The sequence below is a fragment of the Sphingomonas pollutisoli genome, from assembly GCF_029167165.1.
In the GTDB taxonomy this organism is placed as follows: Bacteria; Pseudomonadota; Alphaproteobacteria; order Sphingomonadales; family Sphingomonadaceae; genus Sphingomonas; species Sphingomonas pollutisoli.
Genome location: NZ_JARFNJ010000019.1, coordinates 1 through 55,675, shown reverse-complemented (window position 1 = coordinate 55,675; position 55,675 = coordinate 1). Strand labels below are relative to the sequence as shown.

56 protein-coding genes and 4 pseudogenes (1 of these 60 cut by a window edge) are annotated in these 55,675 nt (G+C 64.0%); 34 read left to right on the top strand and 26 right to left on the bottom strand.

The features are described from left to right. The 3 genes from PX554_RS24405 to PX554_RS24395 form a co-directional block, all read right to left on the bottom strand. Positions 1-1,287, bottom strand: partial view of an aminotransferase-like domain-containing protein gene (locus PX554_RS24405; protein WP_275504779.1) — the 5' portion only. The gene continues 99 nt to the left of window position 1, outside the view; only the first 1,287 of its 1,386 coding nucleotides appear in the window; it begins with the start codon at positions 1,285-1,287; its stop codon lies off the left edge, out of view. Between the two features lie 74 nt (positions 1,288-1,361). Further along, positions 1,362-1,670 (bottom strand): hypothetical protein, encoded by a 309-nt coding sequence (locus PX554_RS24400; RefSeq protein WP_275504778.1) that lies wholly within the window; start codon positions 1,668-1,670, stop codon positions 1,362-1,364. Between the two features lie 39 nt (positions 1,671-1,709). Further along, positions 1,710-2,156, bottom strand: a complete 447-nt coding sequence (locus PX554_RS24395) for a DUF983 domain-containing protein (protein ID WP_275504777.1) — start codon at positions 2,154-2,156, stop codon at positions 1,710-1,712. A 312-nt stretch (positions 2,157-2,468) separates the two neighbouring features. Between PX554_RS24395 and tnpA (PX554_RS24390) the strand changes: the two genes are divergently transcribed. The 3 genes from tnpA (PX554_RS24390) to tnpC (PX554_RS24380) all read left to right on the top strand — a co-directional run bounded on the left by tnpA (PX554_RS24390) (position 2,469) and on the right by tnpC (PX554_RS24380) (position 4,736). Then, entirely contained in the window at positions 2,469-2,846 is a 378-nt protein-coding gene (gene tnpA, locus PX554_RS24390; RefSeq protein WP_056439051.1) for an IS66-like element accessory protein TnpA, read from the top strand. Next, positions 2,843-3,190: an IS66 family insertion sequence element accessory protein TnpB gene (gene tnpB, locus PX554_RS24385; RefSeq protein WP_076711207.1), complete on the top strand. Its 348-nt coding sequence runs from the start codon at positions 2,843-2,845 to the stop codon at positions 3,188-3,190. The genes tnpA (PX554_RS24390) and tnpB (PX554_RS24385) overlap by 4 nt, the downstream gene beginning before the upstream one ends. Before the next feature lie 112 nt (positions 3,191-3,302). Continuing rightward, entirely contained in the window at positions 3,303-4,736 is a 1,434-nt protein-coding gene (tnpC, locus tag PX554_RS24380; RefSeq protein WP_275504788.1) for an IS66 family transposase, read from the top strand. A 163-nt stretch (positions 4,737-4,899) separates the two neighbouring features. On the opposite strand, the gene PX554_RS24375 is transcribed toward tnpC (PX554_RS24380), so the two are convergent. Both PX554_RS24375 and PX554_RS24370 read right to left on the bottom strand, forming a co-directional pair. Then, on the bottom strand, positions 4,900-5,454 hold the full coding sequence (locus PX554_RS24375) for a DUF488 domain-containing protein (protein ID WP_275504776.1): 555 nt from the start codon (positions 5,452-5,454) through the stop codon (positions 4,900-4,902). Positions 5,455-5,502: 48 nt separating this feature from the next. Continuing rightward, positions 5,503-5,766 (bottom strand): MarR family winged helix-turn-helix transcriptional regulator, encoded by a 264-nt coding sequence (locus PX554_RS24370; RefSeq protein WP_275504787.1) that lies wholly within the window; start codon positions 5,764-5,766, stop codon positions 5,503-5,505. On the opposite strand from PX554_RS24370, the gene PX554_RS24365 reads away from it, so the two are divergent. After that, positions 5,698-5,868, top strand: a complete 171-nt coding sequence (locus PX554_RS24365; protein ID WP_275504789.1) for a hypothetical protein — start codon at positions 5,698-5,700, stop codon at positions 5,866-5,868. The genes PX554_RS24370 and PX554_RS24365 overlap by 69 nt on opposite strands. A gap of 43 nt (positions 5,869-5,911) precedes the next feature. Next, positions 5,912-7,045, top strand: coding sequence for a uracil-DNA glycosylase family protein (locus PX554_RS26640; protein ID WP_338061623.1), 1,134 nt, complete (start codon positions 5,912-5,914; stop codon positions 7,043-7,045). A gap of 327 nt (positions 7,046-7,372) precedes the next feature. Here PX554_RS26640 and PX554_RS24355 read toward each other — a convergent pair. Next, positions 7,373-7,534 (bottom strand): annotated as a pseudogene (locus PX554_RS24355) (PLP-dependent transferase); the annotation flags it as partial. 73 nt (positions 7,535-7,607) lie between these two features. Between PX554_RS24355 and tnpA (PX554_RS24350) the strand changes: the two are divergent. From tnpA (PX554_RS24350) to PX554_RS24315, 8 genes and pseudogenes are all read left to right on the top strand, one after another. Next, positions 7,608-7,982 carry an IS66-like element accessory protein TnpA gene (gene tnpA / locus PX554_RS24350; protein WP_037447081.1) on the top strand — a complete coding sequence of 125 codons (375 nt, stop codon included), beginning with the start codon at positions 7,608-7,610 and terminating at the stop codon, positions 7,980-7,982. Continuing rightward, positions 7,979-8,332 (top strand): IS66 family insertion sequence element accessory protein TnpB, encoded by a 354-nt coding sequence (tnpB, locus tag PX554_RS24345; protein ID WP_037447084.1) that lies wholly within the window; start codon positions 7,979-7,981, stop codon positions 8,330-8,332. The genes tnpA (PX554_RS24350) and tnpB (PX554_RS24345) overlap by 4 nt, the downstream gene beginning before the upstream one ends. 61 nt (positions 8,333-8,393) lie before the next feature. After that, a complete protein-coding gene (tnpC, locus tag PX554_RS24340; protein ID WP_275504774.1) occupies positions 8,394-9,938 on the top strand; it encodes an IS66 family transposase in 1,545 nt (514 codons plus the stop codon). Then, a complete protein-coding gene (locus PX554_RS24335; RefSeq protein ID WP_037447092.1) occupies positions 9,935-10,537 on the top strand; it encodes a plasmid pRiA4b ORF-3 family protein in 603 nt (200 codons plus the stop codon). Before tnpC (PX554_RS24340) ends, PX554_RS24335 begins: the two co-directional genes overlap by 4 nt. A gap of 95 nt (positions 10,538-10,632) precedes the next feature. Beyond that, on the top strand, positions 10,633-11,079 hold the full coding sequence (locus PX554_RS24330; protein WP_081796470.1) for a DUF305 domain-containing protein: 447 nt from the start codon (positions 10,633-10,635) through the stop codon (positions 11,077-11,079). 83 nt (positions 11,080-11,162) lie between these two features. Continuing rightward, positions 11,163-11,567: a DUF305 domain-containing protein gene (locus PX554_RS24325; protein WP_007406997.1), complete on the top strand. Its 405-nt coding sequence runs from the start codon at positions 11,163-11,165 to the stop codon at positions 11,565-11,567. 90 nt (positions 11,568-11,657) lie between these two features. Beyond that, positions 11,658-12,124, top strand: a pseudogene (locus tag PX554_RS24320) (Ti-type conjugative transfer relaxase TraA); the annotation flags it as partial. 293 nt (positions 12,125-12,417) lie between these two features. Continuing rightward, entirely contained in the window at positions 12,418-12,570 is a 153-nt protein-coding gene (locus tag PX554_RS24315; RefSeq protein WP_007407005.1) for a DUF6118 family protein, read from the top strand. Between the two features lie 146 nt (positions 12,571-12,716). Here PX554_RS24315 and PX554_RS24310 read toward each other — a convergent pair whose 3' ends face one another. Continuing rightward, positions 12,717-12,911 (bottom strand): heavy-metal-associated domain-containing protein, encoded by a 195-nt coding sequence (locus PX554_RS24310; protein WP_066706735.1) that lies wholly within the window; start codon positions 12,909-12,911, stop codon positions 12,717-12,719. Positions 12,912-13,045: 134 nt separating this feature from the next. Here PX554_RS24310 and PX554_RS24305 point away from each other — a divergent pair, with 134 nt between their 5' ends. From PX554_RS24305 to PX554_RS24295, 3 genes are all read left to right on the top strand, one after another. Continuing rightward, positions 13,046-15,499 (top strand): heavy metal translocating P-type ATPase, encoded by a 2,454-nt coding sequence (locus PX554_RS24305; RefSeq protein WP_269430554.1) that lies wholly within the window; start codon positions 13,046-13,048, stop codon positions 15,497-15,499. A gap of 11 nt (positions 15,500-15,510) precedes the next feature. Then, complete coding sequence (gene cueR, locus PX554_RS24300; protein WP_079247197.1) at positions 15,511-15,939, top strand: Cu(I)-responsive transcriptional regulator; 429 nt, start codon at positions 15,511-15,513, stop codon at positions 15,937-15,939. Positions 15,940-16,051: 112 nt separating this feature from the next. After that, positions 16,052-16,384 carry a four-helix bundle copper-binding protein gene (locus PX554_RS24295; RefSeq protein WP_066520822.1) on the top strand — a complete coding sequence of 111 codons (333 nt, stop codon included), beginning with the start codon at positions 16,052-16,054 and terminating at the stop codon, positions 16,382-16,384. 127 nt (positions 16,385-16,511) lie between these two features. Here the strand turns inward: PX554_RS24295 and PX554_RS24290 are convergent, their stop codons facing one another. From PX554_RS24290 to copC, 4 genes are all read right to left on the bottom strand, one after another. Further along, complete coding sequence (locus PX554_RS24290) at positions 16,512-18,464, bottom strand: cytochrome c/FTR1 family iron permease (RefSeq protein ID WP_046407128.1); 1,953 nt, start codon at positions 18,462-18,464, stop codon at positions 16,512-16,514. Positions 18,465-18,721: 257 nt separating this feature from the next. Next, complete coding sequence (locus PX554_RS24285; protein ID WP_275504773.1) at positions 18,722-21,406, bottom strand: vitamin K epoxide reductase family protein; 2,685 nt, start codon at positions 21,404-21,406, stop codon at positions 18,722-18,724. 249 nt (positions 21,407-21,655) lie between these two features. After that, positions 21,656-22,582 (bottom strand): copper homeostasis membrane protein CopD, encoded by a 927-nt coding sequence (gene copD, locus PX554_RS24280; protein ID WP_066778374.1) that lies wholly within the window; start codon positions 22,580-22,582, stop codon positions 21,656-21,658. Positions 22,583-22,586: 4 nt separating this feature from the next. Then, on the bottom strand, positions 22,587-22,955 hold the full coding sequence (gene copC / locus PX554_RS24275; protein WP_007407009.1) for a copper homeostasis periplasmic binding protein CopC: 369 nt from the start codon (positions 22,953-22,955) through the stop codon (positions 22,587-22,589). Between the two features lie 196 nt (positions 22,956-23,151). Here copC and PX554_RS24270 point away from each other — a divergent pair, with 196 nt between their 5' ends. Both PX554_RS24270 and PX554_RS24265 read left to right on the top strand, forming a co-directional pair. Continuing rightward, positions 23,152-24,162: an NAD(P)/FAD-dependent oxidoreductase gene (locus PX554_RS24270; RefSeq protein ID WP_306304825.1), complete on the top strand. Its 1,011-nt coding sequence runs from the start codon at positions 23,152-23,154 to the stop codon at positions 24,160-24,162. Positions 24,163-24,186: 24 nt separating this feature from the next. Next, positions 24,187-24,312: pseudogene (locus PX554_RS24265) on the top strand (DUF305 domain-containing protein); the annotation flags it as partial. A 179-nt stretch (positions 24,313-24,491) separates the two neighbouring features. Here PX554_RS24265 and PX554_RS24260 read toward each other — a convergent pair. The 9 genes from PX554_RS24260 to PX554_RS24220 all read right to left on the bottom strand — a co-directional run bounded on the left by PX554_RS24260 (position 24,492) and on the right by PX554_RS24220 (position 31,562). Next, a complete protein-coding gene (locus tag PX554_RS24260) occupies positions 24,492-25,217 on the bottom strand; it encodes a DUF2231 domain-containing protein (RefSeq protein ID WP_275504772.1) in 726 nt (241 codons plus the stop codon). Between the two features lie 179 nt (positions 25,218-25,396). After that, the gene (locus tag PX554_RS24255; protein WP_004212951.1) at positions 25,397-25,846 is read right to left on the bottom strand and encodes a DUF411 domain-containing protein; all 450 of its coding nucleotides are present in this window, start codon (positions 25,844-25,846) and stop codon (positions 25,397-25,399) included. Between the two features lie 60 nt (positions 25,847-25,906). After that, positions 25,907-26,281, bottom strand: coding sequence for a DUF305 domain-containing protein (locus PX554_RS24250; protein ID WP_066486611.1), 375 nt, complete (start codon positions 26,279-26,281; stop codon positions 25,907-25,909). Between the two features lie 47 nt (positions 26,282-26,328). Further along, a complete protein-coding gene (locus PX554_RS24245) occupies positions 26,329-27,627 on the bottom strand; it encodes a copper resistance protein B (protein ID WP_066486608.1) in 1,299 nt (432 codons plus the stop codon). Beyond that, positions 27,617-29,623, bottom strand: a complete 2,007-nt coding sequence (locus PX554_RS24240) for a copper resistance system multicopper oxidase (protein ID WP_275504769.1) — start codon at positions 29,621-29,623, stop codon at positions 27,617-27,619. Before PX554_RS24240 ends, PX554_RS24245 begins: the two co-directional genes overlap by 11 nt. Positions 29,624-29,722: 99 nt before the next feature. Continuing rightward, complete coding sequence (locus PX554_RS24235; protein WP_046407140.1) at positions 29,723-30,295, bottom strand: RNA polymerase sigma factor; 573 nt, start codon at positions 30,293-30,295, stop codon at positions 29,723-29,725. Further along, positions 30,292-30,711, bottom strand: a complete 420-nt coding sequence (locus PX554_RS24230) for a periplasmic heavy metal sensor (protein ID WP_046407154.1) — start codon at positions 30,709-30,711, stop codon at positions 30,292-30,294. Before PX554_RS24230 ends, PX554_RS24235 begins: the two co-directional genes overlap by 4 nt. A gap of 20 nt (positions 30,712-30,731) precedes the next feature. Next, positions 30,732-31,022, bottom strand: a complete 291-nt coding sequence (locus tag PX554_RS24225; protein WP_275504768.1) for a hypothetical protein — start codon at positions 31,020-31,022, stop codon at positions 30,732-30,734. Between the two features lie 405 nt (positions 31,023-31,427). Beyond that, positions 31,428-31,562, bottom strand: a complete 135-nt coding sequence (locus PX554_RS24220; RefSeq protein WP_205499304.1) for a helix-turn-helix domain-containing protein — start codon at positions 31,560-31,562, stop codon at positions 31,428-31,430. Positions 31,563-31,649: 87 nt separating this feature from the next. Here PX554_RS24220 and PX554_RS24215 point away from each other — a divergent pair, with 87 nt between their 5' ends. Next, complete coding sequence (locus PX554_RS24215; protein WP_047867294.1) at positions 31,650-33,005, top strand: IS1380-like element ISKpn23 family transposase; 1,356 nt, start codon at positions 31,650-31,652, stop codon at positions 33,003-33,005. 191 nt (positions 33,006-33,196) lie between these two features. On the opposite strand, the gene PX554_RS24210 is transcribed toward PX554_RS24215, so the two are convergent. Then, complete coding sequence (locus PX554_RS24210) at positions 33,197-33,319, bottom strand: hypothetical protein (RefSeq protein ID WP_275504767.1); 123 nt, start codon at positions 33,317-33,319, stop codon at positions 33,197-33,199. Positions 33,320-33,522: 203 nt separating this feature from the next. Here PX554_RS24210 and PX554_RS24205 point away from each other — a divergent pair, with 203 nt between their 5' ends. The 6 genes from PX554_RS24205 to PX554_RS24180 all read left to right on the top strand — a co-directional run bounded on the left by PX554_RS24205 (position 33,523) and on the right by PX554_RS24180 (position 38,764). Then, positions 33,523-33,756 (top strand): heavy-metal-associated domain-containing protein, encoded by a 234-nt coding sequence (locus PX554_RS24205; protein WP_047867295.1) that lies wholly within the window; start codon positions 33,523-33,525, stop codon positions 33,754-33,756. A gap of 371 nt (positions 33,757-34,127) precedes the next feature. Continuing rightward, complete coding sequence (locus PX554_RS24200) at positions 34,128-34,367, top strand: hypothetical protein (RefSeq protein ID WP_126053110.1); 240 nt, start codon at positions 34,128-34,130, stop codon at positions 34,365-34,367. Between the two features lie 114 nt (positions 34,368-34,481). After that, entirely contained in the window at positions 34,482-36,230 is a 1,749-nt protein-coding gene (locus PX554_RS24195; protein ID WP_129927552.1) for a copper resistance system multicopper oxidase, read from the top strand. Beyond that, positions 36,227-37,240, top strand: coding sequence for a copper resistance protein B (locus PX554_RS24190; protein WP_275504766.1), 1,014 nt, complete (start codon positions 36,227-36,229; stop codon positions 37,238-37,240). The genes PX554_RS24195 and PX554_RS24190 overlap by 4 nt, the downstream gene beginning before the upstream one ends. Positions 37,241-37,263: 23 nt before the next feature. Continuing rightward, positions 37,264-37,716, top strand: a complete 453-nt coding sequence (locus PX554_RS24185; RefSeq protein WP_129927554.1) for a DUF411 domain-containing protein — start codon at positions 37,264-37,266, stop codon at positions 37,714-37,716. Between the two features lie 124 nt (positions 37,717-37,840). Beyond that, on the top strand, positions 37,841-38,764 hold the full coding sequence (locus PX554_RS24180; RefSeq protein WP_129927555.1) for a hypothetical protein: 924 nt from the start codon (positions 37,841-37,843) through the stop codon (positions 38,762-38,764). Between the two features lie 53 nt (positions 38,765-38,817). On the opposite strand, the gene PX554_RS24175 is transcribed toward PX554_RS24180, so the two are convergent. Further along, entirely contained in the window at positions 38,818-39,036 is a 219-nt protein-coding gene (locus PX554_RS24175; protein ID WP_205499300.1) for a copper-binding protein, read from the bottom strand. Between the two features lie 87 nt (positions 39,037-39,123). After that, positions 39,124-39,348 (bottom strand): annotated as a pseudogene (locus PX554_RS24170) (DUF7146 domain-containing protein); the annotation flags it as partial. Between the two features lie 537 nt (positions 39,349-39,885). On the opposite strand from PX554_RS24170, the gene PX554_RS24165 reads away from it, so the two are divergent. From PX554_RS24165 to PX554_RS24155, 3 genes are all read left to right on the top strand, one after another. After that, the gene (locus PX554_RS24165; RefSeq protein WP_029623213.1) at positions 39,886-41,082 is read left to right on the top strand and encodes an AAA family ATPase; all 1,197 of its coding nucleotides are present in this window, start codon (positions 39,886-39,888) and stop codon (positions 41,080-41,082) included. After that, a complete protein-coding gene (locus PX554_RS24160; protein ID WP_010408848.1) occupies positions 41,079-42,158 on the top strand; it encodes a ParB/RepB/Spo0J family partition protein in 1,080 nt (359 codons plus the stop codon). The genes PX554_RS24165 and PX554_RS24160 overlap by 4 nt, the downstream gene beginning before the upstream one ends. Before the next feature lie 79 nt (positions 42,159-42,237). Further along, complete coding sequence (locus tag PX554_RS24155; protein ID WP_029623214.1) at positions 42,238-43,353, top strand: replication initiator protein A; 1,116 nt, start codon at positions 42,238-42,240, stop codon at positions 43,351-43,353. Between the two features lie 363 nt (positions 43,354-43,716). On the opposite strand, the gene tnpA (PX554_RS24150) is transcribed toward PX554_RS24155, so the two are convergent. Together tnpA (PX554_RS24150) and PX554_RS24145 are read right to left on the bottom strand one after the other, a co-directional pair. Next, entirely contained in the window at positions 43,717-44,136 is a 420-nt protein-coding gene (gene tnpA, locus PX554_RS24150) for an IS200/IS605 family transposase (RefSeq protein WP_010408862.1), read from the bottom strand. A gap of 1,575 nt (positions 44,137-45,711) precedes the next feature. Further along, entirely contained in the window at positions 45,712-46,767 is a 1,056-nt protein-coding gene (locus PX554_RS24145; RefSeq protein WP_338061622.1) for a hypothetical protein, read from the bottom strand. An 83-nt stretch (positions 46,768-46,850) separates the two neighbouring features. Between PX554_RS24145 and PX554_RS24140 the strand changes: the two genes are divergently transcribed. The 3 genes from PX554_RS24140 (at position 46,851) to PX554_RS24130 (ending at position 50,307) form a co-directional block, all read left to right on the top strand. After that, positions 46,851-47,990 (top strand): tyrosine-type recombinase/integrase, encoded by a 1,140-nt coding sequence (locus PX554_RS24140; protein WP_010408866.1) that lies wholly within the window; start codon positions 46,851-46,853, stop codon positions 47,988-47,990. Between the two features lie 252 nt (positions 47,991-48,242). After that, positions 48,243-50,036, top strand: a complete 1,794-nt coding sequence (locus PX554_RS24135) for a thiamine pyrophosphate-requiring protein (RefSeq protein WP_275504765.1) — start codon at positions 48,243-48,245, stop codon at positions 50,034-50,036. Positions 50,037-50,070: 34 nt separating this feature from the next. Next, positions 50,071-50,307, top strand: a complete 237-nt coding sequence (locus PX554_RS24130) for a hypothetical protein (RefSeq protein ID WP_275504764.1) — start codon at positions 50,071-50,073, stop codon at positions 50,305-50,307. A gap of 5 nt (positions 50,308-50,312) precedes the next feature. On the opposite strand, the gene PX554_RS24125 is transcribed toward PX554_RS24130, so the two are convergent. Beyond that, the gene (locus PX554_RS24125; protein WP_275504763.1) at positions 50,313-50,891 is read right to left on the bottom strand and encodes a lytic transglycosylase domain-containing protein; all 579 of its coding nucleotides are present in this window, start codon (positions 50,889-50,891) and stop codon (positions 50,313-50,315) included. 561 nt (positions 50,892-51,452) lie between these two features. On the opposite strand from PX554_RS24125, the gene PX554_RS24120 reads away from it, so the two are divergent. The 3 genes from PX554_RS24120 (at position 51,453) to PX554_RS24110 (ending at position 55,638) form a co-directional block, all read left to right on the top strand. Beyond that, the gene (locus PX554_RS24120) at positions 51,453-52,082 is read left to right on the top strand and encodes a ParA family protein (protein ID WP_029623217.1); all 630 of its coding nucleotides are present in this window, start codon (positions 51,453-51,455) and stop codon (positions 52,080-52,082) included. Positions 52,083-52,538: 456 nt separating this feature from the next. Further along, the gene (locus tag PX554_RS24115; protein WP_010408880.1) at positions 52,539-53,378 is read left to right on the top strand and encodes a DUF7146 domain-containing protein; all 840 of its coding nucleotides are present in this window, start codon (positions 52,539-52,541) and stop codon (positions 53,376-53,378) included. Between the two features lie 58 nt (positions 53,379-53,436). Next, positions 53,437-55,638 (top strand): strawberry notch-like NTP hydrolase domain-containing protein, encoded by a 2,202-nt coding sequence (locus tag PX554_RS24110; protein WP_338061621.1) that lies wholly within the window; start codon positions 53,437-53,439, stop codon positions 55,636-55,638. The last annotated feature ends 37 nt before the right edge of the window (positions 55,639-55,675 follow it).

Below are 55,675 nucleotides of genomic sequence, written 5' to 3'. Positions count from 1 at the left end.
CGACACGCGCAGCGCAGGGACGGCCAGCGACCGGTCCACGGCGAACGCCTCGCTTCCTACTACCGAAAGGCCATGCGGCCGCAGCGTGTTCACGATCTCACCCGGATTGGCCTCCGGATGGAGCGGCACCCAGAGATGATAGCCCTCGGCCTGAGCCCGGTAGCTTTCGGGCTCTAGGAACTTTGCGGCGATCGCCTGACGGGCCTGCGCCTCGGCGCGGACCGCTCCTGTCAGTTGCTGGAACACGCCGCTGCCGATCCAGTCTGCAACAATCGCAGCGTTGAGCGGAGGCGCCATCACCGCCGTCTCATGCAGATCGGCAGCGAGCCGCCAAGCCTGCGCCACGGTGGGTGCGCGCAACCAGGCGATACGCAGGCCCGGCGAAAGGATCTTGGAGACGCTGGCGATATGCCATGTCCGATCAGCCGCGTGGGTCGCGATCGGTGCCAATGGCCGTTCGGGCAAAAGTCCGTAAGCGTCGTCTTCGATCACGATCAGACCGTGCCGTATCGCCGTTTCCGCGAGCGCTTGCCGACGCTCGGCGCTCATCGTCGCCGTCGTCGGATTGTCGTTGGTCGGGACGACGTAGATGGCGCGGATCGCGCTCGTCGTGCAGGCCACGTTCAGTGCGACGGGATCAAGTCCTTCCTCATCGGAGGGGATCACGCAAAGCCGCAGACCGTAGCGGCGCGCGATGGAAAGGAAGCCCGGATACGCATGGGCCGCGACTGCTACGGCATCGCCGGCTTGCAACTCGGCGCTGACGACCGCGTGAAGGGCGTGCTGCCCCCCGGCGGTCACGAGCACCGTGTCATCGTGACATGGAACGCCGCGTGCGCTGAGCAGATCGGCCCCGGCTTCGCGAACTGCAACCATCCCGCCGCTCGGCTGATATTGAAAAGGCGCCACCATGTCGGCGCGCGCCAGCAGATCCTCGGCCGATCGGCGGAACGCTGCCGTGAGCAAGGCACCTGGAACTTCCGGGGGGGCATTCATGCCGGTGTCCGCGGGCTCGCTATACCTGACCTTCGACGTCTCCGCCTTTTTCTGACGAACAAAGCTACCGCGCCGCCCGTCCCCTTCGATGAGGCCTTGCCGCTGCGCCTCGCCATAGGCGCGGGTGACCGTTGTGAGGTCCACGCCGAGAACATCGGCCAGGGCGCGCTGCGGCGGCAGTCGGGTGCCACCCGCCAATCTGCCGGCCTCGATATCCCGTGCGAGCGCCTCGGCGATCGCGAGATACTTCGGACCAGTCACCGACTCGATATCTGGTTTCCAGTTTTGCATGGCCGCTACATAAGCGTTGTACGTACAAAGTCCATACATAGTGCACAGATAGGTGAGTTTGCCGCTATCGTGCATCAGTCCCGATGGAGGGCGTACAGCTCTTTGCCGTTGAGCGCGGACCGGGCGATCTCGCCTTCGTCATGGAAGGCGAGCGAGGCTTCGGGAACATCGCCATCCCAGAAGGTCTGATCCGCATAGCAGGCCAGCGCTCGCTCAAGGCGCCCCAATCGTTCCATCGTCGCGCCAATGGCCTGGAGAGCGACGCGCACCTCCACAAAATCATCACCGCCGCCGCTATTTACCACGCGTGCGTCGTCTGAACGTCCGACGCTCAGGAGGTAGGCGGCGGCAGCCCGGCGGGCTTCAAGCAGCATCGTTCGCATGATGGTTTCGATTGGACGTGTCGTCGACCGGGTGCGTGATCAATCGTCGAAGTTGCTGTTGTGTTCGCTGGTGCTCTGGCGGCCATGCAGATTGTCCCACAGCTTGCCCGTACCCGCTTCCTGGGAGCGGTTCACATATTGCGAGGCCACCAGCCACCCTTTGATTGGGCGGAGTGGGAGAAGGCAGAATAGCAACATCAGCGGCACTGACGTTACCAGGTGAACCCAGACCGGCGGTTCATAGACCGCCTGCAACCAGACCAGAAACGCGATCGGCGGCAGTGCGAAGAAGCAAAGCGAAAAGAACGCCGGGCCGTCATCTGGTGCCGCGAAACGGTAATCGAGACCACACGTCTCACATCGATCCGTGACCTTCAGCCACGACTTGAACATGTTGCCCTTGCCGCAGCGTGGACACAGGCCCTTCCAGCCTGTCCGCATGATCCATCGCCACTTGTCGGCATCAGTCTCGTGAGTCACTTGCATAGCGTTTGTCCGTGTTGGCGAGACATACATAGTGCACTCTGCATGGATGTTCCAGACCCTTTGTATGCTTAAGCATGTTCAGCGGTTCTGATGTGGCACGATGCACGATGGCCGCGCTTAGGACGGGGCGTAAGCCAGTTCGCGCCGCTGCGCGGCGGCAGGCCTGGACCATCCCTCGCTGCTTGGCCCCCATCATCTGGTGCGGCGCGTGTCTCTGACCGAGATCCGTAAGCGTCCGGTCTTCTCCACCTTGCTGACGAGGTGATGCGCAAGCCACAGGTGCGGCACTGTGGCAGACACCGGTGCGGCATCATGGCGACGCGAATTATCGAGATGGTTGGGCCTGAACCGCGCCGGCGGTTCAGCGAAGATGACAAGGCGCGGATCGTGTCGGAGGCGATGATGCCGGGTGCCAGCGTGTTGGAGGTGGCGCGGCGACACCGGGTGTGCACGTCGTTGGTGTATCGCTGGCGACGCACGCTGCTGCGCGACGGGGTGGCGAGCGAAGCATTGCCGTTGCCGGGGCCGGCATTCATTCCGGTCGAGGTGGCGGGCGCGCCCATGGTGCCGCATTCGGAGCCGCTCGGACCGGGTGTGGTGGAAGTGGTCGGCCCGGCCGGGCAACGCATCCGCCTGGCACCTCCCATCGACGCGCGGGTGCTCAAGACCGTGCTGGCGGGGTTTGCTTGATCGGGCCGCCGGGCGGTGTCCGGGTGTATCTGGCGGCCGGGGTCACGGACATGCGCAAGGGCTTCGACGGGCTGGCCGCGCTGGTACAGCAGCGGCTGCGCCAGGATCCGTTTGGCGGTGCGGTGTACGCCTTCCGGGGCAAGCGTGGCGATCTGGTCAAGCTGCTGTGGTGGGATGGTCAGGGTCTCGTGCTCCATGCCAAGCGTCTGGAGCGGGGCCGGTTCACCTGGCCGGCGACCGCGGACGGCGTCGCGGTGCTGACCCCGGCGCAGCTGTCGATGCTGCTCGAAGGGGTGGACTGGCGGCATCCGATCCGGTCCTCGCAGCCGACCCTGGCCTGGTAGAAAAGTACGGTTTCCTGCGGCTTTCGCGTGTATCGGCACGGGGGTTCTGGTATAAGCGGGCGTGTCGCCCGATGCCGCCTCGCTGCCCGACGATATCGCCCTTCTGAAGGCCATGCTCATTGCTGCCGGCGCCGAGCTGGAGCAGTTGCGGATGCAGGTCGCGCGGCTGCGGCGCATGGCCTTCGGCCGTTCGTCGGAGAAGCTGACGCACCAGGCTGACCAGCTGGAACTCGGGCTGGAAGAGCGCGAGGCGGAAGCCGCCACTGCGGCGATGCCGGTGGTCACCCGGACACGGGAGACCGCCAGGCCGTATCGACAGCCGCTGCCCGACCATCTGCCCCGCACCGAGGTCGTGCATGAGGCACCGTGCGTCTGCCCCGACTGCGGTGGTGCCATGCGGCGCATGGGCGAGGACGTTACGGAACAGCTCGACTATGTGCCCGCCTCGTTCCGGGTCGTGCGCCACGTCCGGCCGCGGCTCAGCTGCCGGTCATGCGAGCGCATCGTGCAGGCGCCGTTGCCGTCCATGCCCATCGAGCGCGGTCGACCCGGTGCGGGGCTGCTCGCCCATGTGCTGGTGTCCAAATACGCCGACCATCTGCCGCTCTACCGCCAGTCGGGCATCTATGCTCGCCAGGGCGTCGACCTTGCCCGCTCCACCCTGGCCGACTGGGTCGGGCGCTCGGCCGCGCTCCTCGACCCCTTGGTCGACGCGCTCGAGCGCCACGTCATGGGCGGCGCGACCCTCCATGCCGACGACACGCCGGTGCCGGTACTGGCCCCTGGTGCCGGTCGCACCAGGACGGGCAGGCTGTGGACCTATGTACGCGACGAGCGCGGGGCTGGCGGCGAGGCTCCGCCCGCCGTGCTGTTCCACTACGCGCCCGACCGCAAGGGCGAACGACCCGCCGGACATCTTGCCCGGTTCCGGGGCGATCTGCACGCCGATGGCTATGCCGGGTTCGACCGCCTCTATGGCGACCGCATCCGTGAGGTGGCCTGCTGGGCGCATGTCAGGCGCAAGTTCTTCGACGTCCATGCCGCAACCGGCTCCGCCACGGCCCGCGAGGCACTGGACCATATCGCCGGCCTCTATGCCGTCGAACGGGATGTGCGTGGCCGGCTCCCTGACGAGCGACGGCACGCGCGCCAGGCCAGGGCCGGACCGCTGCTCGATGCCTTCCGCCAGTGGCTCGACGCGACCGGACCAAAGCTGTCCCGGCGCTCCGACCTTGCGGTCGCCATCCGCTATGCGCTCGCCCGCTGGCAGGCGTTGACCCGCTATGCCGACGATGGTCGCCTGGAGATCGACAACAATGCCGCCGAGCGCTCGCTGCGCGGTATCGCCGTCGGGCGCAAAAACTGGCTATTCGCGGGCTCCGACCAGGGCGGGCACCGCGCCGCCAGCATCTACAGCCTAGTGGAAACCGCCAGGCTCAACGGCGTCGACCCCGAGGCCTGGCTGGCCGACACCATCAGACGCATCGCAGACCATCCGGCCCGCCGGGTCGCTGAACTGCTGCCGTGGAACTACCGGTCCGTTTGAGGTGACGCCGTCACCGGACGCTTACCGAGATCCGGCTGTTCTCACAGCTTCACATCTTTCTCGAGGACGGAGAACTGCTTACCAACTCCCATAATCGCGACCTTTACAGCGCCGCATGGGATCTCGCGCGGGCGGACAGCTTCGAACTGCCCGCATGATGATGCTATTCGGGTACCGCGCCTAGCTCTCGAGCTGGGTAGTGAAGACCGTCTGCTGCTTCGATGGCTCCTGGGGTCATCGAAGCAGCGCTCACCGTCGTCTCCGACATCAGGTGGAACACGCGTCTGCCCTCCTTGATAAGGTAATCGGCTACGATCCGGCGATGGCACCGCCACCAGACCGCTTCCGCGCACATGATGGCGGTACGGCGCTCCGCTGACACATGGAGGAGATGCGCCAGACCGCAACGGAACGGCTCTGAAAGGGCGTAATCCGCGTAATTGTGGAAGCTCTGGTTGCGCCACAAGGCGTTCGCGTCCGCCGGCATTCCCGACTTCTTCCGGAGCCCACCGAGCTCCGCGAACCGCATATGGGCCACCTGGAACTCGGCCAAGGCATCGGGAAGTGCGTCCAAATTATACTGAGGATTGGTCCGCGATTTCGGGACGCTGCGAATATCCACGACAAGCTGCACGCCGCCAGTCTGCAGCAAGGCGACGAACTCAACGATTGAGCGGGTCGAGTGGCCGATTGTAAAAACTGGGAGCATCTCAGGCATCCGTGTGCCTCATAGAGTGCAGCATAGGGGAAGACATCTCTCGACCTGTCACAGCCGGGAAACCACGTTATCAAGCATCGGGCGCAGCCGTGCTAGCTCCGCACGATGCGCATTCGCCAGTGATGACAGTAGCGCCCGCCCCTCCGCGGTGAGCCGGATCCCAACCCGCCGCCGGTCGCTCCCTGACCGCAGCCGCTCAACCATGCCGATAGCCTCGAGCCGATTAAGGAGACCGCTCGTACTATGCGGCTGAAGCAGCATCTGGTCTGCCAAATGGCCTACCGAAAGCTGGCAATCCGGGGCTGCTCGCAGCGCAAGGAGCGCTTGGTATTGCTGCGCAGTGATGCCGGCTCCCTCGGCCGCAATTTCGCTAAAACGGAGAAAGCTGCGGAGGTTCTGGCGGAACGCAGCTAAAGTAGCATAATCCTCATCGCTGAGAAGCTCGCCGCTCGGATCGATGTCCGCTCTCATTTCCGGAGCCACAGACGCCGAAACGGTATCCCCTTCCTCGGTAGAGGCAGGGTTCTGGGCGCAAGCGACACGTTGTGTTCAATGGACTCGGAAATCGGGCTTTCCCGTAGTGCCCGCTGGCGCAACGTCGACGAGTACACATCGTCGCGTTGGGGCATCCCCACCGCCACAAGTGCGACCTCGAGCGTTTGCCTGTGAAGTTCGCTGCCTCGCGTCACACTATCCCACCCGAGTGAACCTGGATGAGTTTCGCGCCAGATCCGGCTTGCAAGTCTGTCGATCTCACCGGCCGTCGGTGGGCGATCTCTGCCGATACAAGCTGCAAGCACCGGCCATTCTGAGCCTTGCGCGTGCGCCATGCCACTTCTCCACCAATTCGGTCCCAGCCGGGCAGACACAAGTCGTATCACCCCACGGGCGTGCAAAAACCTATAGCCATGTCGTCGGTATATCGCAATACGATACATTCGGCTCTGGCGAGGGAACACCTCAAGCGGGGGGACATTCACAACTTATGGACGGCGGAACTGCGGACGAACTGGAGCCTTTGATTGAGAGGGTGCGATCATGCAGCGCATGCGCGAGTTATCTCCCTCTTGGCCCGCGGCCTGTCCTGCAGCTGTCCAGAAGTGCCACCCTTCTGATCGCGAGTCAGGCGCCGGGAACCAAGGCACACGCGAGTGGCATCCCCTTCTCTGATGCGTCCGGCGACCAGCTGAGGCGCTGGATGGGCATCTCTGACGAGCAGTTCTACGACGCGGCACGGGTCGCCATCGTTCCGATGGCCTTATGCTACCCCGGGAGAGCCAACGCCGGCGGTGATGCGCCACCACGTCCCGAATGCTCGACACTTTGGCGGGAGCCGCTGCTCGCACAGCTTCCCCTCCTGCAGATCACCCTACTCGTCGGGACCTACGCACAGGAACATGTGCTCGGTAAGGGAAGGATGACCGATCGCGTGCGTCAATTTGATCGATATCTTCCCCGCCACTTTCCCTTGCCGCACCCGTCGTGGAGGTCGAGAGCATGGATGACGAAGAATCCCTGGTTCGAGGCAAACGTGCTTCCGGAGCTGCGCCGGCAGGTGTCCAAGGCGCTGGACAAGGCCACGCGGGACTGAGCCCAGATGGAGCATGAGGTCGCTCGGTTCAGGTGCATTGGCGATGACGAGACCCCGCTCACCGTTCTCGAGTATCGTCACTCCGCAGTTGTCGTAGGCAAGACCGGCGCTCGCTTCCTGCGCGGCTCCCGCCGCCTCGCGCTCTCTACGGGCGAGGCGGTCCGATACATTGACGAGAATACGTTTGAGGTGGTAAAATCGGACGAGCTCTTGCGGAGGCGATGAGCCGCAGGTGCGGGAGTGTTGGCGCCTTTCGTTCTCGCGGCGCGCGAGCTCCTCGTATCGGCAGAGCGGAGCCGCCTCGCTAACCGGCCCGAGCGCGCGCGACAGGTCGTCGATGAGATCGTCGGCATGCTCAAGGCCGATCGACAGCCGGATCAAATTGTCGCCGATCCCGGCCACGCGTCGCGCGTCCGCACCCATGTCGGCGTGGGTCATGGTGTAAGCGTGGTCAGCAGGCCGTCTTGCGGTAGCGCCGGTAGCAGGGATGCTTGTCGCCTTTGACGAGGGCGCGGCGGTGCGGGAAGTTTTGGGTTCTACGACCAGTCATACGAGCACTCGTATGACTGGTCGGATGGAGGTGGTTGGCCGGGTGTCAGGCCGGCGCCGATGGTCGGACACGGAGAAGCTGGAGATCCTGGCGGAGGCGTTCCGACCGGGGGGTCGGGTCTGCGATGTCATCGCGCATCGCGAGGTATCGAGCAGCCTGATCTACACGTGGCGCAAGCAGCTGCGCGAAGGCAAGTTGGCCGGGGCGATGCCGTCGCTGCCGGTATTTGCCGAGGTACAGGTGGCGGAACTGACGCCGCCAGCGCCACAGCCGGCGCCATATCCATCGGGGCTCATCCAGATCGAGTTGCCGGGCGGCGTGCGGGTGAGTGTCGACGCAGGCGTGGATGCAGATGTGCTTGCACGGGTTTTGTCGGTGCTGCGATGAGCCCGGTGCCAGTGCCGTTGCCGACGCGGGTGTTCCTGGCGTGCGGCGTGACCGACATGCGCAAGGGGTTCGATGGCTTGGCGGTGCTGGTGCAGCAGGTGCTGGCGCAGAACCCGCATTCGGGTGGCTTGTTCGCGTTCCGTGGCAAGCGGGGGCATCTGGTCAAGCTGCTGTGGTTCGACGGCCAGGGGCTTTGCCTGTTTTCCAAGAGGCTCGACCGTGGCCGTTTCGTCTGGCCAGTGACAGCGACCGGCACGGTGACGCTGACGCCAGCGCAATTGTCGATGCTGCTGGAAGGCATCGACTGGCGGCGCCCCGAGCGGACGTTCACGCCGACGCTGGCAGGGTAGGAACGGCGGTTTTGCGCCACTTTCTCTCGCTCGCCGACCTGCAATCTGCTATGGAAACGGAGTGTCGGAAGCGCCTGTTTCCCCTGCTGATGCGACCGCGCGGATCGCCGCGCTGGAGGCTTCGCTCGCCCGGGCCAATGCCGCGCTTGCCGCCCGCGACCTGCTCATCGATACGCTGCGCGGACAGATCGCGCGGCTGCGGCGAATGCAGTTCGGCGCGTCGTCCGAAAAGCTGGGGCGCGAGATTGAGCAACTCGAACTGGCGCTGGAGGAACTCGAGACCGAGCGCGATGCGCCTGGGCCTGAGATGGTTGACCCTGGCGTGGCGGTTCGGCCGGTGCCCGTCCGCAGTCTGCCCGGACATCTGCCGCGCGAGGAGGTCGTCCACGAGCCGGCGTCGGGTGCCTGCACCTGCCCGGACTGTGGCGGTGCGTTGCGCGCGCTCGGCTTGGACACACACGAGATGCTCGACATTGTGCCGGTGCGCTGGCGCGTCGTGCGCAACGTCCGCCCCAAATACAGTTGCCGGGTATGCGAGAAGATTGTCCAGGCACCCGCACCGGTGAGCGCTGTGGCCAGAGGCAAGGCGACCTTCGCGACGCTGGCGCACGTCGTCGTCTCCAAGTTCGACCACCATCTGCCGCTCTACCGCCAGGCCGAAATGATGGCAGCGCAAGGTATCGACATCGACCGCTCGACATTGGCGAGCTGGACCGGACAGGCCGCAGCACTTCTCGACCCCATCGTCAGCCGCATCCGCGACGAGGTGCTCAAGGCCGACAAGATCCATGCCGACGACACGCCGGTGCCGGTGCTCGACCCCGGCCGGGGCAAGACCGCGACTGGCCGGTTATGGGTGTACGCGGCCGACGACCAGGCATCCGGCAGCACGGCGCCGCGCGCGACCTGGTATCGCTTCACGCCAGACCGCACCGCCGCGCACCCGCTGTCTCATCTCGCCGGCTTCCGCAACTTCCTGCAGGCGGATGCCTATGCCGGTTATGACGGACTGTATCGGGGTGGCGTCACCGAGGTGGCATGCTGGGCACATTTCCGGCGCAAGGTCTTCGACCTGCACGAACGGTCGCCTACACCGCTGACCACCGATATCCTCGAGCGGATCGGCACGCTTTACGCTGCCGAGGCCGAGGTCCGTGGCCAACCACCCGACGTGCGATGGCGAGCCCGACAGGAGAAAAGTCGACCGCTGGTCGACGCCTTGCGCGAGGTGCTCGACGCCAGCTTGCGCCGCCTGTCGTCGAGGTCCGACATGGCAAGGGCCATCGCCTATGGCACGAAACGCTGGCTAGCGCTGTCGCGCTTCCTGGGTGATGGTCGCCTGGAGATCGACAACAATATCGCGGAGCGTGCGCTGCGCGGTGTCGCGGTCGGACGCCGCAACTGGCTGTTCGCCGGTTCGCGCGCAGGCGGCGAGCGGGCCGCGGCCATCTACACCATCATCCAGACGTGCAAGGCGAACGGCGTCGACCCACCGGCGTATATCGCCGATGTCATCGCCAAGGTGGCCGGTGACTGGCCAGCCAGCCGCTGGGACGAACTCATGCCGTGGAACTGGTCCCCCGAACCTGCCAGACTGGCGGCATGAGCGTCGAGACCATCGCCCGCCTGCATATCATCCTCAACGACATCGAACCCGCCATCTGGCGCCGGGTCGACGTGCCGGCCACCGCCAGCCTCAAGATGCTCCACGACATCGTCCAGGCTGCGATGGGTTGGGAGGACTATCATCTGTGGCATTTCGAGGCCGCCGATCGGCGCTACGGCATCCCCGACCCAATGTGGCCGGAGAGCGGCATGACCGCTGCAAAGAACGTGAAGCTCGCGACGCTCATCAACCGGGGCGTGCGGGAGTTCGTCTATACCTACGACATGGGCGACGACTGGCGGCACACCATCACCGTCGAGACGGTCGGCCCCGGCGAACCCGACGTCAAATATCCGTGCTTCGTCGACGGGGAACGGCGCTGCCCGCCCGAAGATGTCGGCGGCTTGCCCGGGTTCGAGATGTTCCTCGATGCCATGGCCGACCCCGGCCACGAAGAACACGACCGCTTACGTGAATGGTATGGCGGCCCCTACAACGCCGACGACATCGACGAACGCTTCACCCGCCGCGCCGTCGCCGCCATCGCCATCCGCCGCCACGCCGGCAAACTCGCCTACCAAAAGAGCCGCACTCAATAGCAAGGCGGTCTGCTGCCCACGCTTACTGTCCGGCGACGCGCGACACGGCGCGGCGCACTTATGCGGGCGGGCGGCATCAACACGGGAGAGTAGCGATGATGAAGAACGCATATGTGAGCTTGGCGGTGCAGACCGTCGTCAGCGGCATCATCATGTATTTCGTTATGTTCGTGATGATCGACAGTTTAGGCAGCTTCTACAACAACCTGAATATGTTCTATATGACGCTGATGATGGTCGCGCCGATGGTAGTCGCGATGATCCTCGCCATGCGCCATATGTTTCCTTCCAGGGCGGCGAACAGCGCACTAATTATCGGCTCGATCGCGGTCTTCCTCGGCAGCTACGCGCTGATCCGGACGCAGACGACGATCGGAGACCGGGCGTTCACGCGGTCGATGATTCCGCATCACTCGGGCGCGATCCTGATGTGCCAAGAGGCGTCGCTCCGTGATCCCGAGTTGAAAGCGCTATGCGGCGAAATCATCAAGGGGCAGCGCCGCGAGATCGATCAGATGAAGGCCATTCTTCCCCGGCTTTGAACCGAAGCGCGACTGATAGGACAAGCCACCCAACGATTATCGCTTCGGCGGATGAGGGGGGCGCGCTTCCGGCGCGTAGAAAATTGACACGACCCGAGGAGATCGAGCTGCGTATTGTACCCGTGCTGGCGACCCTTGCCTTGCTCGCTACCCCGGCCCTAGCCCAGCAGGCGGGGCATCAGGGCATGAACCATCAAGGCATGGATCATTCCAAGATGATGCAGCCAACCGCGGCCAACCCCTACGGCCCGGCCGAGATGGACATGCACCAGAAGATGATGGCGGCGAAGGGAGCCGATGCCGGCGAGACGTGGATTCGCAAGATGATCGAGCATCACCGCGGTGCGGTCGCGATGTCGCAGATCGCGCTTCGCAGTTCCCAGAATGCAGAGGTCCGGGGCGAGGCGCAGAAAGCCATCACAAGCCAGAACCGCGAAATCGCGACCCTGAATGCGATGCTCCGCAAAATGGGCAAGCCTGCTCAATAACCGCATGGTCCCGCTCCAATCGGACGGGACCGCCAACGATGCTTCGACCAAGATCTGTATGCGCTACCTGATCGCCGCGCTGGCGCTGGGCGTTCGTCGGACGACCTTGGCGGCGACGTGACGGTGAAGGCCGAGCGGGGGACACGCCAGTTCGCGACCGGCGACCGCATCATGTTCCTTCGCAACGAACGGGGCATGGGGGTCAAGAACGGCACGCTCGCCCGATCGAGCGGGTATCGCCCGAGGGCATGGCGGTGCGCCTCGATGACGGGCGCGGTGTCGCGTTCGACACCAAGGATTATGCCCATGTCGATCATGGCTATGCCGCCACCATCCATAAATCGCAGGGGGTGACGGTCGATCGCGCCCCTGTCCTCGCCACCCCCGGCATGGACCGGCACAGCGCCTATGTCGGCATGTCGCGGCATCGCGACGACGTGCATCTCCATTACGGCCGCGCGACTTCGCCGACCAGCGCCAGCTCGTCCGCGCCCTGTCGCGCGACCGGGGCAAGGGACATGGCGGGCGACCATGCCCGGCCCGAGCAGGACCAGGCCCGCGCGTTCGACCGGTTGCGTGCCGCGATAGAAGGTCAGGACCGTGAGCTGGCATTGCTACGCCGTGCCGTGGAGGGCTTGGCGGCCGAGCGCGCCGCGCGATCAACGTGCCCGACTACAGCAAGGCGCTTGGCGTGCTTCAGCAGGGCGTGGACACGGCGACCGGCCGCATCGACCATGTTGTCCATATTCTTTCCAAAGCCCCGGTCATGGCGATGACGCCCAAGCAGATGGCGCAGCGCATCGCGGCGTGAACGCTCGGCCTACCACGTTGGGAAGCAGGGCAGCGCCTAATGCAGAGCGCCAGCCCGACCGCGTTCCGTGGGATCGTCGCGGCCGACAGAATCGTGACGGTTAATCGCGAAGCGATTGAAAGGTGCGTAGAAGCTGCTGCGAAAGCCCGTGAGACGGTGCGATGCACCGTCAAGGTCGCGCCCGCCCCATAAAGTAACAACGCGGACTTTTGAGGCTTCAGCCGGTGTCATGACCGTTTCAGGCCGGTGCACTTATGATCGCGAGGCGGGCGCGTGCGGATCAACGCACAATCCTTTTACGCGCCCGCCCCGAAAGCCCTCAGGCAAAATAGGGCTCTCTATTGCGTCACCGCGAAGCCGGCCTTCTCTATGGCCCGCTTGAGTTGCTGTACATCGGCCGTCGAGCTTACCGAAACGGTCTTGCTCGCCAAGTCGACGTTGACGACGGCCTTGGCATCGACGCGCTGAAGCGCGCTGGTCACACCGCGCGCACAGCCTCCGCAGGTCATTCCCTGAACTTTGAAATCGATCATCTTCGTTCTTCCATGAGGTGGATGAAGCAGATGTGGGGTTTGACACTGTGTCAGGGTCAAGGGGTGTATTTAGCTGTTGACCTTGACACGATGTGAGGGACGATAAGGCCATCGACTCAGTAGTGGAGACGACCATGAGCGCCCCGGCGCAGCTGCCAATGCAGACACAGGCGAGAAGCGAAGACAGGCTGTCGCTGGCCATCGATGGCATGACCTGCGCGACGTGTGTCGGGCGGGTGGAGCGCGCCATCGCCGGGGTGCCGGGCGTCGCCGGCGTCTCGGTCAATCTCGCGACGGAGCGCGCGAACGTCGAGTTCGTCGATGGACGATCCGATGTCGCTGCCGTAGCCGATGCGGTTCTTGCGGCGGGCTACACCCCGTTGACGCAAACGACCGAGTTGACGATCACGGGCATGACCTGCGCCTCATGTGTCGGCCGGGTCGAGAAGGCGCTGCTGAAAGTGCCCGGCGTCCGCTCCGCGAGTGTCAACCTGGCAGCCGAGACGGCGCGGATCGAAACGGTGGGTGGCGTCCCCACTTATGTCTTGGTCGAGGCCGTCGAAAGCGCTGGTTACACCGCATTCGCGCGCACCGGATCGGCGGAGGCGGAACGAAGCGCCGAGGACGCCCGCCGCGACGCAGCCGCAACAAGAGAGCTCCGCCACGTGCTGATCGCCGCGGCGCTGTCGCTGCCGCTGGTCGTTCCGATGCTGCTGGCCCCGTTCGGTATCGAGGTGGCGGTGCCGGGCTGGATCCAGCTGCTGCTCGCGACGCCCGTGCAGTTCTGGCTGGGCGCGCGCTTCTATCGCGCGGGTTGGAAGGCCGCGCGCGCCCGAACCGGCAACATGGACCTGTTGGTCGCGATCGGCACATCGGCCGCCTACGGGCTCAGCCTCTACCAGCTGCTGTTCGCGCCGATGCACGGCATGGATGCGCATTATTACTTCGAGGCTTCGGCCGTCGTCATCACCCTTATCCTGCTCGGCAAATGGCTCGAAGGCCGCGCCAAGCGTCAGACCGGAGAGGCGATCCGCGCGCTGATGGCGCTGCGGCCCGACCAGGCTCGCGTTGTCGGCACCGACGGCAGCGAACGAGAGATTGCCCTGGCGGAGGTGCGCTCGGGTGACCGCGTCCGCGTCCGGCCCGGCGAGCGCATCCCCGTCGATGGACGACTGATCGAGGGAGCAACCCATGTCGATGAATCCATGCTCACCGGAGAGAGCCTTCCGGTCGCCAAGGCCGCTGGAGACCCAGTGACCGGCGGATCGATCAACGCGGACGGCCTCATCCTGGTCGAGACGACGGCGGTGGGGGCTGAGACCACCCTCGCTCGCATCGTGCGCCTTGTCGAAAGCGCGCAGGGCGCCAAGGCTCCGATCCAGCGGCTCGTCGACAAGGTCAGCGCCGTGTTCGTGCCAATCGTCCTCGTCATAGCCGCGCTGACCCTCGCCGGCTGGCTGATCGCCGGCGCCGGAGTGGAAGTCGCGATCCTGAACGCGGTCGCGGTGCTCGTCATCGCCTGTCCGTGCGCGCTCGGCCTGGCCACGCCGACCGCGATCATGGCCGGCACGGGCGTTGCCGCGCGGGCCGGTGTCCTCATCAAGGACGCGGAGGCGCTGGAGACCGCGCACCGCATCAACATCGTCGCGTTCGACAAGACCGGCACGCTGACCGAGGGCAAGCCCTCGCTGCTGGCCGCACTGCCGGCCGAGGGGGCCGAACGCGCCGAGCTGATCGCGCTCGCCGCGGCGCTTCAGGCTGGAAGCGAGCATCCGCTCGCCCGGGCCGTCTTGGCGTGGGCCAGCTCGGAAGGCGTCGAACCCGCCCGCGCCAACGGGATGCGCGGCCTGCCCGGCCGCGGGGTTGCTGCAGACGTCAACGGCCGCAACCTGATCCTCGGCAGCACGCGCTTGATGGACGACGAAGCTATCGTGATGACACCGCTGGCGAGTGAGGCGGCCAGGCTGGAAGCCGAGGGACGGACGGTCTCCTGGGTCGCGGAACGCGCGCCCGAACGCCGCCTTCTCGGCCTTCTGGCGTTCGGCGACGAGGTCAAGGCTTCCGCCGCTGCTGCCGTGGCGGCGCTGCATGGCCGTGGCATACGCAGCGTGATGCTGACCGGAGACAATGCGGGAAGCGCCCGCGCAGCGGCGGCCAAGCTCGGCATCGACGATTTCGTTGCCAATGTCCTGCCGGAAGGAAAGTCGGATGCGGTAGCAGCATTGCGGGGCGGGGACCGCACGGTCGCGATGGTCGGGGACGGCGTCAACGACGCCCCTGCCCTCGCTGCAGCAGATGTCGGCATCGCCATGTCAACCGGAACAGACGTTGCGATGCACGCAGCGGGCATCACGCTGATGCGGGGCGATCCGCGCCTGGTCGCGGACGCGATCGACATCTCCAAACGGACATATTCCAAGATCCGCCAGGGGCTGTTCTGGGCGTTCATCTACAACCTGGTCGGCATCCCGCTGGCAGCGTTCGGGTATCTAAGCCCGGTGATCGCCGGCGCGGCGATGGCGCTGTCGAGTGTCAGCGTCGTCGCCAATGCTCTGACGCTTCGCCGTTGGCGTCCGACAGCGGCTTGAGGAGGCGATACGTGAATATAGGACAGGCGGCCAAAGCTTCGGGCGTCAGCCAGCGGATGATCCGCCATTATGAGGCGATCGGCCTCATTCCGAAGGCCACGCGGCGTGATTCCGGCTACCGCGACTATGACGAACGCGAAGTCCACATGTTGCGCTTCATCGGCCGCGCACGCGATCTGGGCTTTCCAATTTCGGAGATCGGCCAGCTCGTCGCGCTGTGGCAGGACGGCGATCGGGCGAGTGGTGAGGTCAAGGCCCTCGCGCTTGCACGAGCCGCGGAGATGGAGCGCAAGGAGCACGAGCTCCGAGCGATGCGCAAGTCGCTCGAAGATCTGGCGCGTCGCTGCGCGGGCGGAGATCGACCGGATTGCCCGATCCTGGACGATCTTGCGATCGGAGTGGAACATGTGAGTCTGCGTTGCGTTAAAGAAAAGGGTTGACCTTGGACCATGGTCCGAGCCGCAAGGACGGTGAAGTCCCGACCCCGGCGAGGGAAAGCGCCAAGAACCGCGTATATACAAGGGGAGGGGGGCGCATATGGAAGGAAAGACAATGCATCAGATCGATCCCGAGATGAAGGCGTGCATCGACGCCTGCCATGAATGCCACATCACCTGCCTTCACATGGCGATGAATCACTGCCTGGAGGCGGGCGGGCGACACGCCGAGCCTCAGCACATGAAGCTGATGCTGGACTGTGCTCAGATTTGCAGTGTCGCGATCGACTTCATGGCGCGCAAGTCCGAGCACCACCGGCATATCTGCCGCGAGTGCGCCGAGATTTGCCGGGCGTGCGCGTCGAGCTGCGAAGGGCTGGACGGCATGGAGGATTGCGTCGCCGCGTGTCGCAAGTGCGCCGACGCTTGCGACAAGATGGCCGCGTAAATGGCCCGAGGGCGGCGCTTTCCCCGCCGCCCTCCCGTTACATTGCGAGCCAAGGCGCGTGAGACGGTGCGATGCACGGTCAGGGTTGGCAGCAACGCTTTAGAGAGGGGCGTCACCTGCCCTGCCGCTAGGCTAGCGGCCCGCCCGTCCGCGGCTTGGCGCGGCGGTTCCAGGCGAACCCGATCATGATCGCGGCAAGCATCAGGAGTTGTGCCAGCACCGACTGAAATGTCGGGAACAGGCCCAACATCGAGATACGTGGCACGCTGGCGAGCGGCGCTATGTCGATGATCCCCGCCTCTTGGAGAGCAGCGACTCCCTTACCGGCCAGCACGACCGTCAGAGCGGCCATCAGCCATGAGCTGTAGCGGAAGAACTGCGTAATCGGCAGCGTCCGGCTGTAGCGGAGCATTGCCCAGGCGATGACGGCGAGAAGGCTGATCGCTGCGCCGGCCCCGGCCAGCAGCATCGCGGTGTTCCCCTGTGTCGAGAGCGCGGCGTAGAAAAGGATCGTCTCGAATACCTCCCGATAGACAACCAGGAATGCGAGCCCGAACAGGAACCATCCCGACCCGCCCGATAGCGCCCGTGACATTTTCTCGCGGATATAGCGTTGCCATTGATCAGCTTGTGCCTTGCCGTGCATCCAGATTCCGACCGAGAGCAGGACCACGGCCGCGAACAGCGAGCCGAACCCTTCCGTCAGTTCCCGGCTCGCGCCGCTTATACCGATCGCATAGGTGGCAACCGCCCAGGTAATCCCGCCGGCGACGAGCGCGCCGACCCAGCCACCATGCACATAGCGCATGGCTTCCGGCCGCTCCGCTTTGCGGAGGAACGCAATCATGGCCACCACGATCAAGAGAGCTTCCAGCCCTTCGCGCAGCAGGATCGTGAAGGCTCCCAAGAAGGTGGACGCCTGCGTCGCGGCGTCGGGCGCGAGCGCGGCCTCGGCATCATCGAACAGGCCGCCCAGCACTGCCACTCGTTCGGTCACGTCATCGGCTGACGTGCTGCTCTCCACAGCGGCGCGATATTCTCCCATCGCGCCTTCGATCCGGGACATGAGGTTCGGGTCGCGCGCCGAGAGCGTCGGTTCGATCGGCTCGAACCCGTCGAGGTAGGCGGACAGCGCCAGTTCCTTTGCAGCGCGCCGGTCGCCGCGCTGGAACGCGGCGAGGCTTTGCGCAAGCTTGGCGCGCGCCACGGCGAGCGGGCTTGGGGCTTGTTGCATCACCTGATCGGGGTGGCGACGCAGATAGGCGAGCACCGCGTCGGCTTTCACCTGCCCGATGCTGCCCGCAAGCGCGGCGGGGGTGAGCGCGACCAGGGTTTTCAGGTCGGGAATTCGTGCCCGCAAGCTCGCGTCCGACTTCCACAGCCGCTCACCCTCGACCGCTTGTGCGTCGGTGGAGGCGAAGCTGCCGGAGCGGAACGCGAGCGCCCAGCGCTGATCGCTAGACAGATCGACGAAGCTCTGCATCGCGGTTCCGTCGATGCCTTGGCTTATCACCTGATAGAGCGCGAACACGCTGCGCTGGCGCGCTCGCTCGGCATCAGTAAAGGCGATCGGTGGCGGGTCGAGCTTGGCGGCGTCGGGACCGTGCCCGTTGCCTGTCATGCCGTGGCAGGACGCGCAGGATTGTCGAAAAACCGCTCCTGCTGTGGAGATGTCCGGTGTCTTGTCCGGGGCGAGCGGAACCGGATAGGCCTTGAGCAGATCGGCGGCGAGCCCGTAGGCGAGCGCCGCGACCTGTTGGGCCGAGCCCTTGCGGGCAATCACGCCTTGGAGCTGCGAAGCCCGTTGGATCAGGGATTGCCGCTCAGGTGTCGCAGGGAGCGCGCGCAGGCGGGTGGACACGCCTGCGGCGAACTCCGTCATCTCCGCGTATTCGGACGCACTTGTGACCGCGCCGTTGGCGACCGCACCGCCATAATCGACCGCCATATAATCGAGCAGACGCCAAGCGGTTTGCACGTCGCCGGGATCGGCCGTCGCCGCAGCGGGAATCAACAGCAGCATAAGCGACGCGACCAGCGCGAGTGCAGGCTTAATCAGCGCGACCCGAAGTGACGGCATATGGGTGATCGTCTCCAAGCTTTACTCGTCGCGCACTATGCGAACAGCTCTCATTAGCAGTATTGGGCGGAGGGCGCGATCACCAAGGCAGCCGATGATGAACATCGCCGCGTCAACGGGCGATCGTCGCCGGCGACAGATCGTGACCGTGAACCGGTCCCGATTGAACGACGCAAGAAAGCGGCGACGAAGGCACGCGAGACGGTGCGATGCGCGATCAAGGTCCGCAATGGAGCCAGCAGTGATCGAGGATACTTTCAGATCACGTACTTGTCCCAGCCTGCATAATGCTCGGCGCTGCGCTTCCCCCTTGGAAAGCTGAGGCCGACGAGCGCAATGCCCGCTACGACCGAGGCCACGGCACCAAGGTGACCAACGCCGTCCAGGAGGAAAGGCGCGGCCACGAGCCAGGCTCCGAACGCGACATTGATCAGCCGCAGCACGCGGGCAACCTCCGCTGTGGCGATGATCGCGACCGTGATGACCAGCGCACCCACAACGTGATCGCTGTTCGCCATCCCGCCTTCCGTGCCGAACAATACCCGGGTGAGCATCAGCAGGACGCCGATGACGATGCTCGCAGTCAGCGTCCATGGCAGGGTCAGACCCTTCTTCGCGTCCGCCCAGAAGGTGCTTGGCGAGGCCATCGCGTCCGAGGTGTCCTCTCCGCCGGCCGCGATCGCGTCGCCTTGGAAGAAGGTGCGGATCAGCGGTTTGCCTTGCCGGCGCGCCCAGAGAAGGAACTGACCCATCGCAATCACCTCGTCGAGCGCGAACGGGATCATGATCAGCATGGCGAGCGCGGCGATCAGCGCCAGCGTGCTCCACGTGCCGATGACGATCGGCTGGCTGATGATGAAGTAGATGCTGACGACGCCGAGCGGGATGACCAGAATGCCGAAGAAGGTCACCATCCACGGCATGGTCCGCCAGCGGTCGCGGGTGCCCATTACCGCCATCAGGATCTCGAGGACATAGCTGACCGTGCCGAGCCCACCATCGGGAATCGGCCAGGCCTTGGACATGTCCGAGGTGATGATCTCCTCGGTGCCGTTGCGTGGATCGCTCAGGGAGCCGGCGAAAAACGGCTCCCAAACGCCGTCAATATGCCCCAGTTGGTAGGCGGTGAGGATGCGCGAGGTGAGAAGGCCGATCAGACCCATGGCGACGATCGGCAGCCGCTGTGCGTCGGTGGATGGCGAATAGGTCCAGCCGGGCGGGATGTTCTTGGGGTCCATCATGCCCGCCATGCTCATGCCCGGCATCATCGGCACGAGCACCGACAGGGCGATCACGGCCGAGCCGATGAGCAGGTTGTTGTTGTACTGAGCGGCGCTCGGGCTCCAGAAGATCAGCGGGGCGAAGAACAGCCAGATGCCGACGAACGCCACCGCCCACTGCGCCCATGTCTTGGTGCGCGGAACGAGCGACAGCGCGCCGAACAGCACGATGGCGAGGCCGCTGACGACATCGCTGATGGCCAGCGCGTTCGCCCGCCACTCAATCGACGGCAACCCGCGATCAATCGTTACGAAGCGCGCGGCCTCGCCGACGCTCTGCGTGGTCACGGAGTCGTATATGAGCGGGCTGGAGGCGAGCCACAGCCCAAGACCGATGTTCGCGTAAAGAGCCCAGCGCGCACGGCGCTCGTCCCGGTCCATTATGGCCATGTGATCGCCGTGTGCACCGTGACCGGTCATCGCCATGTCCGCCGCGCCAGGTCGGTGCCCCATGGCAGCATGGTCCATGCTGCTATGGTCCGCAGCCCCGTGATCCATGTCGGCCATTCCACCGCCTGCCGCTGCGGGTTGTTGGCCCGGCGCTACAGGTTCGGCCTTTAGCTTATCGTGCCAGGCAACCAGATTCTCGTTAAGCTTGTTGTTCCGATACCAGGCCCGCGGGTGGCGCTTCAGCGCGGCGACGATCGTCGGCAGCGTGTCCCGGAGGCGATGCTTCGGTTCCCAACCGAGCAGCAAGCGGGCGCGTGAAATATCGAGGATATAGTGGTCGTTGCTGCTGTCGATCATCCAGGGCTGGATGAAGTCGTCGCTGCCGAGCGCTTCGTTCTGCAGGATGATCCCGGCTTTCGCGAGCGGCTGCGGAATCCGGATCGTCTTCCAGCCCTCGCCGTGGAGCGCCTCGCCGACGATGTCCTGGATCTCGGCATAGCCGGGTGCGTCGGGCTCGCCGATGAGCAGCGGCAGTTCTGACGGCAGTTCGTGCCGCCGATCGACCAGACGCAGCACGGCGTCAGCCAAGTCGTCGCGGTGCACCGATGACTGCGCCGCACACAGCATGCCGGGATAAAAATGCGAAATCAGGCGGTGCTCGTAAATCTGCGATATCTGCTGCGCGAGAAAAGCCGAGCGTCCGTCGTCGTCGTAAACTCCGGCGGCGCGCATATAAACGACGGGGATGTTTCCGTGGCGCTCATGCAGCAATGTCTCGGCGTCGACCTTGGACTGCGGATAGGCCCAGGACGCGCCGATCGGCGAGTCCTCGTTGATGCGCTCGTCGGGTGTGGGGGTCGGCTTATGAACGAGCATCGTGCTGGCGAAGACGAATTGTCCGACTTCGAACGATTGCAGCCCGTCAATCAGCCGGCGGGTGCCCTGCACGGTGACCTTGTCGTAGAGCGGATTGGGGTCACCCGTGATATCATAATAGGCGGCGAGGTGGATCACCGAGGCGATGCGGTTGCCGTACCGTGCGCGCACCTCGTCAAGCGCAACTCGGACCGCTTCGTCTGACCCGAGGTCTATGTCGATCGCCGCCGCGGGCGGCGGTGGGTCGGGAGGGCCGGCGCGATCAAGGCCGACGACCGTGTAGCGCTCGCCGAGCTGGGCAATCAGCGCTGCGGCGATAAAACCGCTCGCACCCGTGATGAGGACGACTTCGCCACCCTGGCCGCTGCCGGCTTCACTGCGTTTGCCATCGGTCATGACTTTGCCACCCTTGTTCATTCATCTCTGAAAACACTGACAGGCCCACCCGGACCAACCCTCTCGCACGCCCAGCTTTGCAGCGCGACGCGGCCTTCCCGCAAGCGCCTGTGGGCGACTTAGGGCGTCGGACACGTAAGCTCAGTCCAAGCGGGGGGTGTCTTGGGAGGCGAGGGTTAAGCCGCGTAAGTGGGTAAAAGAAGGTGGAAGGCCTGAGCGGCGCTTGCGTGGACGGTTGGTCCATAGCGCTTACATGCCCGACGCGGGTGGCGCGAGGGTGCCTAGCCATGCCACGAGCGCCAGGATGCCGATCACGCAGGCTGTCTCGACCGCAAGGCTGGCCCGCAGCGCCGTAAGCGCCCCGCCATGGTCGTTCATGGCAATCGAGCGCTCGAAGGCCGGCGTGAGGCGGAAACGATTGAGTGAAGCGAGCCCCAGCATCGCTGCGAACAAGACCAGTTTGGCGAGCAGCAGCAGGCCGTAGAGTGTCGTCCCCAAGGCCGTGAAATTGGTCGGCCCGACGAGCAGCCAACTATTGATCAAACCAGTTACCACCAGGGTAACAACAACGAGCGTACCAACGGAGCCAAACCCGTGCAGGGCGCGATGGGTCAGCCGAAGGTGCGCAGCATCGATCTCCTCGGCGCGCCGCGCCATCAGGAGAAGCAATCCGAACAGCGCCCCGACCCACAGACCGGCAGCAAGGAGATGGAGGATGTCCGCAGTGAGGTGAAGCCATCCCGTGCTTCCCTCGCTCGCGGCACCATGCCCGTTCCACGCGAGTGTCGCCAATGCCGCGGCTGCCGCAATCATGGCCATAGCCAGCCATGATGCTCTGCCTCGCGCCAGCAGGGCTGCACCGCCGGCGATGACGAGCGCCACCATACGCACCTTCCAGGCGGTGCCAACCGCCGACCCTCCGAGCAGCGCGGCCGCAGCAGCCTGATCGATCGGCCAGAACGGAGATCCGGCCATCGCCGAGGCCATGAGGATCAGGCCAGCGGCCGAGAGAAGCAACCCGAGCGCCGCGCTTGCCGTGAGCCAAGGCCGCAGCGCGATTGCATCATCGCGCTCGCCAAGGCGAAGGCCGTAGAGGCTGAAGGCCGACAGGCCGAACAGCGCCGCCAGGACCAGGTACAACGCCAAGCGGATGGCGACGGTCGGCCAGTCGAGCATTCGCTCACTTCACCGTGAAATTGTAGCTGCCGGTGATTTTATGTGTGTCGCCAGAGACGACCTGCCAGTCGACGCTGTAGCGTCCACGCGGGAGACGCTGCTTCGGGGTGATGGTGAGCGTCCGGCCATCGGCGCCGACTGCGGCGCTGCTGGGCATTTTCATGGCCGCCATGCCAGGCATCGCGGCCATGGTAAGGTCGGCCTTGGAGAAAGCCGGCACGAGCTTCTCGCTGAACTGGAGGCTGATCTTCTCGGGGGTCGCGACCGCCGCGTTGGCAGCGGGACTGGCGGACACCAGCTTCGGATGCGCGTTCGCCACGCCGCCTACGAAGAACAGGGCGGCGGCGGCAGTCGTGATGAACAAGCGGCGCATTTAGGTAATCTCCATTTCAATTGGGCTCACCTGTATTACGCAGCTGGACGGGTCACCCCTCACGATCTTTTTTCGTGCCGACGCACCGCTCTCGATGAGGGGTCGGCGGTGGCAGCGCGTATTCAGAAGGGAGCATGGAGCGCTTTTTCACTGCGTCTCCCCTTAAACCAACTGTGGCCGAGGGCCTGATAGGCGCATGCGCGGGGTAATGATGAGGTTGCGGTTGACCGATCAGGGCTGGACTGGAGATCCTGAGGAGGTCATCGACTGTCTGATAGTGGGCGGTGGTCCAGCGGGCCTCATGACCGCGATCTATCTGTCGCGGTTTCTCAGGAGCTGCGTCGTCTACGATGCGGCGGCAGGGCGCGCCGCGTCCATCCCGCGCTCGCACAACCTGCCAGGATTTCCCGGCGGCATTTCCGGCGTCACGTTTCTTGCCCGTTTGCAGGCTCAGCTGCGCGAATATGGCGGTACGGTCCAGAGAGGTGAGATTGACGCAATCGTCGCGTCAGGCGACCACTTCTCGGCAAGCTGCGAACTGAACGTCCTGTATGCGCGGACCGTTGTCCTTGCGACGGGCGTCGTCAACCGGCGTCCCGAGATGCCTGATGCGATGCATGACATCGGCGTGGCGCGTGGGCTTCTCCGCTATTGCCCGATCTGCGATGGTTATGAGGCCCGGCGCATGAACGTGGCGGTGCTCGGCGGCGATGGTCATGGTGCTGAAGAAGCCGAATTCCTGAGGGCTTATGGGGCCAAGGTCACGCTTCTGGCCGAACGCTCGCTCGATCTTGGGCCGACCGAACTTGCCAAGCTGGACCAGCAGGGCATTGATGTCGCCCCCTCGCCTGTCGGGCAGTTGCGTCTTGGCGAGTGTGTCGAGGTGAGGCTGGCCAATGGCCTGGAGCTACAATTCGACACGCTTTACCCCGCACTCGGCTCATCACCTCGGACGCGGCTTGCCTCTTTGCTCGGAGCACAGCTCAGCGAATCCGGGTGCGTGCTAACCAATGCCCACCAACAAACCTCGGTTAAGGGTCTCTACGCAGTCGGCGACGTCGTGGAAGGGCTCGATCAGATCAGCGTCGCAGCCGGACAAGCGGCGATCGCTGCGACCGCAATTCATAACCTGTTGCGCGACCGCGACAGTGGATTGTCATCCGCCCTCGCCGGGCTGTATTCCGCTCGGAGCGTACCGCCGACGTAGCGGGAGCCACTGGCGGTGCGACGAGCGAACACCGCCAACAAAGCGCTGATCGCCGGCTCGCTTGTCATCTTCTTCGGCTGCTTCGCGCTTATTCGTATCCACACGACGATCGGCGACACGGCCTTTCTCCGTTCGATGATCCCGTACCACGATCCCGTGGCTCGCGCGCGAGTGCATCGAGACAGTGTGCTATTATCAGGGTCGGGGTTCCTCGACACGCCCGAGCGGAGCCGGGATCGCTGGCGGCATCCTACGGCACGAAGGTCGGCGCTGCCGCATTCTCCTTCGAACCGCGCCAACACGCGAGCGGCTACTAAGCGTCGGGCCCCTCAGAACGCCAAGTGGTTTATTCCGCCATGCATGAAGGTTCCGCCGAGGAACCCCTGAATTGAGATCGCGAGCGTCATCAGGCCAAGCACCACCCAATACAACGACCGCGACCGCTCGGGACCCTTGCGGTGGCGGGCTGCCATCCAAGCCAGCACGACGCCGAAGACCGCGATCGATGTTCCGAGCCAGCGATGCGTCATCAGGATAGGGTTGCGGTCGGTCAGGTAGAACCCGCCTGCGAACCAGCCCAGGAACGCCGCTGCGATCGCTCCCAGCGCGCCGACCACCAGCATTATGTGTGCGACATGCTGATAGTCCCGGTTGCGGCGCCATAACCCGAACAGCTCTAACCCGAACGCGCCGATGAACATGGCGATGGGAAAATGAATGACCATGGTGTGCAGCCGGCCCAGCCAGCTCACAAGCCGTTCGCCGAAACTCTTGTTCTTGTTGGCGGTCTCCTCGTGCATGCCGCCCATGTCCATGTCGTCGCCGGCGATGTCGCGGCCACCCATGTTCATGTCCACAGTCGACATAGAGCCCATGCCCATGTGGCCGTCGCCAGCGTCCGCCCCATCTGCTTTCTGCGTCTCGGCTGCGCTGTTAGCGACCGGCCCGGGACCCGCCCCGAGCGCATTGTGATCTTCGTGCGCCGATGCCGACGTGCTGACTGATATTGCAACCGCAAGAAGTATAGCGAAGGTCCCGACTCGTTTGCCGCCCATCACCTGACCCCTTGATCCGTGTTCATCCATTCCCGTTTACGCACGCCCGGCCTTCTCCCCTCACCCGCCCATTAGCTCTTTCCGTGAGACTTTTCGTCTGCTTCGACGCGAACTGGATGGAGGAGTCACGCTGGCAGCGGCAGGCGCGTCCTGCCGGCCCTAACCAGAAAAATCGCCGATCAGCTGCCGTGGCGGGCGAACAAGCGGCGTCCGCCGGTGCCGAAGGCGACCACGTCATAGGCCTGCGCCTTGACGCCCGGCACTTCCATTCCCGGCGAGCCGAGCGGCATACCGCCGACCGCCAGGCCCCGCACGCCCTTGGGCCGGGTCGCAAGAGCCCGCTTCATGTCGGCGATCGGCACGTGGCCCTCGAAAGCCATGCCATCGGCGATCGCGGTGTGGCAGGACGAGAGGTCCGCGGGAACGCCCGCGCGCTTCTGCAGCGCCGGGCGGTTAGAATCATCGACGACGCGCACCTGCCGGCCGAGCTGCTGCTGCACCTGCGCCGCCCACTTGGCGCAACAGCCGCAGCCGGGGTCGCGGTGCATAACGATCGGGGTAGCCGCGCTGGCGGCAACCGGAACCAACAAGGCTGCGGCAGTAAGCGCAAATCGCAACGCTGACTTCATGGAAGAATCTCCTTGGTCATTCCTCCCGTTGCTCGCTGGGGGCGGGAGGAATGAGGCTTATTACTGAGGACGCTTGCCCATCGACCGGAGCATCGCCTGGAGTTCACCGATGCTCTTGTTCTGCTCGGCAATCGATTTCTGAGCCATTTGCCGGGTCTTCGCATCGGGCGACTCCCGGAGAACGATCTGCGACATGGCGATCGCACCGCGGTGATGCTCGATCATCTTGCGGACCCACGTCTCGCTCGCATTAGCGCCCTTGGCCTTCATCATCTTTTCATGCATCGCCATTTCGGCGGGCATGAAGGGCGTGTTCATGCCAGGCATGTTGTCGTGGTTCATGCCTTGCATTTTCGAGTGGTCCATGCCCTGCTGAGCCAAAGCGGGGCTCGCCGACATCGCGGCCAGAGCCAGAAGCGTTACTGCCTTGAACATCGATTTCTCCTTCTTGGCCTTGGCCAACGCAACAAGACTAGTTGGCCTTAGAACCATGTGCGAATGCCCAGAACGAGGCTGGTCGACGCCGCGCCCTGGCCTTCGGCGCGCGCGAAGCGGGCTGTGTCCCCGAAGCTGCGGTCGTACGATATGCCCACATAGGGCGCGAACTCGCGCCTGATCTCGTAGCGGAGACGCAGACCGAGTTCGGCCGTGGAAAGGCCTGAGCCGATGCCGATTTCCGGCACGTCCTGCGCGGCGAAGTTGAGTTCGGCGCGTGGCTGAAGAACCAGCCGCTGCGTGATCCGCTGATCGTAATAACCTTCCAGGCGCCCCAGCAGGTCGCCCTTGTTGGACAGGAACAGTGCGCCCTCGACATCGAAGAAGCCGGGTGCCAGCGTTTCGAAGCCGACCGACGCATAGACGCGCGAGGGGTTGGGCTTGAAATCGTAGCGGACGCCAAGCTGTATATCGGTGTATGGGCCAATGGCGCGCGAATAAAGCGCCTGTACCTCCGCCGCTTCCAGACTTCCCCCGATATTCCCTTCGCCCTCGGTCTTGAGCACCAGCCGGTTGATATCACCCCCATACCAGGCACTGCCGTCCCACCGGTAACCATCGCGACCGTCCCGGATCTGGACTTCAGCCAGATTGAATATGACCTGGGAGAAATTCTGCCCGCCGTGCATCGACCGCAGATGCTGCTGCGAATGCGCCATAGCAGCGGCAGAGTAGACCTGGTCCGCGGCCCGATCGGTCGGGATGGGCGGCGGCGGAGCGGTGCCGGCCTGAAGGTTGGTGCCGATCATCGCCGCGCCCGTGGCTGAGGGCATGCTTCCCATGCCGTGTCCCGGCATGCCTTGCATCGCGCCCGAACTTTGGCCCATTCCCGGCATCGATCCATGGTCCATGCCTTGCATAGCACCTGGCTCAGCGGGGTTGGCGCCGCCGGACGCACCTGGCATCGCGGACATGTCGTGCCCCGAACTGGCATCAGGTTTGGCTTCAGGCATATTCATACCGGGCATGGCGGACATGTCATGACCGGCGTGAGGATCAGCAACAGCCGGTCCACCGACCGGAGGCTTGGCGGACCGACTTGCGGCAGGCTTGGCCCCCGATCCCGCCTTCGCGCGCGGTGTCGACCTGGCGGCAGGCTTCGCGGACTCCTTGTGCACGGCGGGCTTGGTCGCTGAGGGCTTCTTGGCGGCAGGCTTTTTTACCGCTGGCGCCTTTGGCGGCGGCATCTTCATGCCGGGCATGTTGGAATGGTCCATCTGCGCGGCCGCCGGCGTTGCGAGGCCAAGCGCCGCGCCGCCGGCGATCAGGAGGAACTTAGGCTGCATCGCGATTCTCCTCGCCCATCGGGCGAACCGTCACGACACGCATCATCCCCGCGGTCATGTGATAGAGATTGTGGCAGTGGAACGCCCAGTCGCCGGGCGCATCGGCCGTTACGTCGAATGTCATCTTACCGCCTGGCGCCACATTCACAGTGTGCTTGCGAGGCCCAAAGTCGCCATGTCCGGTCACCAACTCGAAGAAGTGGCCGTGCAAATGGATGGGGTGCGGCATCATCGTGTCATTGACCAGGGTAACGCGCGCGCGCTCGTCCTTGCGGAACGGGATGGGGTCGGCAGGGTCGCTCATCTTCTGGCCGTCAAAGCCCCACATGTAGCGCTCCATATTGCCCGTGAGGTGGATCTCCAACTGACGCGACGGGGCGCGAACGTCCGGGTTGCGGTCCAGCGCGACAAGGTCGCGATAGGTGAGCACGCGATGATCCGCATCCTCCAGCCCCTGCGGCGGCTCGCCCGTGCGGTCCTTCGGCATCGGCGAGATGGTCTGCACTCCCGGCCCCATCTTGACGCCGGGCGCGTTCTTGGGGTTGCGCATGTTCATGTCCATGCTGCCGCCTGACCCATGATCCATCCCGGCCATGCCGCCGCTGCTCATCTGACCATGGTCCATGCCCGCCATCCCGGCAGCGCCCGCCGCCATTTGGCTATGGTCCATCCCAGGCATAGCGCCGCTCATCTGGTCGCCCCCCATCCCAGCCATGCCGGCCATCGCAGCGCCTATCGCCTTCGTTCCGTGATCGGTGGGCTCTTTCCACCCGGTGAGCTTCCACAGGTTGCGCGAGGCATTCTGCATCAACGTGGGATCCGGCCCGCGCTTTGCGACCGGGTTCTCGTCCGCCATACCGGACATCCCCTCCATCCCGCTCATGTCCATGCCCATGTCGGTCATGGTCAGCAACGTGCGCGGGCGGAGCGGCGGGACCGGGGCGATCATGCCCTCGCGCGGGGCCAGTGTCGCGCGCCCCATGCCGGATCGGTCGATCGCCTCGGAAACGAAGCTGTAGGCGCGGTCCTCGGGCGTCACGATCACGTCGAAGGTTTCCGCGACGCCGATCTGGAATTCGTCCACGGTTACCGGCCGGACGTTCTGGCCGTCGGCCTGCACCACCGTCATCGGCAAGTCAGGGATGCGCACATTGAAGTTGGTTTGCGCCGCAGCATTGACGATGCGCAGCCGAACCCGCTCGCCCGGTCGGAAGAGGCCCGTCCAGTTGTCGTAAGGGCCAAAGCCATTGACGAGGAAGGTGTAGGTCGACCCCGTAACATCCGCAATATCGGCCGGGTCCATGCGCATCTTGCCCCATTCCATCCGATCCTTGAGGCGCATCTCGCGGCCGGCGAGCAGCCCGCTCAGCGTCGGGCGCTGATAGTTGAAATAGGCGCCGCCCATCTGCTTGAGCTTGCGGAAAATTTCCTCGCCCGTCATTTCGCTATGGTCGGAGAGGACGATCACATGCTCGCGGTCGAACGCGATCGGGTCGGCACCGGCCGGATCAATCACGATGGGTCCGTAGAGCCCTGCCTGCTCCTGTTCGCCCGAATGGCTGTGATACCAGTAGGTGCCCGACTGCAAGATAGGGAATTCGTATACGAAGGTCGAACGCGCCTTGATGCCAGGGAAGCTGATGCCGGGCACGCCGTCCATTTGGAACGGCAGAATGAGCCCGTGCCAGTGAATCGAGCTATCCTCGTCGAGATTGTTGGTCACTGCGAGACGGACGTTCTGGCCCTCCTGGAGGCGGACGAGCGGTGCGGGCACGGTGCCGTTGACGCCGATTGCCGGCGTCGTGATCCCGTCCATGACGAGCTTCATCCTGTCGATCGTCAGCGCGATGTTTGTGCCCGACACGGTCGGCAGGGGCCTGGCGATGCCGCGCGACACAGGTTGCGCCCAAGCCGGCAGGTAGGCCGACATGGCCAGCGTGCCGCCAAGCATGGCGGTTCCGCGCATTACGTCGCGCCGGTTTAGATTGCGGCTCATGCCTTTCCTTCGCTCCAGTTCAATGCTTGCGGCCGGCGGCGGGGGGGGGGGGAGGGCCGCCGACCTTACCTTTCACTACGCGCGAACCGGCCCATCCCCTCACACTAAGTCGAGATTTTTCGACAATCTTTCACGCGCGCGCCGGAGTCGCATCTCCACGGCCTTGCCGCTGATCCCCAGCGCGGCCGCGGTCTCCCCCTGGGACAAGCCCTCCACGGTCCGCAGCAAAAGCGTCTCCTTGAGCGTGGCCGGCAGCTCGGACACCGCGCGCGAAAGCCGCGCAAGCTCTGCGCGATCGAAGGTTACCGCGTCGGCACCTGGCGCCTCGTCCCGCCCACTCTCCATGGTCTCGGGCGGCAGCGAAGAGGCGAACGATAGTATCTGGCGTATGCGCCGCCGCCTGTGCCAGTCGCGGCTCTTGTTGATCGCCACGCGGGTCAGCCACGCAGCGAGCGGTCGCTCTCCGTCATACTTTCGCAAGTTCTGAAAGGCGGCCACGAAGCATTCCTGAGTGAGGTCAAGCGCCTCTTCGGCGTCGCCGATATGCGAGCGGATCAGGCGGTAGACCGGTTTTTGGTGCCGCCGCATGATCTCAGCGAACGCAGCCTGACGTCCGCCGAGCGTCAAGGCGGCGAGTTCGCCGTCCGTGCAGGCCGCGAGATCGAGGCTCACCGCGCGTCTGCGGTCAGCGCCTTCACCACCGCGCGGTCGAACGCCGTCGTCTGATCCGGCCGCAGGATCTGCCGCATCGCGAACATATGGTTCAACGTCTCCTTTTGGAGCTCACCCATCGCGCCGTGCGAACGATCGACGGCCGCCGCGACCTGCGGCCCGTTACCATGTTCGGCCTCGATGGCGGCGGCGAGCCGGGCGTTGTCGGCTCTGAGCTCCAGCTCCAAGGCACGCCTTCGAACGGCGAAGTGAGACTCCAGCGCCTGGAGCTTAGTCCGTTGAGCTTCGTCTAGCTCGAGCCCGTCGTGGAGCAAGCTGTGAAGCTCAACGCCCGGGCTTGGCGGGGACGGGAACAACTCACGTCCAGCCCAAACGCCTGCGACCGCCGCCACGAACGCGATGATGGCGATCAGCATCGCCCTCCGGGCGCCGCTCGTCACTGGAACGCGAGCAAGGTCGAAGGCGCTAGCGGCATGGCAGGCCCGAAGGGTGTTAGCGTCGGCACCTGCGCAGTCGCCGCTGTGGACGACAATCCGCCGCCCACCACTCCCAAGGCGACTGCGCCTAGCGCTGCCAGTATGCCGGACCGCAACGTCACTCCCGCGCCCGCGCGCCGCTCCGCCGTAATCAACCGCATGACCTCGCCTTCCAGTTCAGCGAGCCGGGGATGAAGCGGTTGTTCGCCAAGGCGGCGCAACGCGCTGTCTAAATCCATGTCCATGGTCATTCCTCCGCCGTCCTCACATCCATTACGCACGGCCGGCGAACACCCCTCCAATCTGAAGTGAACGAATGCCACACGCCCCTCGGCGCGACTGCGCACTCTTCCATTGCGTCCAATCGCTCGCAGCTGGCTACGCAGCCGACAATCCACGCGTCCCGCTGTTCAAATTCCTTGGCAACTCTGTTTGCAGGCCGAGCGCGCCACTGAGCGGACGCCGCGGCGTTAGAAATAGAGGAGCCGGGCGACACCGGTCGGCACGGCTCTTCCGCTGTTTACAAATGAATGTGCTATCTCTTGGAAACCCTCGATTGCGGGAGGATCGCGCCGATCGCGCCCGAAGCGTGTTGTCGGTTTTCAAAGTCGATGTCAGCTATATGTCAGAGACGATGACAGCCACGACGTTACGGCTCATTCTGCGGCGTTGAGTGCGGGCGTGGTGGGTGCCTCGGTTTTGAGTGCAGCGAGTTCGCGGTAGAGAGTGGATCGGCCAAGCCCAAGCTGCTTCGCCGCCTGCGCCGGACGCACGCCGGCCTCGACCCACATTCCCCAAGTAAATCGCTGATTTTGCTGTCAGGATCTCAATATTTCCGATATAAATCATGGTGTTGATGGCCGTGAGGGGCGCGTTTGATGGGTCACCCAGAGGGTGCGGGTTCGAAGCGGGCAGATCGGGTCGAGTTCGACCGCCGGGTGCATGTGGAGTTCCGAGGTGCGCAGCTCAGTTCCGACGGCGGCCTGCTGGTGATGCGCGAGCTGGATGACGCGCTCGGGCTGTCCGATCTGGCGGCAAAAGCATTGCGCGACACCCGGCGCGGCAAGAACACGGTCCACCGGCTTGACGGGTTGTTCCGGCAATCGGTGTTCGGGCGACTGGCCGGATACGAGGATGTGAACGACGCCGACCGCCTGGCCCTCGATCCGGTGATGCGCCAGGTCGTGGGTGGAAGGGCTGTCGATGCGCAAGCGGCCTCGGCCTCGCAGATGGGACGGTTCGAGACCGAGACACTGGCACAGCCCGAGAACCGTGCCGCGCTGGCCGACCTGAATGGCCAATGGATCGACCGGTTCCATGACCGTAACGGGCTGAAGTACATCGTTCTGGACATGGACAGTTCGGTCAGCCCCACCCATGGCGATCAGGAGGGCGCGGCCTGGAACGGGCATTTCGACTGCACCTGCTATCACCCGAACTTTTTGTTCAACCAGTTCGGCATGCTGGAGCGCTGCGCCTTGCGCCATGGCAACGTCCACAGCGCCGATGGCTGGCGGGACGTTCTCGACCCCGTCATCGCCCGCTACGCGGAGCGCGACCTTTGCGGCCGGTTCTTCCGGGCTGACGCCGCCTACGCGATCCCCGCGATCTATGAGCGGCTGGAAGAAGCCCGATTCTTCTACGCCATCCGGCTGCCTGCGAACAACGTCCTGCGCGAGAAGATCGCGCATCGGCTGACGCGCCCTGTCGGGCGACCTTCGCTGACCAAGGTCAAGCGCTTCTACGAAGACTTCGAGTATCAGGCGGCATCCTGGGACAAGGAACGCCGGGTGATCGCCAAGATCGAATGGCATCCGGGCGAACTGTTCCCGCGTGTCGGCTTCATCGTCACCAACCTGCCGATGGAGCCCGACTGGGTGGTGCGGTTCTATAACCAGCGCGGCACCGCCGAGCAGCACATCAAGGAAGGTAAATATGCCTTCCACTGGACGCGGCTGTCATGCCGGAAGTTCCGCGACAATGAGGTGCGACTGCAACTGCATGCGCTGGCCTACAACCTGGCCATCTTCTTGCGCTGCATCGAGTTGCCCGAGACGATGGCCGACTGGTCGTTGACCAGCCTGCAACTGAAGCTGATCAAGATCGGGGCACGTGTCGTCCGCCATGCCCGCGCCATCACCTTCCAGCTGGCCGAGGTGGCCGTCACCGGTCCGATGGTCCGCGCCATCCTCGCCGCCATCCGCCGATTGCGAGCGCCTCCGCTATGCGCATGACCGCCATCCACGCCCAAACTGAACGAAAACGGCAGGATGGGTCTGTCCGCTGCGCTGAAAAACACCGCCACCAGGGCACAACACGGCGGCTTCGCGGGCCGATCTGCCCTGTCTCAGCGCCTTGCGCGCCCGACGACGCCGCTCGGGACGGAAAATGATTGTCCTGCGGTCGGATTCAGGCGAAACTCACGTCAGACGGCATGCCACTTGGGGAATGTATGGTAAAGCAGGATGGCGTTGGTCAGCACCAGGCCGCCCTCGGTGGCTTCGAACTGCGTCGAGACGGTCATACCGTCTTCCCGAGGGATCAGCATTCGGAATGCGTATTCCAGACCGTCGGCATCAGGCCGTCGATGAAACCGGACATCTGCACTTCGCATGAAACTGACTTCCCGAATTCTTGGTGCCCTGCGACTGCGGGCGAACTGGAAAAGCCGGGCTTGACCTTAACATGATGTCAAGGTCGATAGAAGGGTCGACTCAAAGCGAAGAGACGCTCTCGACCATGGAGAATGGCATGGAAACCCTGGATGCCAATATGCTGCTGTTCTCGGTCAAGGGCATGACGTGCGGGTCCTGCGCGGCGCATATCGAACGCGCTGTCCGTGAAGTCCCGGGAGTGGTGGATGTGAGTGTCGACCGCCCGACGAACCAGGTCCGCATCAAGACGAGCTCCGACACCGGCCAAGCCGATATATTTGTCCGCGCCATCGCGCTTGCCGGCTATGTCGCGAAGCGGGTCGCCCCCTGACGATCATGGCGCTCCGACTGCTCTTGTCGCTGCTTGCCGCGTTCGCGCTGTTCCTGTCACCGCTTGCGGGGACAGGCGGCGCGAATGCGGCGACGCCGCACCTGACTTTCGGAAGCATCGAACAAGGCCATTGCCTGAACGCCACGAGCGCGCCCGACACGCACCGGCCGATGACCGCAATGACATGCGTCAGCGCCTGCGCACCGCTCCAGGCAATCCCCGCCGAGCCCGGCCCTCCGCGTGTGGCCGCGAAAAACGCCCCTGAATCGCGGGAACCCCGCCCGCTTGCAGGCATCCATCCCGAGGCGCGCGCGCCCCCGCCCCGCCCAGCTCCGGAAATGTGAACCCCACAATTTTCCCGGAGAAATACGATGTTGATGATTCTGACAGCAGCCGCAATGGCGGCCGCCAACCCCGCAGCCGTGGCATCGGCACAATCCGCCAGCCCCGCGCATCAGATGCATGCCGGCATGGCCGACATGAAGGGCGCCATGCCCTGCCATGCCCGGATGATGGGCAACGGCAAGACGAAGCCTCGCGGCGAGATGGACTGCTGCGACAAGAAAATGTCCGGCGAGGCCAAGGCACCGGCCGCCCCCGCCGGCAAGTAATCGTTGCGCCGGGAGCGGTACCGACACCGCTCCCGGCCTTTCCTGATCATCGAGCGCCAGTCTCACCGCCCGACAGCGGGTGGAGCGTGCTGGTGCGCAAAGGACAGACACGACATGAACCACCCTATCGAGCGGCGGGCGCTGTTGCGCGCCGGCGCCCTCGGCGCCGCGGGTTTCTCGCTTGCCGGCCTTCTCCCCGCCTGGGCGCAGAGCAACACGCCCGGAATCCGCGCCACCTTGCCGACGCTGGCGGGCGAGGACATTCACCTCAAGATTGCGCGGAGCCGCTATATGGTCGGCGGCCGCGCGGGCAATGCGATCACGCTGAACGGCGTGCTACCCGCGCCGCTCATTCGCCTGAAGGAGGGGCAGAATGTCCGCCTTCATGTCGAGAATAGCCTCGACGAGGACAGTTCGATCCATTGGCACGGGCTGATCCTGCCCTTCCAGATGGACGGCGTGCCCGGGGTCAGCTTTCCCGGTATCAAGCCGCATTCGCTCTTCACCTATCAGTTCCCGGTCAAGCAGAATGGCACCTATTGGTACCATAGCCATTCCGGGCTCCAGGAGCAGCTCGGCCATTACGGGCCGATTGTCATCGATCCCGCGGGCGCCGATCCTGTCGGTTACGACCGCGAGCATGTCATCGTGCTCTCCGACTGGAGTTTTCTCGATCCGCACCGGCTCTTTACACGGCTGAAGCAGGAAGGCGGCTATTTCAACCGCCAGAAGCAGACGCTCGCGGGCATGATCGCGGGCGGTCCCGAGGAAAAGCTCAGCCCGTCCGAACGGGCTAAATGGGGCAAGATGCGGATGGACCCCGCAGATATCGCCGACGTGTCAGCCACGACTTACACCTATCTGATCAATGGCCATGGGCCGCAGGAGAACTGGACCGGCCTGTTCCGTCCCGGCGAGCGCGTCCGGCTGCGCGTCATCAACGCCTCATCCATGTCGATCTTCAATGTCCGCATCCCGGGCCTGAGTCTGTCGGTCGTCCAGTCCGACGGACAGAATGTGCGGCCGGTGACCGTCGACGAGTTCCAGATCGGTACCGCCGAGACCTATGACGTGGTCGTGCAGCCCAATGACGATCGCGCTTACACGATCGTCGCTGAATCCCTCGACCGCTCGGGCATGGGCCGCGCGACGCTGGCGCCGCGTCCGGGCATGGCGGCTATGGTCCCGCCCTTACGCGAACGGCCGACGCTCACGATGAAGGATATGGGCATGGGCGGCATGGATCATGGCGCGCACGGTAGCGTGGCGGGCGCCGCCGCGGGCGCGATGGACCATGGCGCGATGAGCATGCGCGACAAATCGAAGGTTCCTGAAAGCGTATCGGTCGGCGTCGGCATGGATGCGATCGCGTTCTCGCCTGTCGACCGGACCGGGGACCCCGGGGTCGGGCTCGACAATGTCGGCCATAAGGTTCTCACCTATCGCGATCTCGTCGCGCTCGAACCCAATCCCGATCCGCGTCCGCCCGCGCGCACCATCGAGGTGCATCTGACGGGCAATATGGAACGCTTCATGTGGTCGTTCGACGGCAAGAAATTCAGCGATGGCGTCGAGCCGATCCGCTTCGAACGCAACGAGCGCGCGCGTGTCGTCCTCGTCAATCATACGATGATGACGCACCCAATCCATCTGCACGGTCACTTCTTCGAAGTCGTGAACGGCCAGAAGGGGCGTCAGCCCCTCAAACACACGATCAACGTGCTCCCCGGCGGCAAGGCGAGCTTCGACCTGACCGCCGACGCCCCCGGCGACTGGGCGTTCCACTGCCATCTGCTGCTCCACATGCATGCCGGGATGTTCCGCGTCGTCACCGTTCGTCCGCACGAGGGAGAGGCTGCATGAAGACCTATCTTGCAGCCATCATCCTGACGACGCTCCCGGCTCCGGCGCTCTACGCGCAGCAGCAGCAGCAGCAGGATCCTCATGCGGGACACGCAATGCCGGTACAGGCCGACGCGGCCGACCCGCATGCGGGGCATGCCCCGCCTGCCCGGCTCGATGCAGCAAAGCCCGCAGACCCGCATGCGGCGCATCGCGCGCCGGCCGATCAGCAAGCTACGGCCCTCCATGCCGGCCATGTCATGAACGAGGGTTCCGACCCACCGGTCACGGGTCCTTCCGATGCCGCACGCAGCGGCCCGGCGCATGCCGCCGACGCCTATTTCGGCGCGGAGGAAATGGCCCGGTCGCGACAGATGCTTCTCAAGGAAAATGGCGGGCTGACCAGCGCGCAATTCCTGCTCGACCGGCTCGAGACATCGATGCGCAACGGGGCCAACGGCTATGGCTGGGATGCGCAATTCTGGTCTGGCGGCGACATCAACCGGATCTGGCTCAAGTCCGAAGGCGAAGGCACTCTGGGCGAAGGTGGTCCGGAAGACGTCGAGGTCCAGGCGCTCTATAGCCACGCGCTCGATCCCTGGTTCAATCTGCAAGCGGGTATCCGGCATGATTTCCGCGCAGGCCCCGAACGGACGAACCTGGTGCTCGGCATCCAGGGCCTGGCACCCTATTGGTTCGAGGTCGACGGGTCGCTCTTCCTTTCGGACAAGGGCGAGGTCACCGCGCGCTTCGAGGCCGAATATGATCAGCGGATCACGCAGAAACTGATCCTGCAACCGGCGATCGAGTTCGAGCTGTCCGCGCAGGACATTCCCGAGCTCGGTATCGGTTCGGGGCTGAGCTCGGCCGAAGCGGGGCTCAGGCTGCGTTACCAGTTCATCCCCGAATTCGCGCCCTATGCGGGCGTTCAATATGAACGGCGCTTCGGCACCACCGCCGATTTCGCGCGCGCCGCAGGCGAGAAGGCGGGAGGCTGGAGCTTTCTCGTCGGCCTCAGAAGCTGGTTCTGATTCAACGCAAAAGGACTCCTTATATGAGATCGACTATATTCCGTCTTGCCCTGGCAGCACTGACTGCCACGATCATGACGCCGTCCGCTGCGTACGCCGCGAGCCAGATGACCGTGTATCGCGATCCGGGCTGCGGCTGTTGCGGGATCTGGGCAAAACAGGTGGCGCAACAGCTCGGGCGCAAGCACATTATCATCGACAATCCAACGCGCGCCGCGCTCGTCAAGCGGCTCGGCGTTCCCGATGCGCTTGGGTCGTGCCACACTGCGGTCATTGATGGCGTCGTGGTCGAGGGGCATGTCCCGGCTAGCGACATCAAGCGCTTCCTTGCCCAGCGCCCCAAGGGCATGAGCGGGATCGCGGTCGGTGGCATGCCGCTCGGCTCGCCAGGCATGGAAGTTCCAGGACGCAAGCCCCAGCGCTTCGACGTGATGGCCTTCGGGTCGTCGGGACAGAAGCTCTTCGGCAGGCATTGACGCGCGGGAACCGGGATGGCCGCTGCGCCATCCCGGTTCCTTTGCCCTTTCCATCCTATCTCGCTCTATCACGACCCAGACGACAGACTGAAAATCCGGGCAATGCCGCCTGACGAGAGCCAATATGCGCAGCGAAATACGGAATCGAGTTGAAGAGCTCTTGCCCTATGGCGCTGCCTTTGCCTTGATCATGGCCATGGTTGGCGCAGCGGCGGCACTTGGCGATCGCGAGATCATATTGCCCGAGATCGCCGCGATGGCGGTGGCGTTGTGGGCCTGGCGCGAGCAATCATGGATGCGGCAGCCCGAAAAGATCTTCATCTGGCCATCGCTCACGGCAGTTATGGGGTTTGGCATCAACCTTCTCGCGCTGCCCTTCGCGGCCAAGCTCGTCCTCGTCCTTGTTGCCATGCTCGGCTTCTTCGCGTTCCTGCGCTACAGTCTGGCGCCCGCGCTCGCCACGGGCTTTCTGCCGATCGTCACGAATGCCACCCATCCGTCCTTTCTGGTCTCGATCGGTGTCACCACATTTATCCTGATGGCGGGCATATTCCTGTTCAGGGTGCGCTCCCCCGCCGATCGCCGCGCGCCCCTCGCGTATCGGGCAATGCTTGCCTATCTGGTGACCACGCTCGCATCGATCGGGCTCGCCGCCGCTGCCGGATATCCGCATCTCGGGGTGATTCCTCCGGTTGCGGTGGTCGTCTACGAGTCGCTTCATATGAAGATGTACGCGCCCCGGATGGCGCTCAGGCAGATCGCGGTGCTGACACTGGCCGCATCCATCGGCATCGCGCTCATCGCCCTGTTCGAGTCCTGGCTGGTGATCGCGCTGCTCGACCTTCTACTGATGACCGCGCTCCTGCGCCTGTTCGGCATGCGCGTGCCGGCGGTCTATGCCTTTCCGTTCCTGCCCTTTGTCTTCCCGACCGAGGCCTTGCGACTGTTGCCGCTGGCGACAGCGATGGTGTCCGCCTTCTCGCTGGGGCTCGTGCTCGCCTGTCGCCGCTGGCTGACGGAACGAGCGTCAGCGGTCGCGGTCGCCTGATCGTCGATCGACGCTGGTCGTATGGGCCGGCGCGAATGCCGGCCCATCAGGGGTCATTGTTTCCGGATCGCGGTCACGGTGGCGCCGCCATCGCCAACCGCGAGCTCGAAGCTGACCTTATCTCCCGGCTTCAGGCCCGCCAGCAGTCCGGGATCGGCCGTGAAGGCCATCGTCATTGCCGGCCAATTGACCTCGGGAATGGGGCCATGATCCAGCGTGACGGAACCCGCTTGAGGGCGCGAAGAGGACCCGGTTTTCGTGCATGCGACCATCCAGGCGATCGGGACCGCCGTGCCCGATCAGGATATTCACGCCGCCTTTGTCGACTGGGCGCGCCAGCGACTGCCTGAGCGGGAGGCGCGACTGTTGGGCACGCGTCGGAGTTCACGCAGAACGTCTTCCCGGTCGCATCCGGCGAAGCAGGTCACTAGAATTCCGCGATTGCCCTGGCGGATCGACAGGCTTGGGGTGCTGTCGGAATGCGCCGGGCAAAGGCACATGGCGGTTCTGCCGTGCCATGTGCCGCCAAGTGCGCCAACAAGATCGATGAGTTGCTGCGAAGGTCGTTCGGCTGTGAGGGCCATGATCGGCTCCTTTCACAACCTCGGCCCCCCTCCCCTTCTCCACGAACACCGTTTTAGAGGTTATCGGAGAAGCAAGACGGAACAGATCGCGCGATGGGTCGTGCGAGACGCGACTCTTTTCATGTCTCGAAAGCAGTTGTTGGAGCGAATAGTCCCGGCTCGAGCCGAATCGCCGTGGACTGAGAGGTTCCATCTCTGACGCTGTGCCCGCCAATCATCTTTGAGATGATTCGCGTTGCTGTGAATGCCCGTTGTCTGAGCTTCAAAGTCGGACAAGACTTGAGGATAAGTCCTCAAGCGGCGCGTGCTGGCGAGTGACTCATCTTGATTTTCGTCCGGGTTTATAGGCGAAATGATACACACGCGGATGGTCCGGGACTCGGGGGCAATAAGAGGGCTTGTCCCTGCGCACGCCGGGTCAGGTCACCCTATTTGACTAACCACCCTGCATTTGGCATATCTGTCCGGGATTAGGGGCCATTATGCGGTGCTTTTCACGAACCGTGGCCGGTTTGGGTTCAAAAAGGGGACATGCCCATGCTGTCGGGTCAGATTCTCGATGCGATGATTACCTCGTGCGAGAATGCCAAGACCGTGCTGCGACAGGCGGCCATTGATCCATCCGATCGCAAAACGCTGAACATTTCAATGGGGGCGACAGTCGCCGCTGAATTGCTCGGCCGAACGCCGGAAGCGCTTTCCAAGGCTGAGGCGCGCGGACGCTTGCCCGCCCCCAAGACGGCCACCAACGGACGCCGATTCTACACGGTCGAAGATTTGATCGCCATTCGCGAGAAGCTCGGCATCAAGATGGGTAAATTGCCCTCCGAGCGCGCGGTCGTCATCGCCGTGCAGAACTTCAAGGGCGGCGTCAGCAAATCGACGACGGGCAAGCATCTTGCAGATTACCTTGCGCTGCGGGGATATCGCGTTCTTGTTGTCGATTGCGATCCCCAGGCGTCGATGAGTGTTATGTTCGACGTCAATCTAGAGGCATTGGTGGACGAGACGCACACGCTCTCGAACTTCCTCTCCCCCAGAATCGACGAAGCCGATTCGCTGCGAAAGACGATCCAAAAGACCGCGTGGCCGAATATCGATATCTGCCCCGCCAACCTGGGCCTCCAGGACACCGAGTGGGAACTGACAGCAACCATCGAGGAGGGCCCTACCGCCATTGCCGGCGCGTTCCGCATGCTGAGAATTGGCCTGGAAGAGGTCCGGCACGACTATGACGTCGTTATCCTCGATCCTCCCCCTGCCATGGGCTTTTTGGGCGTGAACACGTTGACGGCCGCGGACGGCTTGCTGATCCCCGTGCCGGCTCGGCAACTCGATTATCTTTCGACAATCCACTTCATGCAGACCTGTCGCGAAGCGATGGACCTCGTCTCGAAGTTCGACACTTCGATCGACTACGGGTTCATTCGCGTCGTCTGCACCATGTTCCAGCCCAACAGGACCAACGAGGCTCAAATGCTTCAGGTCATGGAGAAGACCTACGCTGGCCAGATGCTGTCGACGCCGATACTCCTGTCGGAAGAGATCAAGAATGCCGGGTTGTCGATGTCGTCGATCTACGAAATCAACAAACCATATGGGTCGCACCAGACGTACACGCGGTGCCGTGACAACCTCAACATGGTGTTTCGCGAGATCGAAAAGGATATTTGCAAGCAGTGGCCGTCGCGTATGGCGCAGGTCGGCACCGACAGACTGACGGAGGCGGCATGAGCAGCGCAGGGGGCCGGCGTCGCAGCCTACTGGCGAATGCCATCGAAAGCATCGGCACGACCCCTGCCCCCACGTCCGTGGCCGAAGTCGCGGATGCCGAGGCGCTGGTCGATCGCGATAAGCCGGTCGACGAACCTTCGACGCCCTCATTCCTGGAGCGGCGTGGTATTGCGTTCGATGAAATCGCCCGCACGGTCAAACGTCCGACTATCCGTCTGAAGCCCTCGGAATGCTCCATCTGGCCGGGCAATGCTCGCGATCATGCGGCGCTGAGCCACGAACGCTGTGCCTCGCTCATTGATTCCATCCGCGAGGAGGGGACGAACCGCGAGCCGGTTGTGGTGCGGCGGACGCCGAACGCCGAGACCCCCTACGAGTTGATCGTCGGCACCCGCCGGCATTTCTCGGTTTCCTGGCTGAATGCCAACAACCATAGCGAAATCGAGCTCGTAGCGCGTATCGAGACGCTCGATGACGAGGCCGCTTTCCGGCTCGCCGATTTGGAAAATCGAGAGCGCGAGGACGTCACCGATTTGGAGCGTGCGCGCAATTACAGGCACGCTGTCGACGCATATTACAACGGGGTTCGCACGCAGATGGCCGATCGCTTGGCCATCGCCAAGCAGAACCTCCACAACCTCCTCCAGCTCGCGGAGTTGCCGGACGAGGTCGTGGCAGCGTTCGCCGAGCCCGGAGACCTCAAGGTCCGACACGGCATGCGGCTCTCGCCCCTGCTGAAGAACGAACAGCACCGCGACGCGATCATCGCCGCAGCTATAGCCCTCGGTGCCGAGCAACAGGCGCTGAAGGACGCTGGAAGCGACAAGATTGAGGGTATCAAGGTCTGTGAGCGCCTGGCCGCAGCCGCAGTGGCTCCCGCGGCGTCGAAGAAGCCTGTACCCCGTGCCAAGCCGGCCCTCACCGCCGCCTCGGGTCGCGAGATCGGACAGGTTCTTGCTGATACACGGGCCAAGGGAATTACGATCAACATCAACCCCAAGGGCACAGCGTCGGTCGACGAGATCCTCGAAGCGCTCCGCCCTGCCCTTGAGAGTGCGAAGTTCAGTCGAAATTGAGTAAAATCTAGTTTAACGCTTTATTTTCAATTAGTTGGCTCCCGGTAAAATGCGTTTTACCGATGCCACGGGACACGAGATGCAACAGGATCACCGCGAAGACGGTCAAGTAGACCTCTTTCTCCCTCAGCTGACTGCGCTTCCTCTTCGGGATCAGCGCGAAACGATGGAGCGGCCCTTTTTCTCGCTGTCGAAGCGCAAGCGACTCAAGCCGATCGACTATGTCAGTCCGGATCGTAAGATCACCGTCCATGTCTCCGCTAATTCGGAATATGGTCTGGCGACTATCTACGACCTCGACATACTGATTTACTGCGCGTCAGTTTTGATCGAGCACAAGCGGCGAGGTGCCAACGACATCCCGCAGACGCTCCACGTCGTCCCATACGACATGCTGAAGACTCTGAAGCGCGAGGTTGGTGGACGCGCTTACGATCTTCTGGGCAATGCCCTCGACAGGCTCCAATCGACCACGGTGAAGACGAACATCCGCTCAGGAGATGCCGTCGAGACCACCTTCTCCTGGATCGACAGTCACAGCCAGCTTAAGGATCGGTCCGGAAACGTGCGGGGAATGAGAATTACCCTCGCGAAATGGTTCTACGACGGGGTGTTGATGGACGGCGGCGTGCTCGCCATCGATCCGGCTTATTTCTCGCTCACAGGCGGGCGCGAACGCTGGCTCTATCGGGTCGCGCGCAAACATGCGGGTGGGGCCGGAAGCGACGGTTTCGCCATCTCGATGCCAACGCTCTTCGAGAAATCCGGCGCGGAAGGCGATTATCGGCGCTTCAAGTTCGAGATGACCAAGATCGCTCGGGAGAACGATCTGCCAGGCTACTCCCTGGACATCGAACAGCGTGACGATGCCGAACCGCTGCTGCGCATGACCAGGCGCGATCGCGAGCCGTCCGAGGAGGGCAAGCCCTCCCCTGCCCTCGCCCAAGCCTCGCCTGCGGCCGTCAAGGAAAAGGCGCCCGAGGAACCGGCTATCTCCTTCCCCTCGAGCGGGCATATCTCGCATTCGGCATTCGGTGCGATCGCCCGCGCCAACCTGCCCAGCCCCCAACGCGACCACGGTCTCGTTGGAGACGATTTCCGGAACTTCCTCCGGCAGCGCGAGATAGCGTTCGACGCGAAGAACATCACACAGATATTCGCGACCTTTTGCGCGAAGCAGCGTCCGGTCAACTGATCGACGCCGTAGGCGCAATCCGCCAAAACGGTCTTTCAGGAACAGGGTCGAGAATGGCTCGCGCGCGCACGTCAACTTATCCGTGTGGACCGTTCCCGAAGTAACGAGCCGGGCCCCGGACCCGTCTGTATGGCGCCCCATCAAATGTGCGTGGGCTGCGAAGATCCAACCACGCGCGATCCTTTGCCAGCCTTCTTCTCGGATGAGCTTTGCCGGGCACAGCTGCGCCAGCGGGAGGATCGCCCGTTCCACCTCTCCAGGCAGCCGTCACGGTACTTAGAGAACGGCGCTTATAGGGTGGGATTTGTGATCAGATTGCCCGGATCTGATAGCTGAATCACTGACCGGCTGACGCCGGTAGGATCAAGCGGTGGGGCTGAAGCCGTCCTTGTGGGTATGTCGGTCGAGGTAACGCATGATGATGTCATCGGTGATGTTGCCGGATGTGGTCGAGAAGTAGCCGCGCTGCCAGAAGCGTTGGCCCCAATATCGTTTGCGGATGTGCTCGAATTCCTGTTGGATCTTGCGGGATGAGCGCCCCTTGGCCCGGCGCACGAAGTCGCTGACCGAGACGTGCGGCGGGATTTCGACGAACATGTGTACGTGGTCCTTCGACAGCGCGCCGTTGATGATCTTCACGCCCATCTCGGCACAGACCTGACGGATGATCTCGCGCACCCGTAGCCGAACATCGCCGATCAGCACCTTGTACCGATACTTCGGCGCCCAAACGAGATGGTAGCGATGATGGAATGTGGTGTGACAACCGGACCGATACGCCATAGCCTGTAACCTCGGGAAAAGCGGAAGCTTCACGCCTTCGGCGGCTTCCGCTTTTCCCGAGGTTACAGGCTAGCACGCGAGTCTGTGGCTGAAGCCAGTATCCGACTGAAGTCGGAGGGGTTCCTCCTTGCTAGAGGACTCTAAAGGTCAAACTGTCGACGCTCCAAAGAGGCTGGGGAGGGGAGGGGGAGTCATCCTCGCTGCTTCGATGCCGTTCCTGAAATACCGTGAATGCTTCGACTGCAAACGCCTCCGGGAGCGCTAGACATCCACAATCGGCGCCCATCGCCTGGCCAAGCCCCGTTCTCAATGTACCGTCGAGATCACTGGCCGGCTCCCGAGAAACCTCGAAACTTCGCGGTCCAGGCAGCCGAGCGGGATGCGCTCAAGGCAACAAAACGTCGAGATCATCGCCGTTTTAGGTCAGTTCCGCAGGGTCCCGTTCCTAAAAGACCGTCAATGATTCGCCCAAGGACTCGGGAGGGCCGCGGAAATGCCGCTCGACTCCTCCGAACACAGGGCGGCCTCGCCTGACGCCTATAGTTCGACAACGAGCGCTGCCGGGTGTAACATGCCTGAAAGGCACGGAAAACAGCCACTTTGCGGACGAGTAAAACACGTTTTACTCCCTTGGAGACGTCCTGTGGCCCGCGCCGTGCCCACGGTATTTCAGGAACGGGGCACGGTACATGAGGAACCGAATCACGGTTCAATGGGAACGCCCCGCAGGGTATTTCAGGAACGGCCAAACGGTATAATGGGAACGGCGCTGAACTCCCGACTCGCGCTGAATCGGCGAGTCGCGAAAGATCCATCCACAGCTTAACTTTTTATCCTATTCTCTAAAGAGATTAACACGCCTGCGGCGCTCCCTTCTTTTGAAGAATTGATTGGGAAGAAGGGGAAGGGACGATCGCCGCGCACTAAGCACGTCGTCCACCCAAAAAGCTCCGTCGCGTGCGTCGCCTCACACACCCGACCGCAGATCGACGTCGATTATCGCGGCGCCTAGACTCCTTGCAAGCCAGCCATCGCGGAGCACCTCACTACGCTCAGGTCGCCGAGGGCACCGTGACAGGAGCCATTTTCCAAGACCCGAACGAAGTCCGACCTGCACTGAGCGCCGCCAGCAGCCCGCACAGCGTGTTTCCGCTCTCGGCTATCCCCACGGCAAGCAAAGCGCCCAGAAGGCCGCTGTGGGGCCTTCCTGCCAAGCCTGATCACGAGAAGCATGCCGTTGTGGGTCAGAGAACCCGTGGACTGGACATTGCAGCTACCGCCTTCAACTATCGATAGACGATAGCCGCCGACTGCAGAGCTCGTGTTTCACCACTGGGACAAGGGGAACGAGACCGCGCTCGCCGGCAAATCAGTTCTTGCTGCATCCAGCGCTATGAATTGCGAACAGGGGAGGGGAGGCAGCTACCCCTTTGGTGAAAGGTTTGCCGGCGCACCTCGGTAGAGAGGCCCCGGCCAGCCGACGACATTCCAATCGTTCGACAGAAGGATGCTCCGGTTGATAGACCGGTTCATCAGACCGGGCGGCAAGCGAAAGATCCTCCTGCGGACTGTCGTTCACAAACTCTCGGCGCGATGCTGGAGAAGCTTGTCGATGTTCTCCATCTCGCGATCGAAGGCATCGAAGACCTCCGACAGCTCGCGGCTCGCTGGCGGGGGAGGGACCACGTTGCGCGACCGTCCACGCTTGGGCGCTGCAAAGCCAAACTCGATGGCAAGGTCCGTGCTCAGGAACACGCGCCAGGTCCGCCGCTGGGTGATCTCCACGAGCAAGCCGCAGTCGACGGCACGGCCCAGCAGTTTGCTCGCGCCGGCAACGCTCATGCTGAGCAGCTCCGCCAGCGACTGAGGCGAGAGCAGTGGCCGGTGATGGAGGAGGGCCGCGAGCCCCGGGAGGTGGCCAGGTCGATATTCCGCGACGATCGCATGCTGGGCCGCGCGATGGAGCTTTTCCAGCTCGTGCAACCGTGCGAGGTTTGCGGTGGCGCTTGCCTCAAGGCTGCGCATGGCCGCATACCAGTCCTCGTCTCCGACAGTTCGCTTCAGCCTAAACGCCTTCACGCCGCCCACGAGGCAGGGCAGGGGAGTGGTCACCATCCCCTTGTCGCGCAGAGCGAAGGGCAGCGAGAGCCAGGGCAGGGCGGTGCTGTCGAGACGCGCATGCTGGCGGACCCGATCGAGCGCGCGGATCAGCGGCGAATGGTCCGCGGCTATCTCGATCTCGCCGATCGCGGTCGGGAGCGCGTCGCGCCAGGCGAGGGGGTCGGGATCGCGCAGCGCCGCTTCCCAGGCGGGAAAGCGATCGAACAGGTCGAGGTTGGTCGACCGCAGCGGCCGGCCGGGGATTTGCAGCCCGCAGCCCCAGGAAAATACGTCAATTTCGTCGATCTCGGCCGATTGCAGTTGCAGGGCCCGGGTGTAGCCACTCCAGGCGGCGCGGCGTGCCCAGGCCGATGCCACCGAACTAACGCAAAACCGGGCATCGAGACGCGTAATGGCGGCCGTGCAGGAGGCGATCGCGGAGACCATCTTCGCGCTGTAGGCGGGGCCGTAGCGGCTGTTCGAGAGAGGCGCGTCCACGCCGTCTTTTAACCCAGAGCTGCTCTCAGTCAAATTGGCTCGTATGCGTAGTCGTGATAATGGGAGATTATCACGACCCTATTATTATGAGAAGGACCGGGCTATGTCTCGCCGTCATGGCGAAAACGGCCCTCACCCGCAGGCAAAGCACGCCGCCCGCCGGCGCCGACGACGTCGTGGGCGAGGTCCGCGCGCTGGCTATCGACAAGGCGGCGGTCGATCCGCAGGTCATCGCGGCCGCGGCGCGGGCCTGGTCGCCGAACACGATCCGCGCGTTCCTTTCCGACATGAAGCTCTGGGATGCTTGGTGCCGGCGCACCCGAGTGCGGGCAGGGGAGGCGACCGCCGAGACCGTCGCGGCCTATGTCCGCGCGCTGTCGGGTCAGGATCATGATGAGGCGACGCGGGCGACGCCGCAGAGGGCGGCCGCGACGATCGCGCGCTATCTCGTCAATATCGGCTGGGCCTATCGCATGGCGGGGCTGGACGATCCGACCGCAGCCCCGCTCGTGCAGCTCGAGCACAAGGCGGCGCGCAAGCTTCTCGGCACCCGCCAGACGCAGGCGCGGGGTATCCGCTACAAGGGCGATGTCAGCGATCTCGACGCGCCGGCGAGCGGCGTGAGCCTCGCGGTCCTCCTCAAGGCCACGCGCCGCGATCTCCTGGGCGCGCGCGATCGCGCGCTACTGCAGGTCAACTATGATACCGGCTGCCGGCGCTCCGAACTCGCGGCGATGCGTATCGAGCATATCGACGGGCCCGACGTCGACGGGGCAGGGGTGGTCGAGATCGGCCGCAGCAAGACCGATCAGGAAGGGCAGGGGGCTCTCGCCTATCTCTCGCCCGCGACCATGCGCGCGATCGCTGAATGGTGCGACAAGGCCGGGATTGCGCGCGGGGCCCTGTTCCGGCGCGTCGAAACCTGGTTCGATGGCTCGATCCGCGGTGTGGGAGAGGAGGCGCTCAACCCCGGCACGATCACGCTCATCTACAAGCGGTTGATCCGCCAGGCATTCGACAAGAAACTGCTGGGGGCGATGAGCGAGGCCGAGCTCGAGCGCTGGGTCGCGGCCGTGTCGAGCCATTCGATCCGGGTTGGCGTGGCGCAAGACAATTTTGCGGCAGGAGAGAGCCTGCCCGCCATCATGCAGGCCTATCGCTGGCGCGATCCCAAGACGGTCATGCGCTATGGCGCGAAGCTGGCGGCCAAGAGCGGAGCGAGTGCGCGTCTCGCGAAGCGTTTCGGCGGTGAATGACAGGTTTTAGCTGTCCGCGTTTGGACAGTCGCAAACCGATGACCTGGCGCGGTTGGGCAGTGAGCGACACCGACATGCCTCAACGACCGAAGAAGCGAGCTCGCCGTCGGGCCGGCCCTAGCGCGCACCGATGGGGGCGAAGCCGCCGACCGGCGGGAACGCCTGTGCGCACTGCGACGTTCTTCTCGTCAGCGCGAGCATGCGTGACTGAACCTCTCCGGCTCGAAACCAAATCCCAAAGTGGAGGGCGGCATGGCCCGCATGTCGAGCGATTTCTTCGTCCAGCGCCTCAAGGATTGGGGCGTGAGCCGAATCTACGGCTATTCTGGCGATGGCATCAATGGCGTGCTGGGGGCGCTCCAGCGCGCCGAGAAGGAAGGCTCGGGCATCGAGTTCATCCAGGTCCGCCACGAGGAGATGGCGGCCTTCATGGCGACGGCGCATGCGAAATTCACCGGCGAGCTCGGCGTCTGCCTGTCGACCGGCGGTCCGGGCGCGACCCACCTGATCACCGGGCTCTATGACGCCAAGCTCGACCATGTCCCGGTCCTCGCGATCGCGGGCCAGGCCGAGAGCACCGTGCGCGGTGCAAGCTATCAGCAGGAGCTCAATCTCGACCGACTGTTTGCCGACGTCGCCGCCTATGTGCAGGAGGCGAGCGCGCCGGCGCAGGTCCGCCATGTGACCGATCGCGCGATCCGGATCGCGGTCGCGGGCAACGCGGTCTCAACCATCGTGCTGCCCAAGGACATACAGGATACGAAATATGAGGAGCCGGGCCAGGCGCACGGCTTCATCCGCTCGGGCACCGGCTATGCACATCCGATCGTCGTCCCGCAGCCCGCCGATCTCGCGCGCGCGGCGGAGGTACTGAATGCAGGCGCCAAGGTCGCTATCCTGATTGGGGCGGGAGCCCGCGGCGCGTCGGCCGTGGTGACCGAGGTCGCCGACCTGCTTGGCGCCGGCGTCGCCAAAGCGTTGCTCGGCAAGGATGTCCTGCCTGACGATCTGCCGTTCGTGACCGGGGCGATCGGCTTGCTCGGGACCAAGCCATCGTCCGACCTCATGCGCGAGTGCGACACGCTTCTGCTGATCGGCACGGGCTTTCCCTGGGCCGAGTTCCTGCCGAAAGACGGGCAGGCGAGGGCCGTGCAGGTCGACATCGACGCATCGATGCTGGGGCTGCGCTACCCCGTCGAGGTCAACCTGCATGGAGATGCGGCCGAAACGCTGAAAGCGCTGATCCCGCTGCTCCAGCGCAAGGATGATCGCAGTTGGCGCGAAGGCATCGAGAAGGCGACTGCGCAGTGGTGGCAGACGCTCGAGGAACGCGCCATGGCGGAAGCAAAGCCCGTCAATCCCCAGCGCGTGGTCTGGGAAATGTCGCCGCGTCTGCCCGCCGACGCGATCGTCACCTCGGATTCGGGCTCATGCGCCAACTGGTACGCGCGCGACTATCGCGTGAAGGTCGGGCAGCGTGCCTCTCTCTCGGGCGGTTTAGCCTCTATGGGCGCTGCGGTTCCCTATGCGATCGCGGCCAAGTTTGCTTATCCTGATCGGCCCGTCGTGGCGCTGGTCGGCGACGGCGCAATGCAGATGAACAATCTGGCCGAACTCATCACCGTCCAGAAATATTGGAAGCAGTGGCGCGATCCGCGCTTCATCGTCTGCGTCTTCAACAACGGCGATCTCAACGAGGTCACGTGGGAACAGCGGGTGATGGAAGGCAATCCGCGTTTCCCGACGACGCAGGATATTCCGGACGTCCCCTACGCGCGCTTCGCGGAATTGCTGGGGCTTGGCGGCATCTACGTCGATGATCCATCCGCGCTTGGGCCGGCGTGGGAAGTTGCGCTCTCCGCCGATCGCCCGACGCTCATCGAGGTGAAGACCGATCCCGAGGTCGTGCCGTTTCCACCGCAACTGACGCTCGAGCAGGCCAAGGGTCTGATGAGTTCGATGGTGATGGGAGACAAGGGCCTGGGCACGATGATCGCCGACACGGCGCGCCAGCTCCTGGTAACTAATGCGCGATTCAGCGGTTAATGGACCGTCAGCATCTTGCTGCTAGGTGGTCGGCATGCCCCAAGCGACACTTCAGGCCTGGCTTTCACTCTATGCCGCGGTCGGCGTCATGGTGGCGCTGTGCGCTGTCCTCGCGATGATAAAGACCGCCTACGATTATCGTCTGGGAACTAGGAAACTCCCAACTGCGACCGTCCTCGATAAGGTACTCGTTGCACCCCGGTTGTGGATACGTTGGCAGATCAACTATCTGCTCGGCGCGCCGGCGATCCTCGGAATTGCGATCTATTAAGGGCACTACCTCGGGTTCGATACTCTTGTAGATGTGTAAGCGAGTAACTGGACCCCCCTGCCCCGGAATTCCTGTCGACCCACTGCCAAACCGGCGGTCTGAATCGATGCTGTCCTGAACGATCCGGTGCTCCACCCTCGAGTGATCGCTGCGACATAGTCCATCGTCTCGCGAAACGGCGGAATACGGCGCATCAATCGAACGCGTCCTGGACCTGCATTGTACGCGGCCAAGGCTAGATCGACCCGCTTGAACTCATCCAGATGCGCGCGGAGGTATCTGGCCCCTCCCCTCAGGTTCGACAACGGATCTCTCGAATTGAAAACCCCAAGTCCACGCGCTGTACCGGGCATCAATTGGGTAAGGCCAACGGCGCCCTTCGGTGATACGATCAATGGGTCATAGCGGCTTTCCTGGGCCACCAGTGCATCGAAAAGCCCGACTGGCACACCAGCTTCGCACGCCACGGCCTGGATCAAGGGGTAATATTGAGCCCGCCGAGCTTCGAGCCAGCCTGGAAAATCGCCGCGTGGACGGTAGGGTGTGATTGAGCAAGCCTGTGGGGTGTAGAGATAACTTGCCATATCGGACATCGCTGCCCGGCCAGCTCCCCCCGAAACCTGGCCAGTCTGCATCCAAAGGGGCACCGATATATGCGACGTGCTTATTGCCTCCTCTTGGGGTTCCATTACGGGGCTGCCGAATGATCTGAAGTCATTGCCTAAAACGGCTTCCATGCTTGGTACTGGCGGCGTTCCGTCTGTTGGCATACCCCGCATTCTCGGGCCCACATCGATGACGGCTTCAACTGCCTGCCCATCAAATGTCATTACCTCGGCCTGCTTAGCTGCCGATGTTTGCGCCCATAGCAGTGCCATAACACTACCCACTACGCATAAGCTCGAGTTCGATCGCGTGTTCATCGATCATTGAACATCATGTTTCGATCAACCGCACAACGTGGAAAAAAATTCCACTATCTCCCAGTGCTTGATCCAGACTAGGTCAGGCAAACCCCCGTGGGTAGCAGCTAGCTCACAGATATCTGCTGGTTGGGTATCAGCTAGCTATCACATAGGTAGCGGTTGCCAAACTGCTAGAGAGCGGCTAGCTATCCAGTCGTTCGAACTATCACAGGATCGGTCATGGCTGCTGTCGTAGCATTCGTCTCACAAAAAGGCGGTGTAGGAAAAAGCACCTTGGCAAGAGCCCTTGCTCGCGAGGCGGCGGCAGGCGAACTGCGGGTTAAAATCGCCGATCTCGATACTCAACAGGGCACTTCGGTCGATTGGCACCGAGCACGCCTTGGCATCTCCATCGAGCCGATTGTGTCGGTTGAGGCATTCAAAACCGCGTCTCAGGCCCTGGCCGCTGCAGACGGCTTCGATCTGCTTATCATCGACGGCCCCGCTCGGACCAGCAAAGCTACACTTGAAATTGCACGGTCATCGTCACTCGTGGTTCAACCCACCGGCGCATCCTTGGACGATCTCAGGCCTGCCGTCCGCGAATACCATGCCCTTGTTAAGGAGGGTATCCCGACTGGACGGCTCGTTTTTGCGCTCAACCGCATTGGAACTTCGGCTGAAGAAAATGACGCGCGGGCGTATTTGACCGAAGCGGGGTATAATGTCCTCGACGGTTCGATCGTGGAACGACCAGCATACCGGCAAGCGCAGAACCAAGGCCTGTCAATTACCGAAACCAAATTCTCCGGCCTTAACCAGCGTGCTGATACTCTGATCCAATCCCTAATCGACAAAGTAGCGGGGTGAATGATGGCCGATATCTCGAAGCTAAAGAAGGCTACTCGTTTGGGTTCACCCCCACCAATCAGTGAGGCGAGCCAGAATTTGGATGCACCCGAAGTAGCCCCCGCCCCTCCGGCTGCACCGCTGATAACCGCAACCCGCATTGATGCCCGCAGTTCGCGCAAGACTAACCGCACTCAACAATTTGCGACTAGGGTCACACCCGAATGGGACAATCGAATCCGCGAAATAGCTCAACGTGAGGGTCTGCTTCTTACAGAAGTGCTCGAGAAGGCACTCGACGCTTATGAGAAACTGCTAGCTCAAAGGTAGCTAGCCGCTAGATACCAGCCATCTCAACGCTAGATAGCGGAGGTCTAACTGCTAACACGGGGATCTTCCGCTAGCTGCTAGCCAGCAGCTACTGAGTCACCTAGGAAGGGAGAGAAGGGGGTCAGAGGCAGCGAGAAAGGATCGGTCATGCCCCTCGTTGCGCTAAAACCCACCCAGACCATCGTGGACATCGTCGGCGCCCTCGGCGGCACCTGGCACGGCTACAACGCCATGTGCCGTTGCCCGGCCCACGCCGACAGCGATCCCAGCCTCTCGATCCGGCAGGGCCATGACGGCATCCTCGTTCACTGCTTCGCCGGCTGCACCGCCGAGGACGTGCTCCGCGAGATCGCGCGCATCAGACCCGGACGCACCTACGACCCACCCGCTGAACAGCGCACCGGCAGACCCGCCAACATCGAACGGCTGTGGAACGAGGGGTTGCCGATCGCCGGAACGCCCGCGGAAGCCTATCTCCGCTTTCGCGGCATCACCGGCGCCTTCGACGACCTGAGCTACCACCCGCGCTGTCCGTGGGGACCGAAACCGCATACCCGGTTCCTCCCGGCGCTGCTGATCGCGGCGCGGGAGGGGCGCACGCTGCGCTCGATTCAGCGCATCTTCCTCGACCTCGCGCATGGCGGCTATCTCGACAAGGCGACGCTCGGCACGCCGGGAGGTGCGACCTGGCAGGGCATGCGCGTCACCGACACATTGGCGCTTGGTGAGGGGTTCGAGACCTCGGCCGCCTTCACCCAGATCCACGGCATCCCGTGCTGGGCGACGCTCGGCGCGGCGCGGCTCGACCGTGTCCACATCCCCGATAGCGTCACCACGCTGATCTTCGCCGAGGACAATGACTTCGAGGGCCGACGCGCACGACGCAAGGCGTGGGCCGCCTATCGGCCGCGCGGGCTGACGCTGAAGCGGATGCCGCCACCCTCACGTTATGGCGACTGGGCCGACGTCGTGAAACCCGGAGCCTGAGAGGGAAGGGGGGTCGGGGTCGTGAGCTGCACGAGCAGCCACAGACCCGGAGACCCCCATGACCGACCTGTTCGACCCTGCGCCCGCGCGCGCCGACCATGCCACCGCTGCCGCCCGCCTGCTGCTCCCCGCGATCGCCGGCGACGCGAAGATCACCCGAGCGATGCTCAACGACGCGATGATCCGCGCCTATGGCGGCACCGACGCCGATGGTCACTGGACCCAGCGCGAGAGCTTCGAGGTGCTGGAGCATGCGACCGCGCTGGCGGTATGCGCAGCAGGCACCACGCCGGCGGTCGACGCCGCGATCGGGCTTATGGCGCGCCTTCCTACCCAGACCGTGCGCAGCGAGGAGCAGATCGACTGGCAGCAATTCTCGACCCCGCTCGATCTCGCCACGATCACGGTCATGCTCGCGAACGCACGCGCGGATGACATCGTACTCGAACCGAGCGCCGGCAACGGTCTCCTGGTAGCGGGCCTCCCGCCGATCGCGGCGCTCCAGCTCAACGAGATCGATCCCGCGCGCCGCGAGCGGCTGTCGGCCACCTTCCCGAAAGCCAGCGTTACCGGCCACGACGGCGCGCAGATCGCCAGCGTCATGGCATCCGCGGAGCGCCCCAGCCTCATCCTGATGAACCCGCCCTTCTCGCGCTCGCTCGGCCGCGGTGCCGACGCGCTCGCTGCGGTCCGCCACCTGCAGGCGGCGATCAAGCGTGTGCGGCCTGGCGGGCGCGTCGTCGCGATCATGCCCGACTGGTTCTTCAACTCCGCGCGCATGGGCACGATCTGGTCGACGACGCTGGCGAGCGTCGCGCTGCGCACCTCGATCCGGCTGACCCATGCCTATGGCAAGCACGGCACCGGAGTCGCGGTGCGACTCTATGTCATCGACAAGACGGTGGGTGATACCACGACGGTCACGCTCCAGCGCGGCGCCGTAAGCGACCTGGTCGAGGCGCTGGTCATCCCGCCCCGGCAGGATCTGATCCCGGAGGCCGCCACTCCGGCGCCGGTCAAGCGGGGCGGGGGGCTGTCCCTCCTGCGCAGCGTGAGATCGAAGCCCGCTGCCACCCCGCGCATCTTCCGCGCTCTCGCCAGGAACGAGGTTCTCCCGGTCGGCTACCAGGTACTCGAGACGCCGGCGCCACTCGCCGAGCAGTCCGGCGTCTATCTGCCCTATCGGCCGAGCCGTATCGTGTTCGACGCTGCCGGCGAGCATCCGACCGCGCTGGTGGAATCGATCGCGATGGGCTCGATCCCCGCGCCGATCCCCGTCCATGTTCCGTCGCTGCCCGAACGCACCGTCACCGAACGCCTCCTGTCCTCCTCGCAGCTCGAGACCGTCGTTTACGCCGGCCATGCCTGGACCCAGTATATCCCGGGCCTGAGCAAGCCAGACAAGGAGGGCGTGGGGCTGGTGCTCTCCGACGACGGACGCGCGTACCGCAAGGGCTATTTCCTGGGCGACGGCACCGGGGCAGGGAAGGGGCGGCAGGTCGCGGCCGTCATCCTCGACAACTGGCTGGCGGGTCGTCGCAAGAACATCTGGATCAGCAAGAACGAGGCGCTCCATGCCGACGCGATCCGCGACTGGACCGCGCTCGGCGGTCTCGCGGCCGATGTGCAGCCGCTCTCGCGCTGGAAGATCGACGAGCCCGTCACGATGGACGAGGGCGTCCTGTTCGTGACCTATCCGACGCTGCGCTCCAACCGCGGCGACGCCACCCGGCTCGATCAAATCATCGCCTGGGCCGGTGCCGACTTCGACGGCGTCATCGCGTTCGACGAGGCGCATGAGATGGGCGGCGTCGCGGGTGGCGAAGGGTCGATGGGCACCAAGAAGGGCTCGCAGCAGGGCATCGCCGGCGTTCTCCTGCAGAACCACCTGCCCGACGCCCGCGTGCTCTACGCCTCGGCGACCGGCGCGTCGGAGGTGAACAACCTCGCCTATGCCGTGCGGCTCGGCCTGTGGGGGCCGGAGACCGCCTTCGCCAACCGCGAGGCGTTCATCACCCAGATCCGGCAGGGCGGGATCGCGGCGATGGAACTGGTCGCGCGCGATCTCAAGGCGACCGGCCTCTACACCGCGCGCGCGCTGAGCTTCGCCGGGGTCGAATATGACATCCTCCGCCACGAGCTGACGCCTGAACAGATCGCGGTGTACGACACCTATGCCGATGCCTGGGCGATCTTATGCGCAGCTCGCCATAACAGCGCTTATCGCGAGGAAGCGGTAATGCGGAGGAGCGCGGCGTAACCGGCGAATTCCCATGATAGTGTGCGCAGTTGCTGCG

Bases quoted from the DNA above. Each gene is read 5' to 3' on its own strand.
- tnpC (WP_275504788.1), top strand. From the start codon at position 3,303: ATGCTCATTGCTGCCGGCGCCGAGCTGGAGCAGTTGCGGATGCAGGTC.
- PX554_RS24400 (WP_275504778.1), bottom strand. From the start codon at position 1,670: ATGCGAACGATGCTGCTTGAAGCCCGCCGGGCTGCCGCCGCCTACCTC.
- PX554_RS24175 (WP_205499300.1), bottom strand. From the start codon at position 39,036: ATGGTCGCATGCACGAAAACCGGGTCCTCTTCGCGCCCTCAAGCGGGT.
- PX554_RS24160 (WP_010408848.1), top strand. From the start codon at position 41,079: ATGAGCAGCGCAGGGGGCCGGCGTCGCAGCCTACTGGCGAATGCCATC.
- PX554_RS24290 (WP_046407128.1), bottom strand. From the start codon at position 18,464: ATGCCGTCACTTCGGGTCGCGCTGATTAAGCCTGCACTCGCGCTGGTC.
- PX554_RS24110 (WP_338061621.1), top strand. From the start codon at position 53,437: ATGACCGACCTGTTCGACCCTGCGCCCGCGCGCGCCGACCATGCCACC.
- tnpB (WP_037447084.1), top strand. From the start codon at position 7,979: ATGAGCCCGGTGCCAGTGCCGTTGCCGACGCGGGTGTTCCTGGCGTGC.
- PX554_RS24245 (WP_066486608.1), bottom strand. From the start codon at position 27,627: ATGCAGCCTAAGTTCCTCCTGATCGCCGGCGGCGCGGCGCTTGGCCTC.
- PX554_RS24155 (WP_029623214.1), top strand. From the start codon at position 42,238: ATGCAACAGGATCACCGCGAAGACGGTCAAGTAGACCTCTTTCTCCCT.
- PX554_RS24205 (WP_047867295.1), top strand. From the start codon at position 33,523: ATGGAAACCCTGGATGCCAATATGCTGCTGTTCTCGGTCAAGGGCATG.
- PX554_RS24140 (WP_010408866.1), top strand. From the start codon at position 46,851: ATGGCGAAAACGGCCCTCACCCGCAGGCAAAGCACGCCGCCCGCCGGC.
- PX554_RS24190 (WP_275504766.1), top strand. From the start codon at position 36,227: ATGAAGACCTATCTTGCAGCCATCATCCTGACGACGCTCCCGGCTCCG.
- PX554_RS26640 (WP_338061623.1), top strand. From the start codon at position 5,912: ATGTCCGCTCTCATTTCCGGAGCCACAGACGCCGAAACGGTATCCCCT.
- PX554_RS24180 (WP_129927555.1), top strand. From the start codon at position 37,841: ATGCGCAGCGAAATACGGAATCGAGTTGAAGAGCTCTTGCCCTATGGC.
- PX554_RS24310 (WP_066706735.1), bottom strand. From the start codon at position 12,911: ATGATCGATTTCAAAGTTCAGGGAATGACCTGCGGAGGCTGTGCGCGC.
- PX554_RS24395 (WP_275504777.1), bottom strand. From the start codon at position 2,156: ATGCAAGTGACTCACGAGACTGATGCCGACAAGTGGCGATGGATCATG.
- PX554_RS24120 (WP_029623217.1), top strand. From the start codon at position 51,453: ATGGCTGCTGTCGTAGCATTCGTCTCACAAAAAGGCGGTGTAGGAAAA.
- PX554_RS24130 (WP_275504764.1), top strand. From the start codon at position 50,071: ATGCCCCAAGCGACACTTCAGGCCTGGCTTTCACTCTATGCCGCGGTC.
- PX554_RS24260 (WP_275504772.1), bottom strand. From the start codon at position 25,217: ATGGGCGGCAAACGAGTCGGGACCTTCGCTATACTTCTTGCGGTTGCA.
- tnpA (WP_056439051.1), top strand. From the start codon at position 2,469: ATGGCGACGCGAATTATCGAGATGGTTGGGCCTGAACCGCGCCGGCGG.
- tnpA (WP_010408862.1), bottom strand. From the start codon at position 44,136: ATGGCGTATCGGTCCGGTTGTCACACCACATTCCATCATCGCTACCAT.
- PX554_RS24220 (WP_205499304.1), bottom strand. From the start codon at position 31,562: ATGTGGGTCGAGGCCGGCGTGCGTCCGGCGCAGGCGGCGAAGCAGCTT.
- PX554_RS24365 (WP_275504789.1), top strand. From the start codon at position 5,698: ATGCGGCTGAAGCAGCATCTGGTCTGCCAAATGGCCTACCGAAAGCTG.
- PX554_RS24115 (WP_010408880.1), top strand. From the start codon at position 52,539: ATGCCCCTCGTTGCGCTAAAACCCACCCAGACCATCGTGGACATCGTC.
- PX554_RS24250 (WP_066486611.1), bottom strand. From the start codon at position 26,281: ATGTTCAAGGCAGTAACGCTTCTGGCTCTGGCCGCGATGTCGGCGAGC.
- PX554_RS24295 (WP_066520822.1), top strand. From the start codon at position 16,052: ATGCATCAGATCGATCCCGAGATGAAGGCGTGCATCGACGCCTGCCAT.
- copD (WP_066778374.1), bottom strand. From the start codon at position 22,582: ATGCTCGACTGGCCGACCGTCGCCATCCGCTTGGCGTTGTACCTGGTC.
- PX554_RS24285 (WP_275504773.1), bottom strand. From the start codon at position 21,406: ATGACCGATGGCAAACGCAGTGAAGCCGGCAGCGGCCAGGGTGGCGAA.
- tnpA (WP_037447081.1), top strand. From the start codon at position 7,608: ATGACTGGTCGGATGGAGGTGGTTGGCCGGGTGTCAGGCCGGCGCCGA.
- copC (WP_007407009.1), bottom strand. From the start codon at position 22,955: ATGCGCCGCTTGTTCATCACGACTGCCGCCGCCGCCCTGTTCTTCGTA.
- PX554_RS24315 (WP_007407005.1), top strand. From the start codon at position 12,418: ATGCAGAGCGCCAGCCCGACCGCGTTCCGTGGGATCGTCGCGGCCGAC.
- PX554_RS24215 (WP_047867294.1), top strand. From the start codon at position 31,650: ATGGGTCACCCAGAGGGTGCGGGTTCGAAGCGGGCAGATCGGGTCGAG.
- PX554_RS24195 (WP_129927552.1), top strand. From the start codon at position 34,482: ATGAACCACCCTATCGAGCGGCGGGCGCTGTTGCGCGCCGGCGCCCTC.
- PX554_RS24165 (WP_029623213.1), top strand. From the start codon at position 39,886: ATGCTGTCGGGTCAGATTCTCGATGCGATGATTACCTCGTGCGAGAAT.
- PX554_RS24240 (WP_275504769.1), bottom strand. From the start codon at position 29,623: ATGAGCCGCAATCTAAACCGGCGCGACGTAATGCGCGGAACCGCCATG.
- PX554_RS24270 (WP_306304825.1), top strand. From the start codon at position 23,152: ATGCGCGGGGTAATGATGAGGTTGCGGTTGACCGATCAGGGCTGGACT.
- PX554_RS24255 (WP_004212951.1), bottom strand. From the start codon at position 25,846: ATGAAGTCAGCGTTGCGATTTGCGCTTACTGCCGCAGCCTTGTTGGTT.
- PX554_RS24305 (WP_269430554.1), top strand. From the start codon at position 13,046: ATGAGCGCCCCGGCGCAGCTGCCAATGCAGACACAGGCGAGAAGCGAA.
- PX554_RS24125 (WP_275504763.1), bottom strand. From the start codon at position 50,891: ATGGCAAGTTATCTCTACACCCCACAGGCTTGCTCAATCACACCCTAC.
- PX554_RS24225 (WP_275504768.1), bottom strand. From the start codon at position 31,022: ATGACCATGGACATGGATTTAGACAGCGCGTTGCGCCGCCTTGGCGAA.
- PX554_RS24135 (WP_275504765.1), top strand. From the start codon at position 48,243: ATGGCCCGCATGTCGAGCGATTTCTTCGTCCAGCGCCTCAAGGATTGG.
- PX554_RS24375 (WP_275504776.1), bottom strand. From the start codon at position 5,454: ATGCCTGAGATGCTCCCAGTTTTTACAATCGGCCACTCGACCCGCTCA.
- PX554_RS24210 (WP_275504767.1), bottom strand. From the start codon at position 33,319: ATGCTGATCCCTCGGGAAGACGGTATGACCGTCTCGACGCAGTTCGAA.
- PX554_RS24185 (WP_129927554.1), top strand. From the start codon at position 37,264: ATGAGATCGACTATATTCCGTCTTGCCCTGGCAGCACTGACTGCCACG.
- PX554_RS24200 (WP_126053110.1), top strand. From the start codon at position 34,128: ATGTTGATGATTCTGACAGCAGCCGCAATGGCGGCCGCCAACCCCGCA.
- PX554_RS24230 (WP_046407154.1), bottom strand. From the start codon at position 30,711: ATGCTGATCGCCATCATCGCGTTCGTGGCGGCGGTCGCAGGCGTTTGG.
- PX554_RS24330 (WP_081796470.1), top strand. From the start codon at position 10,633: ATGATGAAGAACGCATATGTGAGCTTGGCGGTGCAGACCGTCGTCAGC.
- PX554_RS24335 (WP_037447092.1), top strand. From the start codon at position 9,935: ATGAGCGTCGAGACCATCGCCCGCCTGCATATCATCCTCAACGACATC.